Here is a 56656-nt window from a genome sequence, read left to right as displayed (position 1 = left end):
CTGAAACACAAAAGCCAACATCACAAGCGAAAACAACATCAACTAAACGAACAGCATATGATATCGGTATGACTGAAGAGAGCTTTCGTACCAACTATAACAACTTTATGGATGCTGAATTCTCTGGAACGTCTCTATATCTTCTAAAAGCTCCTGAGTATCATGGAAAAAATGCCAATGTATATGAACATTATTTTTCGGATTCTTTGTCATTATTAGTATCTTATGATCCATCTTCTAACAAAGTAAAAGGTATGATCCTTGGAGCAACCCCAAGCAACGAACTCGACGCCATCAACATGATATCTGTTATAACAGGATTGGTTTCCGTAACCAGCCCTGATCTATCAGCCGATGGAAAACGCAAGTTGCTCCAATCCATTGGTATGTTCCGTGAAGGAGGCACCAACTACCGAACGATTAAAGGCTCAACTCAGCACAATAACATAACATATGCAATTAAAGGAAACGGATCTGGCGGCATAACTTTCTTTGTTTGTGGCAAAGATGTCACATTTGGTGGAGGAGGTTCTGCTGATGCTCCACATGACTTGCTAGCTGACCTAACACATTATCTAACATGGTTGGATAATCATAAGTAAAAGCCCCCTGCTAAAAGAGACTACGCAGAGTGACAATAGTTATGCTCCAAGTGTGCGAGAACCCCCCGTGAAGAATCTCCAGTTCTTCACGGGGGCTTCGTCGTTTTGTACGCTTACACAAGCTGTTACGGCAAGTGTAGTAGCCTAGTACATTTGCAATTATACCACGATTCTCCCAGCGTTTCAACCGATCTCTCCGCCGACGCAGACCGTCCGTATGCCGATCTGCCCGATGTGGACAGGCAGTCCGTAGAGTGCGGTCATGCCCTCCTTATCGATAACCTCCTCCGCCACGCAGTGCTTCCAGAGAGTCTTTTCCTTCAGCACGAGTGTCTCCGCCGCGAGATAGAGCGCGTGATCAGGGAAGTGCGTTGTCATCAGGATGCCGATGCCCTGCGCGTGGAGACGCAGAACGACCATGCGCTCCACAGGGGCTTTCACCGTGACCTCATTGCCCGCCTGATCGGTGAATGTGTAGTTCTCCGCCGCTGCGGGCTTCTGCTCTGCCGCCTGCTTTGCCTCCTGCCCGCAGCCCACAAGCAGCGCCGCCATAAAGACGGCGGCGAAAAGAGCAGTCAAGACACGTCGCAAAATGTATGTGTCTCTCATAAAATTTCCTTTCGTTAACAAAGCCGCCCGACGACAAGTGTCATCGGGTGGCTCAGTATGAAAATAATTCGTTTAGAAGTTGTAGTCAAGGCGGACGAAGAGCTTGCTTGCATCCTTATCCGTCGAGATGTCCTTGCCCTTGAAGTACTCGACCTTGCCGAGGATGTTCTTGAGCGGGGTGTACTGGAGACCGACCTCCCAGCCCTTCTGATCGAGGTCGATCGCGTTGTTCGTCGGATCGAACGCAACGAACTTACCGAGGTGGTGATAGCCCAAGAACATGCCCCACGAGCCCACATCCGTCTTCTTTGCGCCCTTGTACCAAAGGGAGACACTGCCCGCACGATCATGCGCATCCGCAGCCGTGTTCTGCGCGAAGCCTCCCTTGAGGGTGAAGTTCTTGTCGAACGCATAGCTTGCGCCAACATCCCAGATGTTCGCATTGTCCTCCTTGCCGGACTTTGCATAGTTCACCGTCTTGAACTTCGCCGTGTTCAGGTGATGATAGCCCGCACCCACGCGGAGTTTTCCTGCCGTGTAGTTCAGCTCGAGTGACTGGTAGTTCGCGGGATCGCTGCCCACCAGCCCACTTGCCTTGAAGCGGTCCGACCCAATGCGCCCGGCAGCGACCTTTGCCTTGACGACATTGCCGAAGCGCACGGTTGCACCCGAGAACGTCGTATCGAAAATCATGCCATTGTCGGCATCCGAATACTCATTCATCTGTCCAAGGCGCACTTCGAGCTTGCCGTATGTACCGATGGCATGTGCACGGTCAATCGAAAGCGTCTCCTTGCCCTCGCCCGAATCCTTGTTCATGAGGTTCTGCCCCGTCAGACGCGCCGTAACCTTCCAGTTCTTGTTGACCTCGGCGGTCGGAATCACACGGAACATGAGGTTGTCCTTATTCGCGCGCGCCTTGCCATCGTGGCGAATGCTCGTGTACTCATAGCGGAGGAAGCCGCCCCACTTTGACCTGACCCCCAAAAGTTAGACTTAGAGAATCTAACTTTTGGGGGTATTGTAATGGCAAAATACAGTACAGAGTGTAAGCTGAAGGTTGTGCAGGAATATCTTGCAGGACACGGAGGCTATGAAACACTATCGAAGCTCTATCATGTTTCGCGCAAATCCATTGAGGAATGGGTAAAGGCTTATCAGGCATTCGGTGACGATGGACTCCGACGCTCCCGTGCACAGCAAACATACACTTTCGAATTTAAGTGTTCTGCGGTAGAATGTTATCTGTCAACAGAGGCATCCTATCAAGAGGTAGCTATCGCGTTTGGTCTGAACAATCCGTCCCTCCTTGCGCGTTGGACAAAGGAATATCGCAACGGCGGCGTAGATGCCCTAAGACCAAAACCGAAAGGAAGAGCCCCCGCTATGCCAAGAAAGAAAAAAGAGCAAACAAAAGACCTCCCACAAGACGAGACCGCGCAGCAACTCAAAGCCCTGCAGGATGAGAATCTGAAACTGCGCATCGAGGTCGCCTATTTAAAAGAACTCAGGAGGCTGCGTCTGCAGGAAAAGATGCAGAGCAAAAGGCAAGGATCGTCCGCAGCCTCCGAGGAGAGTTTCAGTTGAAAGACATCCTTGCCGTCACAGGTTTTCCGAAAGCGACCTATATGTACTGGCAGAAGAAATTTACGCAACCGGAAGTGCCGGACGAGCGGGAGCAGATCATCCTTGCCATTCGTGAGGAGCACAAAGATTATGGCTATCGCCGCCTATGGGCACAGATGCGCAATCTTGGGCACAAGATCAATCGTAAGGCAGTGCAGCGGATTGTACAAAAGCTCAGACTTCAAGTGCATTCCTTTACGCACAGAACACGCAAGTACAGCTCCTACAGGGGGTCTGTCGGAACGGTAGCAGACAATCTCCTGAACCGCAGATTCAAAACTTCCATACCGCATCAAAAGATTACAACGGACACGAGTGAGTTCAAGTACTGGCTGCAGGGCGAGGATGGAAAGTCCGTCGTACATAAGCTGTATTTTGATCCGTATATGGATCTGTTTAACAACGAAATTGTCAGCTTCCACATTGGAAAGACACCGTCTGCGATGGGGATTCAGTCCGCACTTGAGGAAGCAATTCGTGTGACAGCAGATTGTCCTTATCGGCGCACCTTCCACTCCGATCAGGGGTGGGCATATCAGATGAAGTCGTACACGAAGCGGCTCAAGGAGGAGAGAATCTTTCAGAGCATGTCACGCAAGGGGAACTGTCTGGACAACAGTGTGATGGAGAACTTCTTTGGACTCTTAAAGCAAGAGATTTACTATGGGCGCGTCTACCATAGCTACGAGGAACTCAAGACGGCGATCGAAGAGTATATCATCTACTACAATGAGTGTCGCATCAAGGAGTCTCTCGGCTGGCTCAGTCCTGTTCAGTTCCGTCGCAAACATCTCGCCGCATAGAAAAAAGCGCAGGAAATCGCTTTCCCACGCTTTCAGGTCTAACTTTTCGGGGTCACTACACTTCACCATATCGGCGTTCTTTTCGAGATTTGCAACGCGCACGCCGAGGTTGTTCAGCTCATCGGCGAACTCAGCGGCAAGACGATCAACAAGAGCCTTGTCCGATGTAGACATATCCCCCTTTGCCATCGCCTTTGCCGTCATCTGCGCCATCTCATAGCGCGTGATGTTACGGTCACCACGGTACGTACCGTCGCCGTAGCCCTCGATGACACCGTCTGCCGCGAGCTGGGTCACAGCATCGTACGCCCAGTGGTCACGCGGAACGTCGCTGAACGGATTCGCCGCCGCAAACGTCGTCGATGCTGCGCCAATCGTGAGTGCTGTGGCAAGAGCCGCGACAAGATTCTTCTTCATAAGATAAAACAGTCCTTTCTCTGCGGGATTCCCCGCTGTCCTAAAATATATCCCAACGCTGCTAAGGCAACGCTGTCAAACAAGCTTACTTTGCAGGTGCTTCGCCCTTGATGATGCGCTGTGCATCCGCCTCGCTCAGATCATAGTGGAGGAAACGCTTGTAGAAGTCCACCGTCTCCTTCACGAGATCGACATCGGCAAAGAGCTGCGGCTGGATGGTCTGTGCCGCCCAGAGGAGCTGCAGTGCGGACTCGGCACTGTACCGATCCCAGTTGAACGTGCCGACGGGGTTCGCATAGATACGCCCGTTCTTGACCGCCTTGAGACTCGACCACTGCGGGTCGTTCTTGATTGCCTCGATCCCCTTCGCGGACTGCGTGCCGCCGATAATGATGATATCCGGATCCGCCTTGAGGACTTCCTCGATGGTGGTCTTGATCTGCGGGCCTTTCGCCGTGATGGCATTCCTGCCGCCGCCGTAGCGAATCCACTCGTCGATGATCGTCTCCACGCCGTCCACCTTGAAGAGGTCGTCGCCGCCGACAATGTGGAGCACGACGGGGCGTTCGGCATCGCTGAGCTTCTTCGTGCGCTCATCCGTAAACTTCGTCTTCTCGTCGAGGTAGGAGAGATACGTCTCCGCGTTCTTCACAGCATCGCCGCCGAGCACGTCGCCCGTGATCTTCACGGTCTTGCGCAGCCCGTCATAGGTCGCGAAGTTGACGTGCACCGCCGCATAGCCGTTCTTGCGTGCCGTCTCGATCTGCTCCTTGCTGCTCGCAAGCACAACCTGCGGCTTCTCCTTTTCGACCTCTTCCCAGTTCACATCCGTGCCCTTGACCGGCGCGGAGATCTCTTTGATGCGCGGATAAACCTGCGCGAACCACGGGAGCCCCTGCACATTCTTCGTCGTCGTGACGAGCCTGTCCGCGCCGCCGAGGAGCAGCACGACCTGATTGTTCGCGTGCCAGAGGTCGGCGATACGCTCCACATTCGTGGGAATCGTGACCTCCGTGCCGTCGATGTCCGTGACTGTGCGCGTCGCGTCCTGCTTGCCCTGCGCGGCGTTCTCCGTCCCGCAGCCCACGAGTGCTGCGACCATCATGACGAGAGCCAGCAGCGCGATGAGATTTTTCTTCATTGCATACATCCTTTCCTAAAAAACAATAATATATTGAAACAGTACTCGGCTATAACCGCGTTCTGTCAAATGTTATGGATTGGGAAACCAGTGCCTTACGTCGCTCCTAAGCAAACCCTAGTGGAGCAAGTGAGTAAATACTGACCTGTCCAAGAAGCAAGTCCATAAGACGCAGCTGATTGGGAAACAGGTCGTATGGGAAAACGTCCCAAGAGCACGAGCGTTAGCGAAGTGTGATTGGATGACGTTGACCGCTCGTGCGACTCGCCCCCGGCGTACTTCTTTCGTTCAAGCGTAGCGCGTTTAAGAAGTGCGCCGGTATTTAGGCGAACGAGCACGCGATCACTTGCGCAACTAAGCGTTTGCGCGGAGGATGTAAGGCACGATCTTTATAGCCGAGGGATCACACAGACCGTACGCTGCACATTGTCGCTGTGGAAAAGGCTCAGCTTCGTCCCGTACAGCTCCTCCAGATGCGATGCCCGCACCTCATCCACGGATTCGTAAAAATCTATATGCGTGCCGAAGCAGAGCGCGACGCGGCTGTTCAGCAACAGTGCCTGCTCGGGCAGATGCGTGGTAAAGACGACACCGTAGCCCTTTGCACGCAAGCTGTCGATGGTCTGGAGGACGAGCACCTGATTGCGCACATCGAGTGCCGCCGTCGGCTCGTCCATAAGGATCAGCCTCGTATTTTGAAGCAGTGCGCGCCCGATGGCGACCAGCTGCCGCTGTCCGCCGCTGAGCTCCCTGCACTGGCGGTCGCGAATGTGTGCAATGCCGAGCTCCTCAAGAATCGCATCCGTCTGCGCATAGTCCGCCTTGCTCGGCGCGGAGAACATCCCTGTGCGCACCGTCGCGCCGAAGGACACATAGTCACGCACCGTAAACGAACTCTCCGCGCTGATGATCTGCGGCACGAACGCAATCTCCCGCGCGCGCTCACGCGGCGACATCGCATAGATGTTCTGCCCGTTCGTATAGATGCGTCCCTGCGTCAGCTCCTGAAATCCCATCAGGCACGCGAGGAGCGTTGACTTGCCGACACCGTTGCGCCCGAGGAGCGCGAGCACCTCACCGCCCTTGATCGAAAACGAGATATGCTCGAAGATGTACGGCGCGTCCGTGCGATAGCGAAACGAACCGTCGTCGAGCCAAAGCATTGCGCGCTCCATCAGAAATACCTCCGCTGGCGATAGAGAATCCACGCAAAGAACGGTGTGCCGACAAAACCGCAGAGAATCCCGAGCGGCACCTCCGCAGAGGTCAGCGTACGCGCGAGGAGATCGGCGAGCATCAGGAAGGACGTAGCGAGTACCGCCGTTGCGGGCAGGAGATGCGCGTGATTGCCGCCGACCAGTATTCGCGCCAGATGCGGCAGGATGAGACCGATCCAGCCAATCGTTCCGCTCAGGCACACCGCCGATGCTGTCAGCAGGGTCGCGAGTGCAATCACGGCAAGACGCTCGCGCTGCACATTGACGCCGAGGCTCGCCGCCTCCTGATCCGAGAGCGAAAGCACATTCATGCGCCAGCGCATCGCAAGCAACCCCGCGGGCGTGAAGACGATGATCGGCGTGACGTAGAGCAGATTGTCCCACGAGACCTTTGCAAGGCTGCCGAGCTGCCAGTAGACAATATCCGCTAGCTCCGTATCGGGGTCGGCGAGGTATTTCAGCAGACCGATCACCGCCGCCATAAAGCCCGACACAATGATGCCACAGAGGACGAGCACGATGCGCGAGCGGCTCTGCACGAGCTTTGGCAGCATGAGTGTCATCGTCACCGCCGCGATGCCGCCGAGGAATGCCGCGACCGCCGTGCCGCCGAGCGTCAGATGCGCGAGAATCCCAAGACACGCGCCCACGCTCGAGCCCTGCGAGACACCGAGCAGATCCGGCGAGACGAGATCGTTGCGGAAGACCCCCTGATACGCCGCACCCGACACCGCGAGCGCAACGCCGACGAGAATGTCCCCGAGCACGCGCGGCAGACGGATCACCATGACGACGTTATACATCGACGCATCCCATGTGACAGGGATTTCAATAAACTTCGATGCAAGAATTGCTGCCACCTGATCGAACGGGACATAGAACCGCCCGACCGAAAGTGAGAGAATGAAAAACAGCACGGCAAGTACACTTCCCGCCGTCATCATACGTGCATACTGCCCCATAAAACTCCTTTCCCGCAAATCCACAATTTTCCAACAAAAAATGCCCGCCGGAAAATCCGGTGAGCACTCGCCGCGCACAAAAAGAGCGCAGTCCCCCCTGCCGGTTTTCCTTTGCAATGCAGACAAATGTCTGCGGGCAGGGAAGGACGTTTCCATACCTTCCCCCGTGACCGCAATCCCAGAGCCGCAGTCAGGCTGACGCACCATAGCATATGCCACAGGTACGGCAGCTCGAAAAACATAAAAATAATATATATTTTTTATGAGTATAGCATGAGACACAAAATAATACAATGAAAAAAATCACGACATTGCCCCTGCCAATCGTCCGTCTTGCAAAAGCCGGCGTGCTCATGTAAAATATAATGGAATCGGTATCATTTGAATTTATAGGAGGTATCTTATGTTTCTGACACGATGCACACGCACGATGCGCACCGTCCTCGCGGCAACGATGTTCAGCGTACTCGCACTCACGAGCGGCTGTTTCAGCGGCGATGTGAACGTCGTCATCAACGAGGACGGCAGCGCTGACCTCAAGACGACACTCGTCAGCGTGCCCATGCTCGCCGAGATTGTCGAGCAGAGCAAGGCGGCGACGACAGCGAAGAATCCTGACGCGCAGGTCACACCCGTGACGAAGGAGAACATGTCAGGCTACGAGATTACGGAGCACTACGCCACGATCGACAAGCTCTCGGAAAATGACTTCTTCAAGGCGAACGAGGGCAAGAACACGGGCATTACGATGAACAAGAGCCTGTTCTACACCGACTACAACTTCGACCTGCTCTTTGAGGGCAGCCAGAACGGCGGCGGCGCGGGTGCATTTGCAAGCAACATCACGTTCACCTATCAGATGAACCTGCCCGTCGCACCCACGAGCTCAAACGCTGACCGCTCGGAGAACGATGGCAAGCAGCTCACATGGAACCTCGGCAAGACCCTCGTCACGGGCGAGTCGTCGAAGATCGAGGTCGCGTTCCGCCTCTGGAACAAGACGGCAATCATCGGCACGATCGTTGTTGTCATCGTTCTGATTGGCGCAGGCGCGTTCTTCTTCCTCCGCCGCAAGAAGGAGGAGGAGGAGCCGCAGCAGCTCGTCGAGGATGCCCCGATCGAGGTCAAAGCGGAAGAGAAACAGTAAGGTAAACGTCTGCACATAAAAACGAGGAATCCCTGCACAGGGATTCCTCGTTTTTTACTGCACAGCGCAATACTCACTCGTAATGTCCGCGACAGGCAAAGATCAGTATCGTATTTTCTTGAACGAGATAGACAAGCCTGTGTTCACCGTCGATACGGCGACTCCAAAATCCCGCCAGATTTTCTTTCAAAGGCTCGGGTTTGCCGATTCCGTCAAACGGGCTGCGTACAATGTCCTTGATGATCTGGTTGATACGTTTGACAATCTTCTTATCATTTTGCTGCCAATAGAGATAGTCCTCCCACGCATCAAAATCCCATTGAATGCCTCGCCTGCGCATCGTCAGTCCTCAATCAGATCATGTTCGACGAAGCGGAGCTTGCCCGCCTTATAATCCGCCATCTTCTGTTCCAGATAGCGCAGATTGCGTTCATCGTAAAACGGATCAATGGATACGTCGAACGGAATTCGCCGCTCTCTGCCGACCTTCTTTGCAAAAATTGTAAATGCTGCACTCATGGAGAGTCCGAGTTCGGCGCAAACCTGCTCCATATTCTTCTTAACCGCTGCATCTAAGCGAAAATTCACATTAACTGCCTGTTCCATCAGAATCCCTCCTCTATCAAATAGAATACGATGGTGTAATGAATTTTGCAAGTATTTTTCTTTATTTTCTCGTAGAACAGAAAAACGGAGAAGGCATCAGCCCTCTCCGCCTGTTACAGTCGCACTCAGAGCAGCGAAACGCTCTCTCATAAAGTTCTTGCTCAGAGCCAAGAGAAGCTCGCTTTATAAGTCTCACTCAGGGCTGAGATACGCCCTCTGTTCTAGGTATATTTTGCTCAATTCCGAGCTAAAAATCAAGGGTTGCTTCTCACATTCCATCTCATGTCAGCCGCACTGCAGGATCAGACGAACGTTGTTGAAGTTCCGCGCGGCAAGGTCCTCCTTCCGAATCCAGAAGTAAATCAGACCGCAGTCGCCGTACATGAGCTCCGTTTCATCGTCCTCGACGGTGCCCATCTGAAACAGCAACACCCAGCGATCTGCAGCATTTCTCACAAGTTCCGCTTCCTCCTCTTCGGAGAGCTCTTCCTGCACATCCCCGTCAATGCCTCTGCTGTAGAGTTCGCACTCCGGCTCCATTTCATTCTGAATCTCGTCGGCATAGCCGAGCATCTTCATGGGATTGTCCTCGTGTGCGGCAGCATCGTATCCGAACTCCGCCCGCAGTTCGTTGTAGGTGTCCCAATCCACCTCTTTCCCGCTCCTGCGGCTGTATGCAAAAGACGACAGGAGACTGACGGCATCCGCAAAGGTCAGCGCCTGCTCGCCCACACTCCACTCCTTCGTTTCCTCCGGAATCTGTGTCGGGACAAGCCCCTCCGTCTCGGGGGAATAATAGACGCGCGCATATCCCTCAGACTTTAGTTCAAAGCCCCACTCCATTGACACGGTCTCATAGAAGAAGCTGAGCACACCTGTCTTCGGCAGGAGCCCTGTACGGTCATACTGCGCGGCTTCACCAAGATTGATCTGCGCGAGAAAGGCAAGCGGGCGATTCTTCGTCACCCCCTCGAAGTCCGTTCCCTTATAGTACGGCCAGTCAAAATCTGCGGGCAGGTCGGGCGTTCCGTAGAACTTGCTCGCGCCAGCGGGGAGTTTTTCCTGTGCAGGATGATGCGAGATCGCAATCTCGCGCCGCTGTGTACGTTCAAAGAACGCCGTCACCTCACGGCGCACACGCTCGCGCTCTGCCTCAGCCTCACGTACGAGCTGCTCCACACTTATAGAAGCGGGCTCCTCCGCATACCAGCCGTGCTTGTTTTCAACCGCCTCTTGGCACCGCGCGGTCATGCCGCCGGGTTTGCCAAAGAAGACGCGCTCGATCTCCGCCTTGCTTGCCGTATCCTCGTCTGCACGCTCCAAATAGCCGAGAGCCAAACGCAGAATGCACAGCTTCGGATACCGATTGATCGCATAAAAGTAGAGGGCATAGCCCATACGATAGTTCCAGAGCGCATCACGCGCGGATTCCGAAAACTCGTTCAGCGTCTTGATGGCATCGAAAAAGCTGCGCGCCTCTATATATTCCTGCGCGGTCTTCATGCCGCCGCCTTCTTCACACGCTGATACTGCATCACAAGGATGACAGCGAAGATGACGCAGCCGATGAGGTCGGTTGTGCCGCCGGGCTTGATCATGAGCAGCCCCGCGATGATGAGGAGCAGCCGCTCATAGGGGCGGCAGTGATCGGCGAGAAAGCCGCAGAGCGCGGAGCTGACGGCAATCATGCCCGCGAGTGCGGAGAGTGTTGCGAGGATGAGTGTGAGTGGGGTCGCGTCCACCATCAGTATGACGGGGGACAGCACGAAGATGTACGGGATGATGAATGCCGCGACCGCGAGTTTGGACGCGTGCACGCCCGTCTTGAGTGCATTTCCTCCGCTGATGCCCGCCCCCGCATAGGCGGCGAGCGCGACGGGTGGGGTCACGTCCGCAATGATGCCGAAGTAGAACACAAACATATGCGCCGCGAGGATGGGCACGCCCATCTGCACGAGCGCGGGTGCGGCAATGGTGGAGGTGATGACGTAGTTCGCCGTGGTCGGCACGCCCATGCCGAGGACGATCGCCGTGACCATGGTGAAGAACATCGCAGGGAGCAGCATGCCGCCCGCAAGATCGATGAGCCCCGAGGCGAGGCGCAGTCCAACGCCCGTCTTCGTGACGACACCGATGATGATACCCGCCGCCGCACAGGCGATGAGCACGCCGAGCACCGCCTTCGCGCCGCGCTCAAGCCCGTAGACGATCTCAATCGGCTTCATGCGCGTGGATTTGCGCAGCATGGCGCAGACAATGGAGAGCACGATTGCGACGAGTGCCGCACGCATGGGCGTATAGCCCGAGACGAGGAGATAGACGATGACGACGAGCGGGATTGCGAGGTGTCCGCGCTCCTTCAAGAGGGTGAGCGGATTGGGCAGCTCATGACGCGGAATGCCCTTGAGTTTCTTCCGCTTTGCCTCAAAGTGCACGCCGAGCCAGACACCCGTGAAGTAGAGGAGTGCGGGGATCGCTGCCGCCTTGACCACCTCGATGTAGGACACGCCGACGAACTCCGCCATGAGGAACGCCGCCGCCCCCATGACCGGCGGCATGAGCTGTCCGCCCGTGGATGCCGCCGCCTCGACCGCGCCCGCGAAGTTCGCGTTGTAGCCGAGTTTCTTCATCATCGGGATCGTAAGCGAGCCGGTGCCGACGACATTCGCGACGGAGCTGCCTGAGACCGTGCCCATCAGTCCGCTTGAGAGCACGGCAACCTTCGCGGGGCCGCCGCTCGCCCAGCCTGCAACGGCATTGGCCAGATCGATGAAGAACTTGCCGAGCCCCGTACTCTCAAGGTACGCACCGAAGAGGATGAAGAGGAAAATGAACGTCGAGGACACGCCGAGCGGAATACCGAAGATGCCCTCGGTCGTGAAATAGAGGTGACTGATGAGCTGCTCAATCGATAGCCCGCGATGCGCCAGGACGCCCGGCATATAGGGGCCGAGGAAGGCGTATGCGAGGAATAAGAGCACGACTGTCACCATCGGCAGTCCCACGACGCGCCGTGTCGCCTCGATGACGAGGAGGATGCCGATGCCGCCGACGATGACATCGGGCGTCGTCACCGTACCCGCGCGCGTCACGAGCTCGCGGTACTGAATAACGATGTAGGCAGGCGCCGCCGCACCGAGGACGGCGAAGATCACATCGATGGGGTGAAAGAAGTTGTCCCGCGTCCACGCGCGCCGAAACGGATAGAGCAGATACGCGAGCGCAAGGCCGAATCCAAGATGGACAGCGCGCTGTAGCTGGGCGTCGAGAACGCCAAAGGTTGCCGTGTAGAGCTGAAAGATGGAAAATGTAATTGCAATGGCGGCGATAATCTTCTTCGGCAGCCCCGCATAGTGGACGGTATTCGACTCGCGGTCGTACTTCTTGAGCACGGCCTCCGCAGTCTTCTGATCGGTCATAGGGGAGTTCACATCCTTTGGGGAAATTTTTATATAGTTCAAAAAAAGAAATGAAAAAGAAATACGAGGCCGCACATTAGCAGCCTCGGAATTTCAAAATAGGTAGGTGTAGAGCGGCGCAACGACGAGGTCGATGCGCGTGCCGACGGGGTACATCTCGTAGACGGGGATGCGTTCCCCGCCCGCCTCGATCATGAGCTCCGTGCCGACGCCCGTACGGAGGCTCAGCTCGCTATAGTCGCGATCCATATCGAGGACGAAGTAGTCCCCCTCCTGTCGGAACGTGCCCTCCTCGGGGAGAAAGGGCAGCCCCACGCCGTGCGATTGATAGCGCGTGCCCGTCAGATGGAAATGTCCGTCCGCATGCACGGTCAGGAACTCCTCGACGGGGGTTTTCTGCACAGAATGGATGAAGTGGATCGTCAGCGGTGTCTCGCCGCGAATCTGCCGCACGAGGACGGTCTTTGTTCCATCCGCCTGCATAAAGAGTGCAGGTGCGCTCAGAATGTCAAACGCGACGAGGAAACCCGCCGCGAGAAGCGCAATCAGATACGCTCTCATTTCTCGTTAAAGTACTTCTCCGCACCCGCGTTCATCGGCAGGGACATCCCCGCCTTCGCCGTGTCCTTCGTAATCTGCTTGCCGACAGCATGCGCAGCCTGCAGACGGTCGAGGTTCGAGAAGATCGCCTTCGTGATGCTGTAGCCGAGGTCTGCGTTCACCGAGGGTCCCGCGACGAGCATCGCCATGACGGAGACACTCGGAACGGCCTCATCAAAGCCCGCATACGTTCCTGCAGGGATGACGGTCTTGGTATAGAACGGATACTTTGCGATCAGGTCGTCTGCGATCTTTTCCTCCACGGGGAGCAGACGCACGGGGTTCTGCGAAGCGATGTCCTGCACCGATGCGGTTGGGTAGCCCGCCGTCAGGACGGCGACATCCACGTTGCCGTCCTTCAGCGCACTTGCCCCCTCGGCAAACGAGAGGAACTGCGCGTCGATATCGTCATAGCTTACGCCGTATGCTGCGAGAATCTGGCGGACATTCGCCTCTACGCCCGAGCCTGCAGCTCCTACGGCAACACGCTTGCCCTTGAGCTCTGAGAGACTCTTGATGCCGGAGGACTGGAGCGTCACGAACTGGCAGGTCTCGGGGTAGAGCGATGCAATGCCCTGCAGGCCGTCGACCTTCTTATCCTTGAACATCTCCGTGCCGTTTACGGCGTAGTAGGTGATGTCGTTCTGCACCGTCGCGAGGTCAACAGCGCCGTCGCGCAACATGTTGATGTTCGCAACGGATGCACCCGTGCTCTGTGCGCTCGCGTTCATACCGGGGATATCCTTGTTCAGCACCTCGGCGATTGCGCCGCCAATGGGGTAGTACGTACCCGCCGTGCCGCCTGTGCCGATGTTGAGGAACTTCTTGTCTCCCGACGATGCGGAGTCGCCGCCGCAGCCGGTGAGAAGCGCAGCAGAGAATACAAGGACCGCGCCTGCCGCAAGAATTTTCTTTACGGTAGAGATATTCATGTTCTTTCCCTCCATTATACAATAGAAAAGTTCTCGAACTATCGTCGCATGCCGCGATAATAAACGTATCTTATCATAAAAAGCCCTCCATACGCAAGCGGAGGGCTTCTTGTATGATGGTATACACGCGTATAGAGGAGCACTGCGGCATCGTCATCGGAACACGCGCGTCAAATCCGCACTCACTTTCCGCTGAAATACTTCTCCGCACCCTCGTTCATCGGCAGCGACATGCCGCTCTTTGCCATCTCTTTCGAGATCTGCTTGCCGACGGCATGCGCCGTCTGCAGACGGTCGAGATTCGTGAAGATCGCCTTCGTCACGCTGTAGCCGAGGTCAGCGTTCACCGTGGGTCCCGCGACGAGCATCGCCATAACGGAGACGCCCGGCACCGCCTCATCAAAGCCCGCATAGGTCCCTGCGGGAATGACGGTCTTCGTGTAGAACGGATACTTCGCCATCAGGCGGTCTGCAATATTTTCGTCCACAGGGAGGAGCCGAATCGGATTCTGTGCGGCGATGTCCTGCACAGACGCCGTCGGATAGCCCGCTGTGAGAACGGCGACATCCACATTGCCGTCCTTCAGCGCGCTTGCCCCCTCAGCGAACGAGAGGAACTGTTCGTCGATATCATCATAGGTAACACCATACGCCTCGAGAATCTGGCGCGCATTCGCCTCCACACCGGAGCCTACTGCGCCGACGGCAACACGCTTCCCCTTGAGTTCTGAGAGGCTCTTGATCCCAGAGGACTTCAGCGTCACAAACTGGCAGGTCTCGGGATAGAGCGACGCGATGCCCTGCAGCCCGTCGATCTTCTTGTCCTTGAACATCTCCGTTCCGTTCGCGGCATAATACGCGATGTCGTTCTGCACCGTCGCAAGATCGATCGTCCCGTCACCAAGCATATTGACATTGGCAACGGACGCGCCCGTGCTCTGCGCGCTCGCCTCCGTACCGGGAATCTCCTTGGTCAGGATCTCGGCAATCGCGCCGCCGATGGGGTAGTACGTGCCCGCTGTGCCGCCCGTACCAATGTTGATGAACTTCTTGCCCTCCACGCCGGAGTTGCCGTTGCATCCTGTGAAGAGTACCGCCGCTGCAGCGAGGACTGCGCCCGCCGCAAAAACTTTCTTTACGGTCGAAATCTTCATGATCCTTTCCTCCTAACGACACGATTCAGTTCTCAAAATCATCCCGCAATTCTGGGATTTGTCTATATTTTATCACAAAAAAGCCCATACGCGCAAGGTATGGGCTTTATGATTTTTATGTATAAAATTGCGCGCCAAATCGGTCTAGTTCTTGACAATCTCCGCCGTCTCACCGTTCGCCTTCGCGCGTGCAATGCACTCCTTGAGGCGGGCGATGTTCTTCACGTGCAGGTCGATGGCGAAGCGAATGCGCTTCTTCTCCTCCTCCGTGAACTCCGGCTTCTCGTAGGCGATGCGGATGCGCGCAAGGCGTTCCTCCACATCGCGCAGCTCGTCCTCCATCGGGCGCACGTGCATGAGTGCACAGCCATACACCGCGCGCATAGCGTCTTCGACATACTGTGCGTAGCCCGGCTCACCCGAGGTTTTCTCAAGCCACTGCGCAACGTGAAAAATCACATCGTAGGGCGACTCGCCGCCATGAATCATGGAGACGATCTCCATCTTGACCTGCTGCTCACGCCCGTGCGGCTGGCGGACGAGATCCTCCTCCGCCATCAAATGACCTTCTCGCCGTGGAAGCGCTCGCCGCCGATCTCGGGATAGACACCGTACTCCACTGCCCACTCACATTTGTACTTGAGCGCCTGCGCATGGATGGTCGCGACGCGGTCGATATTCTCACGCACGATCTTCGCGGGAACCCCTGCAACGAGGGAGTTCGGCGGGATGACGGCATTCTCCTTCACGACAGCACCTGCGGCGATGATGGATCCACGCCCGATCTTTGCCCCCGTCAGGATAACCGCGCCCATACCGATGAGCACGTGATCCTCGATCTCACAGCCGTGGACGCACGCACTGTGCCCGACGGTCACATAGTCGCCGATGATGCACGGATTGTCGTCCGCAACGTGCAGGCACGTGAGATCCTGAATGTTCGAGCAGTCGCCGACCGAGATGTAGTTGACATCACCGCGCGCGACGACGCCCGGCCAGAGACTCGCATACTGTCCGATGCGTACATCGCCCGAGAGGAATACCTGCGGAGCGACGAACGCCTCCTCGTGAATCTGCGGCACAATACCATGAAAACTGGGGAAGCCGTCCCCTTTGAATGTAAACATAATGTATCCTTTCTAAAAGGAATCTCCCTTTTGCCTCAAACGACTCGCTGCCGTGCACCACATGATAATAGGTATGCGCGGCAAGCGCGTCACGTCCGATTTCCCCCTGCATCGCGCCTGTCGTCGGCGCGGCTTCCGCGCCCTCAGAGAGCGGCGCATCTCGATCCGCTCGACCTTATCATATGTGTAATGCACTTTTCTACCATAACAATAGAATCGACAACAAAGACCTCCTACATAAGCCACTCGTTTCATTGTACCGCATTTTGGACAAAAAGAAAAGCTGGTGAATGCACCAGCTTCGATTTCCTGCCGTCATTTGGTCGTCTATGCACAATATATATCAAAGATTCCGTCGTGCAGACACTAATCATCCCACCAAGTCCCGAGGTACTCCCTCACCAAGGCCGGCTAATCGTTCCAAAAGTGCGTGCACCGCCCCCGTCATCCACAGCGAGCGCCCAGTGCATCGTGCAGGCAGGAAATTTATGGATGTAAATTTATCATATTCCCTGCCTCATTGCAATAGCCTGTGTCTGTTTTAGAAAAAAATTTTTCTCATTCTAAAAAAGGGATTGACAAGTCGTCCCATCAAGCGCAAAATATTTATGCATATATATGGCGTCACAGTGCCTGAGAACACGCAGGAATGTGACCGTGGGAAGGAAACGAGGAGGATTTTTATGGGACAGCGAATGCCCATCGGGCTGCAGCTCACGGGGTTGGTCGGCAGCGTCATCGCACTGATGATCGTGTTGCTCGCCGTCGTGCTCTATGAGTTCAAGTCGACGAGTGCAGAGTATCAGCATCTGCTTTCCGTGACGGTCAAGAACAGCATCACTCTGCTCGAGGCCGAGGATGACTTCCATCAGGGTCTGAGCGAGCTGCGCGGCTACATCATCACGCGCGACGCGAACCGTGCGACGGATACGGAGAACGAGCTCAAGAAGGCATCCGAGCAGCTCGACATTTTTGCCGCCCACGCGGTCAACGCCGACGCAAAGGAGCGCGGTGAGACGCTGCGCAAGGCTGTGAGCGACTACACCGAGAAGACGAAGGATATCATTTCCCTCTACCAGCGCAACGATATTGAGGCAGCAACAACGGCATCCAACGAACTGCGCAAGAAGGCGGACGAGATCGACGCACTCTTTGACAAGGCAGCCGAGACCCAGACGGCTGTACAGGAGCAGCAGCTCGAGAAGCTGAACAGCAACGTCGATCACGTCTTTATCATCGTGCTCATCATCAGCATTGTCGGCATCATCGGCATCGGTGTCGCCGCCACATGGTATGCACGAAAGCTTGCGAGCCGCCTCATCAAGCTGCGCGGCGATGTTGGTAAGCTCGGCAAGCTCGACCTCTCCTTCCAGGGCACACGCGCGACATGGAACGATGAGATCGGCGACATGGCAAACGAACTGCTTGAGATGAAGGACGCCCTCCATCACATCGTCCGCTCGATCCAGACCGAGGCGGACAACCTCTCGAAGGAGAGTGACTCGCTCTCGACCTCCGTGCAGTCGCAGATGCAGGTCTCCGAGAGCATCGCGCACACGATCACGGATGTCGCATCCGACGCCGTGCACAACAACAGCAGCATCGGAGAGATCTCAACCGCCATTGAGCAGGTCAGTGCACGCACCGAGGAGATGAGCGCGAGCGGTGTCCACGCGAACCAGACCGCAAGCGACGCTGTCGAGGATGCAAATCAGGGCATGAAGTACATCCAGCAGCTCGTGCAGCAAAACGCAACCGTCAGCGACTCCATGACCGAGATCTCACGCGTCTCGGAGAAACTCGTCACCGGCTCCGACGCCATCAAGAACGTCGTCACCACCATCCGCGAGATTGCGGGTCAGACAAACCTCCTCGCCCTCAATGCAGCCATCGAGGCGGCGCGTGCGGGCGAGGCGGGACGTGGCTTTGCCGTTGTTGCCGAGGAGGTGCGCAAGCTCGCCGAGCAGAGCTCCGCCGCCACGAATGAGATCGAGCAGACGATCAGCCAGATGATCGAGAGCATCCAGTTCGCCGCCGGTGCGATTGCAAATGCCGAGGAGAAGGTCGCCGCGAGCAAGGAGGTCACGGTCGAGACGGAGAAGAGCTTCGACTCCATCCAGAAACGTCTCGACGACGTACGCAACAGCATCGCACACATCAGTCAGGCGGTCGACCACACAGCGCAGGATATGCAGGATGTCGTCGGCAACGCGCAGAACATCAGCGCCGTCGCCGAGAAGACGGGCGCGAACGCAGAGACCGTCGCCGCCGCCTCCGAGGAGCAGAGCGCAAGCCTGCACGACGTGAGCGACAGCGCCGAATCCCTCGCGCAGACTGCGAGCAAGCTCAACGAGATCACATCGAAGTTCCGGCTGTAATCCATAACGATGTATTCCCCTGCAGATGACGAATCTGCAGGGGATTTTTCTTCCCACACTATTTTTGCCTTACCGCTTGACATCCTCCCCATCTTTCTTTATACTTAACGTATGAATAGTTGTTCATACGTTATTTGAATAAAGGAGACGATACTCATGAAGAAGGCATTCAAGATCCGTGAACTCGACTGTGCACATTGCGCGCAGGAGATCGAGGATGCGGCTGCAAAGGTTTCGGGCGTGAACAAGGTGCGCGTCAACTTCCTCAGCGAGCGCATGACGCTCGACGCAGAGGACGAGCGCTTTGACGCAGTGCTCGCGGAGATCAAGAAGATTGTCAAGACCATCGAGCCGGACGCCGTACTCGAAGCGTAACAAAGAAAAAAGGGGGCAGCAGGCATGACGAAGAAACAGAAGCGGATGCTCATGCGCATCGGCGGAGCAGCAGCACTCTTCATCCCGGGAATGATCCTCGAAGACACGACCGTCGGTGTCGTGCTCCTCCTCGCAGCATACGCGCTCATCGGCTGGGACATCCTCTGGCGTGCGGCAGTCAATATCCGCCACGGGCGCGTCTTTGACGAGAACTTCCTCATGGCGGTCGCCACCATCGGCGCGATTGCACTCAACGACTACTCCGAGGGCGTCGCCGTCATGCTGCTCTACCAGATCGGCGAGTGGTTCCAAGGCTACGCCGTGCAGCGTTCCCGCCGCTCCATCTCCTCCCTCATGGATATCCGCCCCGACACGGCATGCGTTCTCAGAGACGGCGCAGAGGAGGAGGTATTCCCCGACGAGGTCGAGGTCGGCGAGACGATCATCGTCCGTCCGGGCGAGCGCGTCCCGCTCGACGGCATCATCACGAAGGGCGAGGGTCACCTCGACACCTCCGCTCTGACAGGCGAATCCATGCCGCGTGCGGTGCGTGTAAACGATGAGATCATCAGCGGCTGCATCAACCAGTCGGGCGTGCTTGAAGTGCGCGTCACAACCCCATACGAGGAATCGACCGTCGAGCGCATCCTCTCGCTCGTGGAGGAGGCGACGGATAAGAAGGCGACCACCGAAACACTCATCACACGCTTTGCCCGCTGGTACACGCCCGCCGTCGTCATCGGCGCCGTGCTGCTCGCCATCATCCCGCCACTTGTCACGGGTGATCCCTTCTCCATGTGGATCTACCGCGCACTCACCTTCCTCGTCATCTCCTGTCCCTGCGCCCTCGTCATCTCCGTTCCGCTCTCCTTCTTCGCGGGGATCGGCGGCGCGAGCCGCGCGGGCATCCTCATCAAGGGCGGCAACTACCTTGAGGCTCTGGCAAAGGCGGACACCGTCGTATTCGACAAGACGGGCACGCTCACAAAGGGCAGCTTCCACGTCGCGAGCGTCATCCCCGCCGAGGGATTCGCAGAGGAAGACGTGCTCTTTTACGCGGCGAACGCCGAGCGCTACTCCACCCATCCGATCGGACGCTCGATCCTCCGCGCCTTCACGGGCGGCGGGAACACGACCGAGGAGACGGATGTACACGCGCTCGAGGAAAACGCGGGCCGCGGCATCTCCGCGCACATCAACGGACATTTCATCCTGCTCGGCACGCATGACCTCCTCACAGCAAAGAACACGGTAAACATCCCGCCCATCCCACACACGGGCGCGGTCTACCTCTCTGTTGACGGGCGCTTCGCAGGCGTCGTCCACGTCGCAGACGAGATCAAGGAGGACGCGGCAGAGGCGATCCGCGCACTGAAGGAGCGCGGCATCCGTGAGACCGTTATGCTCACGGGCGACACACGTCCAATCGGCGCGAGTGTCGGCAAGCGCCTCGGCATCGACACCGTCCACGCCGAGCTCCTCCCGCAGGACAAGGTCGCGCAGGTCGAGACACTCCTTGCCGCACAGGGCGAGGGCAAGACCCTCGCCTACGTTGGCGACGGCATCAACGATGCGCCCGTGCTTGCGCGTGCCGATGTCGGCATTGCGATGGGTGCACTCGGCTCGGATGCGGCAATCGAGGCAGCAGATGTCGTGCTCATGACCGACGAGCCGCGAAAGATCGCAACCGCAATCGATATCGCGCGCAAGACCATGAGCATCGCGTGGCAGAACATCGTCTTCGCCATCGGCATCAAGGCAGTCGTCCTCGTCCTTGGCGCCATCGGCTGGGCAGGACTCTGGGCGGCAATCTTCGCCGATGTCGGCGTCACCGTCCTCGCCATCTTCAACGCCATGCGTGCGCTGAGCGTCAAAGAAGATTAAATTTGCAAAGCAGACAAATGTCTGCTATAATGAACATACAAAAAAGAGAACCGCGACAAAGCGGCTACCTCTTCACGGGAAACGATTTAACCGCTCCGGTTTCGAAGGCAGGGCGGTTATTTCTTTGATACTGCGAGGATGTAACCCGTAGCGAATACCAGAATCAGTATGCACTCGTAGCTGTCCATATGCACCACCTCCCACTTACATGATTGGGAAGGTGAAGAAGGTCGCCGCCATTGCTTGTCTTTGGTTCTCTTTCTCTATTATACACATATTTATCTCAATAGCAACACAAAGGCCCCCTGACCAGTCGTCAGGGGGCTTTCGTCTATTCCATTACGCTTCTCCGCGCCGCCCGTGGTAGAGGCACCACGGTTCCTCCGCCATGAAGTCACCGCCATGGTAGTACGCCGCACGCGCACGACAGCCGCCGCACGCCTTCTTGTAGTTGCATGAGCCGCAGCCGCCGCCGTAGTCGAGCGTACGTAGCTCCTTGAACACCTCGTTTTTCGCCCAGATCTCATCAAACGGCGTCTCGCGCACATCCCCCAGCTCGCGGTTGAGGTACGCACACGGCTGTACCTTGCCACGCGGACTGATGATGCAGTACGTCAGCCCCGCCAGACATCCGCGTGAGAAGCGCGTGTCCACACCGAGCTGATCGGCGATGCGCAGGAACTGCGGCGCACATGTCGGCTTCAGCTCGATGTCCACCGTCTCCTGCTTCCGCATGATGCGCGAGAGGACATCCTCATACGCCTCTGCACGCAGCGATTCCTCCTCGATCGTCTCCGCGCGTCCAGTCGGCACGAGGAAGAAGAAATGATGTGCCTTCGCTCCGATCTCCACGGCGAAGTCCGTCATCGCCTCAAGCTCGTGCGCGTTCCAATCCATTACCGTCGTATGGATCTGGAACGGCAGCCCTGCCTCGCGGCAGTTCATCATCCCGCGTACCGCGCCGTCCCAACCGCCGGGGAACGAGCGGAACGTATCGTGCTTATTCTTGTCGAGCGAGTCGAGCGAGATGCCCATCCCGCACGCGCCCGCTTCCTTGAGAGCCTTTGCCATCGGCAGGTCGATGAGCGTCCCGTTCGTGCCAAACACGGGGATGAGCCCAAGCCCACGCGCATAGGAAACAAGTTCGAGGATATCGGGGCGCGTCAGCGGCTCCCCTCCCGAGAAAATCATGATGCGGAAGCCCGCCTTTGCAATCTCGCGCAGGAGCTTCTTGCCCTCCTCTGTCGAGAGTTCCTCGTCTGCGCGGCAGCCCGCGTCGCGGTAGCAGTGGGCACAGTACATATTGCAAGCGTTCGTCGTGTTCCACGAGATGATCTTTACCCCGCCGCCCGCAACGCCCTTCGGATGCCCCTTCGGCATCCCCGCAGGGTGCCCTCCGGGATGACCCATACCGTGTGGATGTCCGCCGGGATGACCGCCCATATGCGCGTGGGGATGTCCTGCACCCGCAGGGTGTCCCGCTGCGTGCGGATGCGCCCCCATCGTGCCCTGTGCGGCGTGCGCCGCCTCCATCGGGGCACTCATACAGCAGCCTCCCGAACGCCGATCTCCTCATCCGTTAGATAGCAGGACGGATCGGACTCCCAGAAGTCCCCCGTCCGCGCCTCGGCACGCGTGCGGAAATTCCCGTTGCACCAGCTGAGGTACTGACATTTCGCGCAGCGTCCCTTGAGCAGCGGCTTCCTGTCCTTCAGCCCCGCGAGAATCGGATGCGTCATATCCTGCCAGATATCGCCAAACTTGCGCTCACGCACATTGCCGAACGTATGGTGCTGCGTGAACTGATCGGGATGCACATAGCCGAGGTGATCGACCTCACCGAACGCAATGCCCGAGCGGTTGCCGCCGTTCGCGCCGATCAGCTTCTTGATCTGCTCCGCCCCTGCATCGTTCCCCTCCGCGAGTGCCTTCAGATACATATAGACCCCGTCGCAGTGGTTGTCCACCGTCAGAATTTCCTTTTTCAGACCGCGCGCCTCAAAGTCCTTCGTCCGCGCGATGATCGTATCCATCGCACGCCGCGACTCCTCCGCCGTCACATCCTCATCCATCATCTGGCCGCCGCGCCCCGAGTAGACGAGGTGGTAGAAGCAGACGCGGTTGATGCCCTTCTCCTCGATAAAGTCAAAGATCTTATCGAGCTCCATGATATTGTGATGGTTGATCGTAAACCGCAGCCCCACACGCTGCCCCACGGCGACGCAGTTCTCGATGCCCTCCATCGCACGCTGATACGCGCCCTCGACCCCACGGAACATATCGTTCACGTCCGCGAGCCCGTCGAGCGAGATGCCGACATAGCCGACGCCGAGATCCTTGATCCGCTGCGCCATCTCGCGAGTGATGAGCGTCCCGTTCGTCGAGAGCGTCGGGCGCACGCCGAGATTACGCGCATACTCCGCCAGCTCAAAGAAATCGGGGCGGATCAGCGGCTCGCCGCCCGAGAAGAGCAGTACGGGCACGCGGAACTCGGCAAGGCCGTCGATGAACCGCTTTGCCTCCTCCGTCGTCAGCTCGCCGTCATATTTCTGCCCGTCCGACTCCATATAGCAATGACGGCAGCGCAGATTGCACGTGCGCGTCGAGTTCCAGACCACAACGGGTCCCATCCCCTCCGCTGCACCGCTCTTCATGCGATGCGCGTTATGCCCGTAGCGCAGCGTATCGCCATAGTATTCATCCATAAAAAGAAGCTTCGTTACACTGATCATCGAGATCTCCTAAGTCAAATACACAAAAGTCCAAAATCACCCACACACGGGCTGCTCATCCCGCTTGCGGATACCATCGAGCAGGAGGCGCGTCTTGAGCGCGATATTCTCCTGATAGGTCAAATCAAGGTGGCTAAACGCCGCCGCCTGATAGAGCGAGTGGAACATCTCCGCAATCAGATCGACAGGCACATCGTCGCGGATCTCGCCCGCCTCCTGCCCCTCGCGGATAATCTCCGCGAAGACTTGTTTGATCTGCGGCGTCATGCGGCTGCTCGGCGGTTTGCCTGCGTGCGGATGCGGCGCGCCCTCGCCGCCCAGATGTCCGCCGTGGTGTGAACCTGAGAGAAAGAGCGGCATCACAAAGCGGTTCTCATCGAGGAACTTCGCCGTCACGCGTGCGCCGAGCTCCAGAAGCTCCAGCGACGTACGCTCTGCCGCACGCGCCTCCGCGAGCGCCATGCGGATCATCTCGCTCAGGCGTCCGAGCAGGGAGAACAGCAGATCCTCCTTCGAGTTGAAATAATTGTAGAACGTCCCAATCCCGAGATCGGCGGTGCTCATGATATCCGCAACGGACGTGTCCTTGTAGCCCTTCTTCGAGAACTCGCTGATCGCCGCCTCCAAAATCATACGGCGCGACTGCAGCTTCTTGCGTTCTCGGCGGCCCATCTTCTCCTCCAAAAGAACTTCACCCTTTCTTTCGTCGTACACGACTATTATAGCGAAAAATAATGGATTTGAAAAGAGAAAAATGAACGCCGTTCATATTTTCATTCTCAGTACCTTTATTGAGAATAAAAAAGCACAAAAAAACGCCGACCTCAGTCGACGTTATGTCCATAGTGGTGACCCAGGAGGGATTCGAACCCCCGACCCTTTGATTCGTAGTCAAATACTCTAATCCAGCTGAGCTACTGAGTCACATGTCTTGACGACTTGATTATAATAGCAGATACGGACAGCGCTGTCAAGGATTTATTTTGCAGTCGGCTCCCCCCACACGCCGTCACGATAGAGATGCGTGAGCCGCAGGGGCGCAATCTCCCCGCGCGTGACGGGCGCATCCGTATAGACGCGGATATACGTCTCCGTCAGCCCGTCCGTCACGCCGTCCGCCGAAGTCTCAAAGAGCACATCTGCGACCGAGCCGAGCGCTGCGCGATGATATTCCTCTGCCAACTCATCCGCGAGCGCCTGCATCCGCGCCGCGCGCTCCTTGCGCAACATCGGTAGCACCTGATCGCTCCGCCGCGCCGCAGGCGTCCCCTTGCGCGGCGAGTACGGGAAGACGTGCATCCGCGCAAAGCCCATTGCGCGCACGAAGTCCAGCCCCGCCGCAAAATCCTCCTCTGTCTCGCCCGGAAAGCCCACGATGATGTCCGTCGAGATCGCCACCCCCGGCACCGCCCGCCGCACATCTTCGAGCAGCGTGGCAAACGCCGCCGTATCGTAGTGACGGTTCATCGCGCGCAGCACGTTATCACTCCCCGCCTGCAGCGGCAGATGCAGATGCGCCGCGAAACGCGGCTCTGTCCGCATCAGTTCGAGGAGCTCCGCCGACAGTTCCACCGACTCGAGCGAGCCGAGACGCAGACGCCGCAGATCCTCCTCGGCGAGCGCCGTGCGGCACGCATCCGCGAGCGTCGGACGATCTCTGAGATCAATCCCGTATGCGCCGAGGTGAATCCCTGTCAGCACCACCTCATGAAAGCCCGCCTCCGTCAACAGCTTCATCTCGCGCGCGACCGCCGAGAGCTCGCGCGACTTCACGGGGCCGCGCGCATAGGGAATGATGCAGAACGTGCAGAAATTCTGACAGCCGTCCTCGATCTTCAGAAATGCACGTGTGCGATGAGGCAGCGCGTGCAGCGGGATATCCTCGAAGACGCGCGCCTGCATGATGTCCGTGATCGTTCCGATCGCGCCCGTATCCGCGCGCAGTGCCTCCTCCACATAGTCCACGATGCGCGCGCGCTCCTTCGTCCCGATCACAACGCGCACGCCCTCGAGCGCGCGGATCTCCTCGGGTGCAACCTGCGCATAGCAGCCCGTCACCGCAATGCACGCAGATGGATTTGTGCGCGCCGCACGGCGGATCAGCTGGCGCGACTTGCGGTCGCTCAGATGCGTCACCGAACACGTATTGATGACATAGACCTCCGCTCGCTCCTCGAACGGCACGACCTCATAGCCACGCGCGCGGAACAGCCCCTCCATCGTCTCCGTCTCGAACTGATTTACCTTGCAGCCGAGCGTCATAAATGCAGCCCTCAAGCCGCACCTCCTTCCAAATATTTTCCTATTCTACCACAAATCAAACGCTCCGCAATAAATTTTTCTCCCAAAACTAATGACATTTCCACAAAAAACGATATAATATACATAGGAAATTATGCCCATGCCATTACCATGGAAGGGGGACCATATATGGCAACCATATCGCAGATGACCGGCGCAGCACGCAGCATCTACAGCTCGCTCTACGCCAACAACTCGCGCACGGACGCAACCGCAGCACTCTTTGGCGATCAGAAGACACGTCGGCAGAGAGGATCCAGCCTCTACTCCGCGCAGTATCGCAGCAGAGAGTCGAGCGCACAGGAACTCAGCTCCATCATGGAGATCGCCAACCAGGCGCGAAACCTCCGCAAGTCCTACGCTGAGACCAGCTCGAAGTTCTACGCCGAGTACGACAGCAACATGAAGGATCTCAGAAAGTCCGCCGGCAAGCTCAGCAATACGGACTTCCAGCTGAACAGTTCCGACATCAAGACCAACGCCGACGGCTCCAAGACCTACAGCGACAAGCTCAAGGCCGCCATCGACAACGTCAAGGATCTCGTCAGCGAGTACAACGAGACCAGCGACTTCCTGCAGGACAACAAGAGCCTCGGCAAGGGGGTCCGTCAGCTCGTCACCGAGTTCTCCGACACCACATACAAGGCGGACTCCTACGCCAAAATGGGCATCACCGTCGATGCCAAGACAGGCAAGATGAGCGTGAACGAGAGCCGTCTCGCCCGTGCCCTCACCGACTCGCCCGCACAGTCCGAGGCAATCCTCGGCAAGGGAGGCCTCGCAGGACGCGCCGACCGCCACGCACAGTACGCGCAGATGTCGCGCAGCCGCGTCATCCCCTCGATGGAGCAGGCGATTGGCGGCCAGCTGAACTACGCTGCGAACATGCTCAACGGCAGATCCCTGCCCACCATGTCACGCTACTCAAATATGCTGAACCTCTTCAGCATCTATGTATAGGGGGAGAATAAAATGGATCTTACAATGGATATCGCACAGATGTCAGTCGGTATGCACCAGGCACAGGCACAGCAGAGCCTCGGCATTGCCGTCGCAAAGATGGCAATGGACTCCGGCAAGGATGCCCTCGACCTCATCGAGGAAACCACGGCAAGCATCGATCCGAGTCTCGGAAACAGCATCGACGTATCTGCGTAAATAAGAACCGCAAAATCCCCCTTTCCGCTTGTTCGGAAAGGGGGATTTCTCATAGGAAGATCGCAATATCTAAGAGATGACATTCACGCCCTCATACTCTGTGAGGGATTCTCAGTAACACCGAGGTAAGATTTCAGCGCAGACTGTAGCAAATGCGAGTAGTTTACTTTTTCGCGACGCGCTAGGATATCAAGCCACCGTGGAATTGTAACCGTCTTGCTCGTCGCCTTGTTGCTCATCTTCTCACGGAACGGCGGCATCCACGCCTCGATCAGCCCAATGGTCTCCCCCCGCGATGTCTTAATCTGCATCAGAGACGTGGGAGAGGGAATCTCCTCTGCATCCTCCTCCATCCCATAGAGATGGAGCTGAACAGCCTCCTTCGCACGGACAAAAGCCTCCTCCATCGTATCAGCACAGGTCAAACAGCCCGGCAAATCCGGGAAGCAGACCGAAACACCTTCCTCATCCACGTGAAAAACAGCAGGAAAGATATAGTTATCCTTCACAAGAATCATCCTCCTAGGTAAACACAATGCCGGACTGCTCCGAAATGTGTTTTAAAACAAATTGCGTAACATCCTTCACGGGATGCGGTACAGTAACGCGCCCCTTCTTCGTCGGATGCTTGAATTGATGATGATCACCGACACAGTGCACCTCATACCATCCATCCGCTTTGAGTATCTTGATAACTTCCCGTGACGAATAGCTGCGCATGGACTCATCTCCCTTTTGTTTATTATAGCACATATTGTTATATGTGCTATAAGTTTTTCACACTAAAAATCCCCCTCCGAATGGAGGGGGATTTTACTATGCGGCGTGTGCCGCAGTACGTGACGTGAATTCTTAGAACAGGAACTCAACGCGGCCGAAGAGCTGCTGAACCTTGTCATCAGCCTGCTTTTCAATGGTCTTGCCCTTGAAGTACTTCGCGGAAAGAATGACATTCTTAAACAGCGTGTAGTTCGTACCGAGCTCAACGCCCTTCGAACCGAACAGAGCACCATCCTGCGTCGCAGAGGGCGATGCACCGCCAAGGTAACGATAGGCAACATATGCGCCCCACGACCCCTTGTCCTCAGACTGTGCGCCCTTATAGTCATAGCTGACCTGATAGGACTTCTTCCACGTGCTGTCGTCAATGCCGGTGTTGTGTGCATATGCACCAGAGAGGAAGCTGTTCTTATCGAAGTGATAGCCGAGGTTCAGACCCCAAATGCCAAAGCGCTCCTTGTCGTTCTTCGTGAATCCATCGCTGAAAGCTTCCGAGCCGAGACGATAGTAGTCAGCACCTGCAACAAAATTGTTCTTGTTGTACTGGAGACCAACGTGCTGATAGTTCGCCGTCTTGCTGCGATCATAGCTGCCGCCATCAGCCACCAGAGCCGCATTCAGATCCAAAGCCTTGCTCTTAAAGGTGTCCTCAAGGTTCACACGACCAGCCTGGAGTGTAACCTGCACATCCTTACCGAAGCTGACCTCTGCACCCGAGAACTCCTGATCAAAGACAATCGCGCCTGGAGCAGCATATGCTTCCGAAGAGAGAAGCTCCATCTTGCCGAGCTTCACCATAAAGTTGTCATAGTCGCCCTGTGCCCATGCGCGCTTCAGCGTAACAGTGCTGTCGTCGCCCTCATCTCTCTTCATGTTGTACGCACTGTCGAGACGTGCATTCACATGCCAGTGGTTGTTGACTTCTGCACTCGGCTCGAGACGGAACATGAGATGATCATCATTCTCACGATCCTTTCCCTCGAGACGCTGGCTCGTATACGTATACTCGAGCTTGCCATTCCACTTCACCATGTCAGCGTTGCGCTCGAGGTTCGAGACGCGGACGCCGAGGTTGTTGAGCTCGTCTGCGAACTCAGCTGCGAGGCGGTCAACGAGCGCACGATCCGAAGCGGACATATCGCCCTTTGCCATTGCCTTTGCAACCATCTGCGCCATCTCATAACGCGTGATGTTGCGGTCACCACGATAGGTGCCGTCGCCGTAGCCCTCAACAACGCCATCAGCGGCGAGCTGGGTCACAGCATCGTATGCCCAGTGGTCACGGGGCACATCGGAGAACGGGTTCGCCGCAGCGAACGTCGTGCTTGCTGCACCGACAACGAGAGCCGTTGCGAGTGCGGATACGAGAGTCTTCTTCATGAGAAACTCCTCCTTCTGTAAAACAGAAAACATCTGATTTCCAAAGGAGTGAGATGTCGCTGAAGTGTCCATGTTTCCTTTTCGCGATTCATTCTCTTCCCTTGGAACGATTTCATCATAGCACGTGCGGGAATAAATTGCAAGACCTATTGTCGAAAAAATTTATAGCAGGTTATAATTTTGAGTTTATGTTTGCTCATCTGAGCGCAAAGAGCCCAATTCACTCCATACATGGGGAGTTTCTATTTTATCAGCGTTTTCCTAGCGGTATTACTTTTCGTAATGCCCACGGCAGGAGGCAATGTGAATAATCCCGTTTTGTTCATAGTAGACAACACGGTTCGCATCGTCAATGCGTCTGCTCCACCATCCGCTGAGATTCCCTCGAAGCGGCTCTGCCTTGCCTATGCCATCCGACGGATTTCTCTGAATATCACGCACGATGGCATTGATGCGCTTCAAGGTCTTCCTGTCCTGCGTCTGCCAGTACAGATATTCTTCCCATGCACGGTCTTCCCAAAGCAGCTCCATCAAACCACCTCAATCAGTTCATGTTTGGCGAAATGCGCATTTCCTGCCTCAATATCTCGCTTTAAGGCTTCCAGATAACGTATGTTGCTCTCCGAATAAAACGGATCGCTGCGCTCTGCCGAGATCTCGAACGGGATCTTACGCTCGCGCACTGCCGTCTTTGCAAAAACGCAGAACGCTGTCGTCATCGTCATCCCGATCTCGGAGCAGAATTCGTCGAACTGCCGCTTGAGGTCTGCATCCATCCGAATGCTCACACTTGCCTGTGCCATGATGTCACCTCCTTTTGTCTGTTTGTCTACATTGTATGAATTTTTTTGTGCGTTGTCAATTTATTTTGGTGCAAAAAAGAACGGATGCAGGTTATCCTACACCCGTTCAAACAATGATCTATTCCCCCACAAGTGCCACGGGAGACGGCACACGGATGCCGCGACTGTTCGTGAAGATTTCGACCTCGACGCCGAAGACGGCGGCAATGCGCTCCTCGGTGAGCACCTCGGTGGGCGTGCCCGTTGCGACGACGCGCCCCGCCTCTACGAGAACGATGTCGTCGGCGTACTGCATGGCGTGCGCCATGTCGTGCAGCACCATGAGGATGGTCATGCCGTGCACGCGGTTGAGCGCGGAGATGATCTCCATGACGCGCAGCTGATGCGCGACGTCGAGATAGGTGGTCGGCTCGTCGAGCAGGAGGAGGCGCGGGCGCTGACTGAGCGCCATTGCGAGAAAGACGCGCTGCCGCTCGCCGCCCGAGAGGGTGTGCACCTCGCGCTCTGCAAAGGCGGAGACGTGCGCGGTCTCCATCGCCCACGCGATTGCCTCGCGATCCTCCGCGTCGGCATGCGTCTGAAAGAGCCCTGCGTGGGCAAAGCGTCCATACGTAACGAGCTGCTCTACCGTGAGCCCCTGCGCCGCTGCACGCTCCTGCGGCAGGATGGCGCGCACGCGTGCGAGCTCCTTTTCCGCGTAGCTGCCAAGCTCGCGCCCATCGAGCATGATCTCGCCCGTGTAGCGGCGGTTCAGCCCCGCAAGCGCGCGTAGGAGGGTGGTCTTGCCCGCGCCGTTCGGGCCGATGATGGCTGTGCGCCGCCCTGCGGCTATCTCTACGTTCAGCCCGTGGAGGATTTCCTTGCCCGCAATCTTCACGCACAGATTGCGGGTGCTCATCCCGGCACTCATAGCTGCCTCCTGAGGAGATAGAGGAAGAACGGCGCACCGACGACCGCCATGATGATGCCAACGGGCAGTTCGAGCGGTGCAAAGAGCAGCCGTGCCGCCGTGTCACTGAGCGTGACGACGGCGATGCCGAGAAGCGCCGCCGCCGGCAGGAGGAAGCGGTAGTCTGCCCCGATCATGAGGCGTGCTGCGTGTGGGACGATGAGCCCAACGAAGCCGAGCAGCCCCACGACGGAGACAGCGCTCGCGGCGAGGAGCGCGGCAACCGCCGTGAGCATGATGCGCGTGCGCTCGACGGCAAGTCCGATGCCACGTGCCATATCGTCGCCGAGCTGGAGAATGTTGAGCCGCTGTGCCGCCATGAGTGCGAGGAGTCCCGCAACAATCGTATAGGGCAGCAGCAGATCGACATGCGGCCAGCTGCGCGCGGAGAGTCCGCCGACCATCCACATCAGCGCGCTGTGCACGCGGTCACTGTAGAGGATCATCATTGCGGAGATGCCCGCGCCGAGGAATGCCGAGACGGCAACGCCCGCGAGGATGATGCGCGTCGGGCGGATGCCATCGCGCCACGCGAGGATGTAGATGAGCAGCGCGGCGAGCATCGCCCCGCCGAACGCTGCGGGGGTGATGAGCCACGCCGCGCCCGGCAGCATCAGCATGATGAAGATGCCCGCAAGCCCCGCGCCCGACGAGATGCCGATGATATGCGGGTCGGCGAGCGGGTTGCGCAGGATCGCCTGCAGGATCGCGCCCGATAGGGAGAGATTGATCCCAACGAGGGCGGCAACGATGGTGCGCGGCAGACGGATGTTCCAGAGGATCTGCGCGTGCGCCGTGTCCTGCGCACCGCCGAGGATGCCGATGATCTCCGCGAGCGGGATGTCAACCGAGCCCTTTGCCGCCGAGATCATCATTGAGAATGCCGCGAGTACGGCAAAGAAGACGAGCAGGACTATCCGCTTTTTCATGGATAGACGAGCCTCGCCATATATTTGACCGCCTCAGGGTACTCGATGCCGGGGCTGAAGAGGAACATCTCCTGCGGCAGGTAGTAAACCTTGCCGTCACGGATGGCGCTGACGCTCTGCCATGCGGGGCTCTCCGCGAACATCGCCTCCATCGAGGCGCGAATCTCCGACTCCTCGCCCATGCTCGTGACGAAGATGATGTCAGGGTTCTGCGCAACGAGCGTCTCCATGCTGTAGGGCGCAGCGTCGGGGTTCTTGTCGAGCGCGGTCATGCCGCTCGCCGTGTTCTCCCAGCCGAGCATGTTTGCAATCGAGCCTGCAATGCTGCCGTCGAGCTGGACGGAGAGTCCCTGCCCCGTGCTGTGGATGATCGCAATGCGCTTCTTGTCCGAGGGAATCGAGGCGCGCACGGCGGCGATGTCCGAATCCATCTTCGATGTGAGTTCCTCTCCCTTTGCCTTCTCGCCCGTGAGCGCAGCAAAGATGCCGATCTCGCGCTTCACGTCGTCGTAGGTCTTCATGTCGAGGACGAGGGTGTTGACGTTGTTCGCCGCAAGTGTCTCGACGAGCTTTTCGTTCATGCCCTTGTTGAGGATGACGAGGTCGGGCGTGAGGGAGAGCACCTTCTCCGCGTCGATCTGGTAGACGCGACCGATACTCGTGACGTTCTTCGCCGCATCGGGGATCTTCGACTTGGAGTCAGGTCTGCCGACGACCTCGCCGCCGACGGCGTAGAGTGGCTCGAGGAAGGAGGCGGAGGTGACGACGATGCGCTCGGGCTTCTTGTCAAAATTGACCGTGCGCCCGTTGTCGTCCGTAATTGTGGCATAGGTGCCTGACGTGCTCTCCTGCGTAGCGGGCGCGCCGCATGCCGTAAGAGCGAGTGTGAGTGCCGTGAGAAGGGTGGCTGTCCATGTTTTCGTCATCATGTCAGCTCCTCCGCGTGAGAATGGTCGAGAGGTAGTTCAACTTCTCGTCGGCGTGCGCCTCGAGGTCGTGAATGATGCGCTCGTCGTCGAGTCCAACGCGGCTGACCAGCACCGCCTCCTTCGTCATATTGTTGCGGCGCAGGAGGTCGATGATCTCTGCGGAGTTGTGGTAGACCTTCATGACGACAGCGCTGCTTGCGACCGCCATGACCTCCTCGAGGTGCTTCTTGTCTGCCGTGCCGGGGATGATGGCGAGGATGTCGTTGCCCTCGACAATCGGTCTGCCGACGCGGCTGCCGATCGCGGCAAAGGCGGGGATGCCGGGGATCGTTACGATGTCCACGTCCTCATGCTCGAGGAGGCGGAAAACATAGATGTAGGTGCTGTAAAACATGGGGTCGCCAAGGGTGAGAAAGGCGACGTTCTTGCCCGCGTTCAGCAGCGCGAGGATCTCCGCCTTGTTCGCCTCCCATGCGCCCGTGTCCTCTGCAAAGTCCTTGACCATCGGGAAGACTTGGTAGACGATCTCGATGTCATCCTTGAGGTAGGGTCGTGCGATCTCGAGGGCGACGCTGCCCTCCTTCTTCTCGGTCTTGGGGGCGATGAGGACGTCCGCCGCCTCGATCGCCTTGATTGCCTTGACGGTGAGCAGCTCGGGGTCGCCGGGGCCAACGCCGATGCCGTAGAATGTTCCGCGCATAGTATCTTCCTTCCGTTGTAAAAATATTGACATGTTTTCGCGCAGGTGGAAGAACAGCGCGAACGAAAAATCCTCCCTCATAGTACATATGAAGGAGGATTTTGTCAAATGCTAGGGGTATATGAGACAGGGAGCTATCCTGCCTCCGAAATCTTTATAGGAGGAAACGGGGTTACATCAGCATCGCGAGCATCGTACCTGCCGCAACCGCCGTGCCGATAACACCGGCGACGTTCGGTCCCATGGCGTGCATGAGGAGGTAGTTGCCCGGCTTTGCCTTGATGCCGACGATCTGGCTGACGCGTGCCGCCATCGGAACAGCGGAAACGCCCGCAGAGCCGATGAGCGGGTTGACCTTCCAGCCCGTCGCGCGGCACATGATCTTGCCGAGGACAACGCCTGCCGCCGTACCAAAGATGAAGGCGACAAAACCAAGGAAGATGATGAGGATGGTCTCAGCAACGAGGAAGTTCTCTGCACTCATCGTGAGACCCGTGCCAAGCGCGAGGAAGATCGTGACCGTATTGATGAGCGCGTTCTGCGCCGTATCGGAGAGACGATCCGTCACGCCGCTCTCACGGAAGAGGTTGCCGAGCATCAGCATACCGAGAAGAGCTGTGATGGACGGGAGGAGAAGGCTGATGAAGATAGTCGAGACAATCGGGAATGCGATACGCTCGAACTTCGTGACCTCACGCGCCTGCTCCATGATGACCTCACGCTCCTTCTTGGAGGTGAGCAGCTGCATAACCGGCGGCTGAATGAGCGGAACGAGAGCCATGTAGGTGTATGCCGCAACGGCGATCGCGCCGAGGAGATGCGGTGCCATCTTGGTCGCGAGGTAGATCGACGTCGGACCGTCCGCACCGCCGATGATGCCGATGGAGCCTGCCTCCTGTGCCGTGAAGCCAAACCACATCGCACCGAGGAGAGCAACAAAGACGCCGAACTGTGCCGCAGCGCCCATGAGAAGGCTCGAGGGACGTGCAATCAGCGGTCCGAAGTCCGTCATCGCACCGACGCCGAGGAAGATGAGCGGCGGGAAGATCTCGTATTTGATACCCATGCCGATCGCGGACATGACGCCCGGCTCCTCAAAGCCGTTGAACGGGATATTCGCAAGGATACAACCGAATGCAATCGGGCTGAGGAGCAGCGGCTCAAAGTCGCGTGCAAAGGCGAGATAGAGCAGGATGAGTCCGACCGCGATCATGATGACGTTGCCGCCGGTCATTCCCACGAATCCGCTGCCATCGACGACGGCCTGCAGGGAGACGGTAAATGCATTGATAAAATCCATAGTATCTCACTCCCTCCTCAGCGCGCGGTGCGCATTCCCTGCGTACGGCCGAAGTTGCGCCACACGGGCTGCTCTGCCGGACGAATCGCATGAATCTGCTCCACGCTGTAGCCACAGGCGGTGACGGCTGCTGCGATGACGGCAACGGTCTCCATGGACAGCCCCGCCGGAACAGCAGGCGCAGCGGGGGCTGCGGGGGGGGGCACAGGAGCGGCAGACACCGCCGCAGGCGGCTCTTCCTTCTTCTTCGTCGGGTCAAGTCTGTGGGTCAGCTCGATGAGCCCCCAGATCACTGTCAGAACAGCGAAGACGATGACCATGTTGATGAACATGATGACAAATGGATTGTCAGTAACGGGTTGATGCATAAACTCACCTCATCTTGTTTTTCCCCTCGTGAACGCCGCCGCGCTACCCGTACACGATCGCATCCGCGAGGATCTTTATGTATATTGTGAAAATAGCACATTCGTTATTATGCTGGATTTCAGATAATTTTACAAGTTTTATTTTCGTTTTTCTCATGCAACTTTGTCATATTTTTCATGAATTGTGCGTTTTCTCACGCACTGCATCGAACGCATGCTTTACCTCGGCATAGATCTTGTCGTAGCTATGCCCCGGCTGTGCCTCGTAGAGCTTCTCACCATCCATGAAGATGCTCGGCACGTAGTAGTACTGTCCTGCAAACAGCTGCGTCTTCTCGGGTTCGCGGTTCTCGTCGATGAAATCGACTGTCACATCCGCATACGAGCCGCCCTCGGCGCGCAGCGCGTCCATCGCGCGGTGGGCATTCGCGCAGTAAGGGCAGCCCGCCATCTCGATCATGGTCAATGTTTTCATAGATTTTCTCCTTTCGGATGATAACAACGTGAAACAATACCTATCATAGCACAAATTTATATCTAATGGAATCATTCGTCGTGTAAAAATGCGGCAAAGACTTCGTTGCCCAGCTTCATACCTGCCGCCGTAAGGGCGATATGCCCCTGCGCGCGGCACAGCAGGTTGCGCTTGATCTGCTGCGTGATCACAGTGCTATAAACGGCATCAATGCTCACGCCAAATGTGCGATAAAAATCCGCCTCATCAATTCCCTCCGCTGTGCGCAGGGCGAGGAAGGCATACTCCTCCATCGCGTTCACCGCTGTGCGCTCCGCGTCCTCGGGCGTGCGGACAGACGCGCCCGTACGGATGGCGCGGATGTAACGACGCGCGTCCGTCTCATTGCCCCAGCGTACGCCGTCCACATAGCCGTGCGCCGCCGCACCGACGCCGAGATAGGGGATGTTCCTCCAATAGCCAAGATTGTGCCGGCTCTCATAGCTCGCGCGCGCAAAGTTCGAGATCTCGTAGCGGCGGTAACCACGCGCGGGCAGCTCCGCCATCAGATAGTCGTACATCTCCTCCGCCGCATCCTCATCGGGGAGCGTGAGCCGTCCCGCCGCCTCTGCAGCGGCAAATGGTGTGCCCTCCTCCACGATGAGACCATAGACAGAGATATGTTCAGGCGCGAGAGCGAGTGCTTCGTTGACACTCTGCTTCAGATCAGCAAGAGTCTGCGTTGGCAGCGCATACATGAGGTCGAGGCTGAGATTATCGAAACCCGCCGCACGTGCCGCGCGGACTGCCGCGCGCGCCTCCTCCGCCGTGTGGATGCGCCCGATGACGCGTAGCAGTCGATCATCGAAACTCTGTACGCCGAGGCTGAGGCGGTTCGCGCCCGCCGCTCTGAGCTGCACGAGATGTTCCTCGTCCACCGTGCCCGGGTTCACCTCCACCGTGCATTCAAGAGGCTCCCCTGCCGCCTCATGGATGGTGTCGAGGATCTGCGTGAGAAGCACGGCAGGCAGCGCGGTCGGCGTACCGCCGCCGAGGTAGACGGTCGTGACATCGCCCCAGAGCGCGCGAAGCGGCGGCGCCTCACGCAGAATCTCCGCCCGCAGCGCCGCCGCATAATCCTCCATCTCCGCCGCAGCTGCATTTGCGGCAGAGACGAAGTCGCAGTATGCACATTTTTTCACGCAATAAGGGATGTGGGCATAGAGCCCCCAAGTCTTACTCATCAATCTTGAGAACCGCCATAAACGCCTCCTGGGGCAATTCGACGCTGCCGACCGCCTTCATGCGCTTCTTGCCCTCCTTCTGCTTTTCGAGCAGCTTGCGCTTGCGCGTGATGTCGCCGCCGTAGCATTTTGCCAGAACGTCCTTGCGGCGCGCGCGCACGTTCTCGCGCGCAATGATCTTGCTGCCGATCGCCGCCTGGATTGGGATCTCAAACATCTGCTGAGGGATGATGCCCTTGAGCTTGACGGCAAGCTGACGGCCGCGCGCAACGGCGCGATCGCGGTGGACGATGGTCGAGAGCGCGTCCACGGGATCGCCGTTGAGGAGGATGTCGAGCTTCACGAGATTCGAGGTCTGGTAGTCAATCAGCTCGTAGTCAAGGGACGCGTAGCCGCGCGTCGCGGATTTCAGACGGTCGAAGTAGTCGTAGAGGATTTCGTTCAGCGGGATGTGGTAGATGACCATGACGCGCGTTGCGTCGAGGTAGTCCATCGTCTGGAAGACACCGCGCTTTTCCTGCGAGATCTCCATGACCGCGCCGACGTAGTCCTTCGGGACGATGACGGTCGCCTTGACACACGGCTCCTCGATGTGGTCGATCTCGGTCGTCGGCGGCAGGTCGGCGGGGTTGCTGACCTCACGCATTGTGCCGTCCGTGCGGTAGACGTGGTAGACGACGGAGGGCGCCGTCATAATGAGCCCGAGGTTGTACTCGCGCTCAAGACGCTCCTGGATCACGTCCATGTGGAGGAGTCCGAGGAAGCCGCAGCGGAAGCCAAAGCCGAGCGCAATGGAGGTCTCCGGCTCGAAGACGAGCGCGGCGTCGTTGAGCTGGAGCTTTTCGAGCGCCTCGCGCAGGTTGTCGTAGTCCTTGCTGTCCTCGGGGTAGAGTCCACAGAAGACCATCGGCGTGACGCCGCGATATCCGGGCAATGCCTCGGCAGCGGGTCTCTCCGCGCCCGTCACGGTGTCACCAACGCGCACATCGCGCACATCCTTCAGTGCGCCCGCGATGAAGCCGACCTCGCCCGTGCCGAGTTCACCCGTATCGACGGGCTGCGGGCGGAAGCAGCCGACATCCGTCACATCGAAGGTCTTGCCCGTCGCCATGAGTTTCAGCTTCATGCCCTTTTTGATCGTTCCCTCCTTGACGCGCACATTTGCAATGACGCCTTTGTACGGGTCGAAATAGGAGTCGAAGATCAGCGCGCGCAGCGGCGCCTCGGGGTCGCCCTCAGGCGGCGGGATATAGGCAACAACAGCGTCGAGTACTTCCTTGATGCCGAGTCCCGTCTTTGCCGAGGCGAGGACGGCGGCGCTCGTGTCGAGACCGATGGTATCCTCGATTTCATGCTTCACGCGGTCAGGCTCCGCGCTCGGCAGGTCGATCTTGTTGATGACGGGGACGATCTCGAGGTCATGTTCAAGCGCAAGGTAGACGTTCGCGAGCGTCTGTGCCTCCACCCCCTGCGCCGCATCCACGACGAGGAGCGCGCCCTCGCATGCGGCAAGGCTGCGCGAGACCTCGTAGTTGAAGTCGACGTGCCCCGGTGTATCAATGAGGTTCAGCTCGTACATCTCGCCGTCCTCGCCGCGATAGTCGAGGCGCACGGTCTGTGCCTTGATCGTGATGCCGCGCTCGCGCTCGAGATCCATGCTGTCGAGCACCTGCGCCTCCATCTCGCGCTCGCTGAGTGTGCCCGTGTACTCGATGAGGCGGTCGGCGATGGTGGATTTGCCGTGGTCGATGTGGGCGATGATGGAAAAATTGCGGATATGCTTCTGATCCATTGTGTCTCCCCTTCCCCTTTCATATTTTCTTCTATATTATTACATCGAACACGTCTCGCTGCGTGTTTGTGACAAAAATCTCAATCTCTCCGCGTTCGGACGAAAGCTCCGTGCGTAATTGTTCGGCGAGGACAGGCAGGACGGGTACCTCCGTGCCGAAGTGCCCCGCGTCGATGATGTGCATGCCCTGCTCCACGGCGCGCTGCGCGTCGTGGTACTTCACATCGCCCGTGACGTAGACATCCGCGCCGCGCCGCACGGCATCGTCGATGAAATCCGCACCCGCGCCGCCGCAAACCGCAACGCGACGCACGGGGCGCGCCGCTACGGCGGCGAGACGGACGTGGCTGACGCCGAGGCGCTCCTTCACCGTGCGTGCGAAGTCCTCAATCGCCAAGGGTGCGGGGAGCACGCCCATGCGACCAAGGCTCTCAGTCACGCCCTCCTCCTGACTCGTAATGACGAAGGAGGAGAGTTTCTCGAGTCCGAGATGCGCGGCAAGCACGTCGTTGACGCCGCCGCGCGTCACGTCGAGGTTCGTATGCGCCGCCGCGACGGCGATGCCGTGTGTGAGGAGGGCGGCGAGGCGCTTCCCGAGAGGGAGGTCGGTGCGCAGCTGCTTCATGCCGCGAAAGATCGCGGGATGGTGCGCGACGATCATGTCCGCCCCGCGCGCAATGGCTTCCTCGGTGACGCGGTCATCGACATCGAGCGCGACAAGGACGCGTCCGACCTTCTGCGCGTAGCTGCCGACGAGGAGTCCGGGGTTGTCCCAGTCCTCGGCGAGGCGGCGCGGTGCGATGCGCTCGAGCGCGTTCATGATGAGCTGACAGCTGAGCATGGGGGCTCCTCTCAAAGTAACATCAGCAGTGTTCGCAGTGCTGCTAATCTCGATACCGTTTCACGATACTCCGTGCTCTGCCGCGCTGCTGCGCTGGCATTCATGCCCTCGACGGCACGAGTGAGCTTTGCAATCTTTCCTTCAATATGCTCATGCAGGAGAGGGTCGCGCTTTTCGTAAAGTTTTGCGCCGATATGAAGGAGTACATCGTCGGGCATCTCGCATGCACCGCGCTCGGCGCGGATGATCTCGTAGAGGCGACCGTTTGCACGCACAAGTGTTTCGTCCACGATGTTCCAGCCGTTTTCGCAGAGCCAGCGGCGCAGCTTTGCCGCGCCGTTCATGGGCTGGAGGACCAGGGTCTGCACGCGTGCGAGCACATCGGGCGCGCCCGAGAGAATCTCTGTGATGAGCGCACCGCCCATGCCCGCGATGACGATGGACTCCGCCTCGCCAGGCGCGAGGACGGACAGCCCATCGCCCTGCCGCACGTCGATCTCGCGTGTGAGTCGCTGCGTTCCCACGGTACGCCGTGCCGCCGCACACGCCCCCGCACTGAGGTCGCCGACAACGGCGCGTTGCGCAATGCCCTTCATGACGAGGGTCGCGGCGAGATAGGCGTGGTCGCCGCCGATGTCCGCGAGCACTGTTCCGTGCGGGACGAATGCGGCAATCGCCGCGAGACGCGCATCGAGCTGCATGAGATCCTCCTTTCCACAGACATAAGAAAGGAGTGTAACTGCTGCGTTACACTCCTATTGTTTCAAATGGCTCCTCGAACTGGACTCGAACCAGTGACATTCTGATTAACAGTCAGACGCTCTACCGACTGAGCTATCGAGGAATGTGTCAGACATGCGTATTATAAAGGCTACGCGCCGTCCTGTCAAGAAAAATGTTGGTTGCGCGGACAAAACATATGTGTTAGAATCAAAATAAGCACTGTCAACGGTAGGCGGTCGATTCTTAGCCCCTGAGAGGGGGCGATCCTATGACGTTTTACGATTTGCTTGCGTTACTTCTCGTAACCCTGTTGATCCTCGTCACAATTAAGGAATAAGAAGCCCCGCCGCACAGTCCGGAAAACTTCGGCGGGGTTCTTTCGTCAAGTAGGGGCTGGTCGTTTTACCGACAGTGCCCTTTTTGTATGCTTATTATACGATATTCAGCCCACTTCGTCAACTACTCCAAGAAGTCACGCAGCACCTTGCTGCGGCTCGGGTGGCGCAGTTTGCGCAGTGCCTTTGCCTCAATCTGGCGAATACGCTCGCGCGTCACACCGAAGCTCTGCCCGACCTCCTCGAGGGTGCGCGAACGCCCATCCTCAAGCCCGAAGCGCAGACGCAGGACGTTCTTCTCGCGATCGGTCAGCGTCTCCAAGACCTCCTCGAGCTGCTCGCGCAGGAGCATGAACGACGCAGCCTCTGCGGGTGCGGGCGCAGCCTCGTCCTCGATGAAGTCGCCGAGGTGGGAGTCCTCCTCCTCGCCGATCGGCGTCTCAAGCGACACAGGCTCCTGCGCGATCTTCATGATCTCATGGACGCGTGCGACACTGATGCCCATCTCCTTTGCAATCTCCTCGGGGCGCGGGTCACGTCCAAGTTCCTGCAGGAGCTGGCGTGAGATGCGGATGAGCTTGTTGATCGTCTCGACCATGTGCACGGGGATGCGGATCGTGCGTGCCTGATCGGCAATCGCACGCGTAATCGCCTGCCGAATCCACCACGTTGCGTACGTGCTGAACTTGTAGCCCTTGCTGTAGTCGAATTTCTCGACCGCCTTGAGAAGCCCAAGGTTGCCCTCCTGTATGAGGTCGAGAAAGAGCATACCGCGTCCGACGTAGCGTTTGGCGATGCTCACAACGAGGCGCAGATTTGCCTCCTCGAGTCGATGGCGTGCGCTCTCGTCACCCGCCTCCATGCGCTGAGCGAGCTCAACCTCCTCCTCTGCCGTGAGGAGCGGCACATGACCGATCTCCTTGAGGTACATGCGGACAGGATCGTCGAGCGAGATGCCCTCGGGCACGGTGAGGTCGATCTCGACCTCCTCTTCCTTCTCGGGCGGATCATCGTCCACGGGTTCTTCCACCGTCGCACCCGGCACATCATCGACGATCTCAACACCCTCGTCGCTGAAGCGCTGGTACATATCGTCCATTTCGTCGGGGGACATATCCTGTTTTTGCAGTGCGTCAATGAGCTCGCCATATGTCAGCGTCCCGCCGTTCTTCTTGCCCTTGGCAAGCAGGCGTTCAATGATGTCGGCGCCCGGCGCTTTTGGCTGCTCCGTCCCCTCTGTCATAACGCTGTCCTCCTATCGTTTATTTGTGAGGCAAACCACACCTCAAAGATCAATGTTTCCCTGCAACTTGCGCAGCCGCACGGGGTGCCGCAGCTTCCTGAGCGCCTTCGCCTCGATCTGTCGGATGCGCTCACGCGTCACACCGAAGCTCTGCCCGACCTCCTCGAGCGTGCGCGAACGACCGTCCTCAAGCCCGAAGCGCAGACGCAGAACCTCCGCCTCACGCGGCGCAAGTGTCTTCAGCACGTCGGCAATCTGCTCCTTGAGCAACATCATCGAGGCTGCATCTGCGGGGTCAAGCGCCGCCTCATCCTCGATAAAGTCGCCGAGATGGGAGTCCTCCTCCTCGCCGATCGGGGTCTCGAGCGAAACGGGCTCCTGCGCGATCTTCATGATCTCACGCACGCGCGCCGTATTCAGCCCCATATGCTTTGCTACCTCGTCGGGTGTGGGATCGCGCCCGAGTTCCTGCAGGAGCTGCCGCGAAATGCGTATGTACTTGTTGATCGTCTCGACCATGTGGACAGGGATGCGGATCGTGCGTGCCTGATCGGCAATCGCACGCGTAATCGCCTGCCTAATCCACCACGTTGCATACGTGCTGAACTTGTAGCCCTTGCTGTAGTCGAATTTTTCAACCGCCTTGAGGAGTCCGAGGTTGCCCTCCTGTATCAGGTCGAGAAAGAGCATGCCGCGGCCGACATAGCGCTTGGCGATGCTCACGACAAGGCGCAGATTTGCCTCCTCGAGCCGATGGCGCGCAGTCTCGTCGCCCGCCTCCATGCGCTGCGCAAGCTCAACCTCCTCCTCTGCCGTCAGAAGTGGCACGCGACCGATCTCCTTGAGGTACATGCGGACAGGATCGTCCAGCGCGACCCCCTCAGGGACGCTGAGGTCGATCTCGATTTCCTCCTCGTCCTTGTCAATGTCATCCACCGGCTCGAGCACGTCATCATCGCTGCTCTCGCCGACCGCCGTATCGTCCACGATCTCGATGCTCTCGTCGCTGAGGCGCTGATAGAGCCCATCCATATCGTCGGGGGTCATATTCCATATGCTGAATGTTTCGATAAATTCACCGCAGGTCAGTGTTCCGCCGTTCGACTTTCCCTTTGCCACAAGCTCGCTGATATTTCCCATTCCAGTCATTTCATCTCGTTCGATCCGCGCTGTTGCTGTCTGCATTTTGCCCCCTCCTTTCAGTTTGTAGTATTATCTAATAAAATCTATCATTTAGTATATCGCTATAAAGGTTCGAGCACTAAAGTGCGCGTATTTATTCGTGCAAATTTTCACGGGCAATCTCATCCTGTATTTTCTTCACTTCGTTTAATTCGTCAATGTATCCCTCTTTTCCTTCTTGCATCATCTCCTCAGCGCGGCGCGTATGCCGTGCAAGTGCATGCGTCAAATAACTACGTCGGAGCGTCCCCAGAGCCTCCTGATAGGAGGCCTCCGTACGCCCCTCCTCGACGATGGCGCGTGTGAGCTCATCCCCCGCCGCTGTAGGCTGTGCAGCGATAAAGTCCGCATCCAGGACACCGCCCGCATCGAGATGCGCCGCCATCGCACGGAGCAGTCCGGCGATGAATTCATCGGGAAAATCCTCCATCGGAATGGAAGATAAAATTTCGGTGAGAAGCGCAGGATCTCGCCAAATTGCCGCAATAATCTCGCGCCCCGCGCGCCGCAGAGCATCGTCTCCCTGTCGCACGGCCATGCGCTGCGGCGCAGTGTTCTGTAGTGGCTCCGCAGCCCCCTGCCGCAGAAAGCGGCGCAGGGCATCCGTCACAATCCCCTCGTCCAAGAAGAGTTCCGTCGCCGTCTGCCGCACGTAGGCAGCACGCGTGATCTCGTCCAGCTCCGCAAGCACGGGCAGCATCTCCCGAAGAGCGGCACGCCGTCCCTCCACGCTGTCCGTCATATGGCTGCGCACGTGGCGCAGACGAAACGCGGGGGCAGGAACAGCCGTCTCCACGAGCGCGCGGAACGCCTCCGCGCCGTGCGTGCGGACATACTCGTCGGGATCTTTGCCGTCCGGCAGGAGGAGCACGCGCACCTCTGCCGCACGTCCGCGCACGGCTGCGAGAGCGCGCAGTGTCGCCTCCTGTCCCGCCGCATCACTGTCGTAGCAGAAGACGATGCGCGGCGCACGGCGCAGGAGCAGCGTTGCATGGTCGCTCGTGAACGAGGTGCCGAGCGTCGCGACGACGTTCTGAACCCCCGCCTCCCAAGCGGCAATTGCGTCCATATAGCCCTCGACGACAATCGCCGCGCCCTCGCTCGCAATCGCGCGGTGTGCGCGGTCGAGTCCGAAGAGAAGCTTGCGTTTGTTGAATACGGGTGTCTCCGCCGTATTGAGATACTTCGGCTGCGCGTCGCCGAGCGCGCGCCCGCCAAAGGCGACAATGCGCCCGCGCTCATCCGCGATCGGGATGATGACGCGGTTGCGGAAGCGGTCATAGACGCCCTCACCGCGCTCACGCCTCACGGCAAGTCCCGCCGTTACGAGAATATGCTCCGATATGCCACGCTTTCGGAACGCATCGGAGAGCTTCGACCACGCATCGGGCGCAAAGCCGATGCCGTAGCGTACAATCGCCTCGTCCGTAATGCCGCGCCCCGCGAGATATGCCTTGCCCGCCGCGCCGTAGCGCGTCACGGTGAGACAGTTATGAAAGAAGTCGCGCGCGAGCGCATTCACCTTGCGCAGGTCGTCCAGTTCACGCAGGCGTGCCTCCTCGCGCGGGTCACGCTTTTGCTCCGGCTTTTCGATGCCGAGCTGCTCCGCCTGCCGCAGGATCGCCTCGAACGGCGTGATGTGCTCCATGAGCGAGATGAATTTGAACGCGTCGCCGCCCGCGTGGCAGCCGAAGCAGTAGAAGAAGCCGTCGGCGGGCACAACGGAGAACGACGCAGTCTTTTCGTTGTGGAAAGGGCAGCAGCCCCAGTAGCGGTTACCCTTGCGCTTCAGCGGGACATAGCCCTGCACGACGGCAAGGATGTCGGTCTGCGCGCGCACCTGCTGCACAAAGGCCTCCATCCTCGGGTCACGCATAGTTTCTCCTTTATATTGGTTTGATTGTCATCTGATCCACGGGCGGGATGTAGATCTCGCGGAAGAGCGCGACGGCATAGCTGTCCGTCAGCCCCGCCACATAGTCCACGACGCACTGCTCGCGACCCCAGCGCTCCTCGCGCGCGATAAACTCGGGCGGAAGCGTGTGGAAATACACGGTGAAATGATCCATGAGGGCACGCAGAACAAAGCCCGCCTGTGCGCGCTCGTGCGCGAGCGTCTTGGAGTGGTAGATATGCTCGAACATAAAGGCGCGGAACGTGTCCATGACGTGCTGCACCTCATCCGAGAGTGCCGCGTCGCCGCGCGCCTCCGAGGTGACAATCATATCCGACACCATGCTCGTAATCATCGCGGACGTATCCGTACCAAATGCGTCGCGCACCTCGGTGGGCAGCTCTTCGGGCGTCAGAAGCCCCGCACGGATGCTGTCGTCGTAGTCATGGCAGAGGTAAGCAATGCGGTCGGCAATGCGCACAATCCGCCCCTCGAATGTCGTCGGCACGCCCTTGCCCGTATGGTTCAGGATGCCGTCGCGTACCGCACTCGTAAGGTTTAGCCCGCGCCCGCCGCGTTCGAGGATCTCGACCATGCGCAGGCTCTGCTCGTTGTGGGCAAAATGCCCCGTGATCTCCTCCACAACCGCCTCACCCGCGTGTCCGAACGGCGTGTGTCCGACATCGTGACCGAGCGCGATCGCTTCCGTCAGATCCTCGTTCAACATGAGCCCGCGCGCAATCGTGCGCGAGATCTGCGCCACCTCGAGCGTATGCGTCATGCGCGTGCGGTAGTGGTCGCCCGCGACAATGTAGACCTGCGTCTTGTGCTTGAGCCGACGAAATGATTTCGAGTGCAGAATGCGGTCGCGGTCGCGCTGGAACTTCGTGCGGAAGGGGCACTCCTCCATCGGATGGCTGCGCTTTGCGTCTTTGCTCCGCGCCGCCAGTGGAGAGAGGAGTGCATCCTCCTGCGCCTCAAGCCGCTCTCGAACGGTCAAGGACGACACCTCCCGCTACTTGATGACCATGACGGGGATCTTGGCCTCCTCGATCACCTTCTGGCTGACGCTGCCGATGAGCACGCCCTTGAGGAGACCAAGCCCGCGGCTGCCCATGATAATCATGTCGCTGCCCTCTTCGTCCGCAACTTCGAGAATGCTCTTAGCGATATGCCCACTCTTGACGTGCTTGCGCGCCTTGCGGTCGCCCGAGAGCTTTTCCCAGATGCGGTCAAAGACGATATGGCTCGGAATGTCCTTGTTGATGTTGCTCGCAACGTAGACGAAGTCGAGCTCTGCGTCGCATTTCTCCGCGAAGAAGATCGCCTCATCGACCGCCTTGCAGCCGTTGACCGACCCATCGACCGGAACGAGGATCTTTTTGATCGCACTCATCATAATCCCTCCTAATCACGTTTTAACAAGAAAGATTTCCTAAGGTATCAGTATATTTCGATGATTGAGGGGTGAATTCCTCTCTCTTTTCAAAAAAAGTATTGATTACAGCACACCTTCCTCCGCAAAGCTGAAAAAGCCGTCTCCCCCGATGATGACGTGATCCGTCACGGGGATGCCGAGGAGTGCGCCCGCATCCTTGAGCACGCGCGTGAGGCGGTGATCCTCTGCGCTCGGTGCAGGGTCGCCGCTCGGATGGTTGTGCGCGAGGATGATATGCGCCGCGCCGCAGCGAATCGGTGGCTCGAACACCTCACGTGGGTGCACAAGCGCATTCGTGAGCGTGCCCACGGACACATCCGCGACCATCAGCACCTCGTTCTTTGCGCTGAGCGGCAGCACGAGGAAATGCTCGCGCTTCTCCGCGCGAAAGCGTGGGCGCAGCAACTCCGCCACGTCTGCCCCCTCGCGGATGCGCGGGCGGCGCTTCGCCGTCTGCTGTGCGCGCCGTCCGAGTTCGAGCGCGGCGAGCACGGTCGCCGCCTTTGCCGTGCCGATGCCCGGTATGCGCGCAAACTCGGCACAGGGCATCGCGAGGATCTCGTGCAGCCCCGTCTCGCGAAAACGCGCAGCAATGCCGCGCGCAAGTTCCAGTACATTCTCGCCCGCGCGCCCCGTGCGCAGGAGGATTGCGAGCAGCTCTGTATCGCTGAGCGCCTCTGCGCCGCGCGCAATCAGGCGCTCACGTGGCAGCTCGCCCGCTGGCAGATCACGCAGATTCATCGCCATCCTCCATCGTGACCCCCGCCGTACGTGCAAGCGCCGCAACGGCGTGGAGCGGCAAGCCGACCACGTTCGAGAACGAGCCGTGCAGCTCCTCGATGTAGATTGCCGCACGCCCCTGAATCGCGTACGCGCCCGCCTTGCCCATCGGCTCGCCCGTCGCGACATAGGCGTCGATCTCCGCCTTCGTCATCGGGGCAAAGCGCACCGTGGTCTCCGCTGCATCCGTGTACTCCCGCCCATTCACGACCCACGCAATCCCCGTGAGCACCGTATGCTGCCGCCCCTCGAGCGAGGAGAGCATGTGGCGTGCCTCCGCTGCATCCTTTGGCTTGCCGAATGCGATGCCATTCAGCACAACAGCCGTATCCGCTCCGAGCACGGCGTGGTCGGGGTACTCCTCGGCGACCTTGCGCGCCTTCATGAGCGCGTTGCAGATCACGGCATCGCGCGGGCGCTCCCCATCATTCACCTCATCGACGGCGGGCGTAATCGAGACGAACGACGCCCCGATCTGCCGCAGGAGCGCACGGCGGCGCGGCGACGCAGACGCAAGTATGAACATAACTTCTCTCCGAATAAAAAAGACACCGAAACTGTGTCGGTGCCTTCACACATTTCTTATAGAGTTTGATTCGCCCTCGCGCAGGCTTTTTCCTGCAAAGAATTTATATCAAATACCGCAGGTACACGTAGACCGTCGAGAGAACGATCGTGAGCAGCATGAGTGGGAAGCCGATCTTGAAGTAGCGAATGAAGCTGATGTGCACGCCGCGCTCCGCCGCCATGCCCGCGACAATGAGGTTCGCCGACGCGCCGACAAGCGTGCCGTTGCCGCCGAGACACGCGCCGAGCGCGAGCGACCACCAGAGCGGCTCGAGGTTCTCGATGCCCATTGCGCCCATGTTCTGAATGAGCGGAATCATCGTCGCAACAAACGGGATATTGTCGAGCACGGACGAGATGATCGCGCTCATCCAGAGGATGAGGAGCGCCGTCGCCGTCAGATCGCCGCCCGTCGTCTCCACTGCCGTCTCCGCGAGCTGCGCAATAATGCCGACCTCGATGAGGCCGCCGACGGCGATAAAGAGTCCGATGAAGAAGAAGATCGTCGGCCACTCGACCGAGTGCATCGCCTTTTCAACGAGATGCTCACTGCCGCCCGCGAGGAGGAGCAGCAGGAAGCCGCCCGTCAGCGCGATCAACGAAGATTCAATATGGGTGAAAGAGTGTGTGAAAAATCCTAGTATCGTCAGCCCGAGCACGAAGAGCGAGCGCTTCAGCAGGCTGTGATCCGTGATTGCAGCTTTTTCGTCCATCTGCATCAGTTCCGCCTGCAGCTCGGGGGTTGTGACGAGGCTCTTGCGGTAGATCGCAGACATGATGAACATGACAACGAGCATGCAGATGATCGCGATGGGCGCGAGATGCTCGATGAACATGACGAAGGTGAGTTCCTTGACCGCACTGCCGATCATGATGTTCGGCGGGTCGCCGATCAGCGTTGCCGTACCGCCGATGTTCGACGCAATGATCTGCGTCAGGAGGTAGGGCATGGGGTCGAGTTTCAGGATCTTCGTGATGCTGAACGTCACGGGCACCATGAGCAGCACGGTCGTCACGTTGTCGAGGAACGCCGAGAACAGCGCCGTAATCAGACAGAGATAGACGAGAATGCGGCGCGGCTCCGCCTTTGCAGATTTCGCCGCCTTGATCGCCACGTAGTCGAACAGCCCCGTCTCCTTCGTCACACCGACAAGTACCATCATGCCGACCAAGAGGCCGAGCGTCTCAAAGTCCACATGATGCAGTGCAACCTCCTGCGAGAGGATGCCGAGCAGCATCATGAGCACTGCACCGATCATCGCGGCAACCGTACGGTGAATCTTTTCCGAGACGATCACCATGTACATTACAACAAAAATTATCGCGGCCAACGTTTCCATATAAGCGCCTCCTTTACCGAATCAAAATTTGCGGGCGGAACCACAGCCACCGCCGCGCACGACTTTGTTCATTTTATCACAAGGTTCGAAAGGGTGACAAGTTTTTTTCTACATACAATTTTTCTATCCCGTTTGCAATTACTCTTACTTCTTATTTCCGATTCGGCCACACGATGTGCATAGCGCGCGCTCAGCCACGGATTGCGGAAGCACTGATAAATTCAGCCCGCCATCTTAGCGCATCTTTTTTGCCCGTACTTCGTCGGCAAATCCTCCACATAGCCCTTGCTATGCATCCGGTTTGCCTCCTAGTCCGGACGAAAAAATCTACGCCAATCTGACGGGCTTCATTTTATCAGCGATTCCTTACAATCCCTTTTTTGCCTCTGCTGGCGGAACTTCAGGAAGGAAGTGCACCTCTACACGGTTCTTTGCTTTGTCCGAAATCCATTCGGTCAAGCGAGCACGCGATGCTTCGTCCATATCCGATTGCAGATATATGAACGCAATTTGCGTTTCACTCAGAGCAGCCGATTTATCCCCAGTCCCGGCAGGGGCTTGCACGCTCCCGACGGCGATGCGGGAGATTTGCGGAAATACGATACGAGCCTCACGATTCCAATCCAAGATGTAAGCTCCCTGCTTCTCGCTTTCCTCGCGGGCTGACTTGAGTGCCGTCACAGTCTGCTGTTCCTGCACAGAGGGGATCGCTCTTTTTTCAACCTCGCTGAGTCTTTGATTGATCATCGCCTCCATCTTTTCTCTCTCTTCCGTCGTTTCCGCAGAAAACACCTCCAACCGGAACGGCCTGAGGTATTTCTTTTCATGCAGCTTCTCCGTCAATGCCGCCAAGTCGTCCTCCGCTATTCCTGCAACCGTAAATACCGTCAGCATTTTCTTCTCGTTGTCCAACGTATAGGAGATTGCCAGACGGGGCGGTGCTTTGAAATTCTCTTCGATATAGCTCTTCGCCTGCGCGTTCTCCAGATTTTCCTGCACGCTCTGATACGCAAAGAAACAGCTGGGCAGCGTGACCAGTATGGCAAAGGTCAGCAAATAACGTTTCTGTCTTGAAAATTCGACAGAATCCCGCGCAATCTTCGAGGGGATATCGATGATTTTCAGGACGATGAATGCCGTCAGACAGATAAAGAAACTGTTGATAAAGAACAGGTAGAGAGCGCCCACGGTGTACGCCGTCACGCCCGTCGCAATCCCATACCCCGCAGTACAGAGAGGAGGCATCAGCGCCGTCGCAATCGCAACACCGGGGATGACATTCCCGCCCTCTTTGCGGGTTACACCGATGATGCCTGCGAGGCCGCCAAAGACAGCAATCAAAACGTCCCAGATGGTCGGCGATGTCCGTGCAAGCAGCGCCGAAGAGGGGGCATCGATCGGCGTGAGGCAAAAATAAAGCGTCGATGCAGCAACTGAAATAAGCACTTGGGCGAATAGATTACCTGCACCGGAACGTATATACGCGCTGTCATAACGGGCAAGCCCATAGCCAATCCCAAGGATCGACCCCATCAACGGCGAGATCAGCATCGCTCCGATAATGACTGCCGTACTATTCATATTGAGACCGATGGAGGCAATAAAAATCGCCAGTATCAGGACACTGAGATTCGTTCCCCTGAATCGCACGCCGGCGTTGATTCGCTCTGTAATTTCCTGGATCGATGCAGTGTCGCCGCGCAAATCAAAAAAAGCTTTCAGCTGATTCAAAATCAAACAAACCATCTCCTAAGAAAAAGGCACTGCTGCACGAAAGAACCGTACAGCAGCACCCCAATGTCAGCTCCGCGCATGAATCGATACGATTGTTCGGCCTGCAATTCGAACTTCGAGTGTGATGCGGTTCTACACCAATCGGAAGGTCTATTTTATCAGCGATTCCTTAACGCACCGCTTCAAACATCCCCCGTTTGTCGCGATCACGTCCCGATACCAGTGAAACGATTTCTTGCGGTATCGCGCGAGCGTCCCCGACCCGTCGTCATTGCGGTCGACGTAGATGAAGCCGTAGCGTTTTGACATCTGCGCCGTCGACGCGCTCACGAGGTCGATGCAGCCCCACGTCGTATAGCCCATGACGGGCACGCCGTCGGCGATCGCCTCCTCCACCTGCACGAGATGATCGTTCAGATAGTCGATGCGGTAGTCGTCCGCAACCGTCATACCGCCCGCGCCATCCGAGACGAGCTCGTCCTTTGCGCCCAGCCCGTTCTCGACAATAAAGAGCGGCTTCTGCCAGCGGTCATAGTAGCGATTGAGCACATAGCGCAGCCCCTGCGGGTCGATCTGCCAGCCCCACTCGCTCGCCGTAAGGTGCGGATTCTTTTTCCCACCGAGGAGATTGCCGCCGCCCGCCGTACCGCCCGCACCCTCGCAGATGCTGACGTAGTAACTGAACGAGACGAAGTCCACCGTATGCTCCCGCAGCAGCCGCAGCTCCTCCTCCGTCGCACGGATCTCGATGCCGTTCTCGCGGAAATAGCGGTTCATATAGCCGGGATACACGCCACGCACATGCATATCGCCGAAGAAATCGTTAAAATGCTCCGCCCGCATGACGGCGATCATGTCATCGGGCGCGGGGGTCAGAGGATACGTCGGCATCGCAAGAATCATGCAGCCGATCTGAGCCTCGGGGATGATCTCGTGCCCGATCTTCGTCGCAAGTGCCGAGGCAACGAACTCATGGTGACACGCCTGATAGAGATCTTGGAGCGACAGCTCCGACTTCGGTGTCAGAATCCCGCCCGAGAGCAGCGGCTCATGGAGTACGGAGTTGATCTCGTTGAACGTCAGCCAATATTTTACTTTATCCCGATAGCGCGTGAAGATCGTCCGCACATAGCGCTCGTAGAAGCCGATCAGCTCGTGACTCATCCAGCCGTTGTATGTTTTCGCGAGGTGGAGCGGCGTCTCGTAGTGCGAGATCGTCACAAGCGGTTCGATGCCGTATTTCCGACACTCGTCGAAGAGGTCGTCGTAGAACTGCAGCCCCGCTTCGTTCGGCTCGGCATCGTCCCCGTTCGGGTAGATGCGGCTCCACGCAATCGACGTGCGAAAGACCTTGAACCCCATCTCGGCAAAGAGGGCGATGTCCTCCTTGTACCGATGGTAGAAGTCAATCGCCGTCAGTTTCAGATTGTCCGCCGTCGGCTCTGCGGTTGGCACCCCCATGATGCCACGGGGCATAATGTCCTGGATGTCGATACCCTTGCCGTCCGCGTTGTACGCGCCCTCACACTGGTTTGCGGCGACTGCGCCGCCCCAGAGAAAATCTGTTGGAAATGCCATAGCCGCTCCTTTGCTGCGCCCGACGCACAGATCTACGCAAGTGTGATGCCGTTGTCCTGTGCAATCTTGCGGATGATCGGCTCGGGTAACTCCGCCGCCTTGGCGACAGTCGCCGTATCCGCCCCCGTGCGCAGGAGGTTCAGTGCCACGCTGATCACGCCCTGCTTGCGCCCGCGGAACTCACCCTCGCTGATGCCCTCCGCCTTGCCCGCTGCTCTGCCCTTTTCCCATGCCGTCTGCAAGTCCGCTGCGAGATCCGCGCGCAGCGCCTCCACGCGCTGTGCGCTCATCGTACGAATCAGCTCCTCGACATTGATATCACTCATTGATGATTTCATCCTTTCTGTCCTGATATATGGCCTCATTATAAAAGATTTTTGCACAGTGGTCAAACAGTGCGGTATGACTGCTTTCACGAAGCTGTTTTTAACAGAGTTATCATATATACTATGCTATAATTCAGAAAATATATAAAGGAATCGCTGATAAAATGAAGTCCGTCAGATTGGCGTAGATTTTTTCGTCCGAACTAGGAGGCAAACCGGACGCATAGCAAGAGCTATGTGGAGGATTTGCCGACGAAGTGTGGGCACAAAAGATGCGCTAAGATGACGGTGCTGAATTTATCAGTGCTTCCTAAAGTGAGGAGCGGAGTACAGTATGCAGGTACGGGTCAATGTAAAGCGCATCGGCAGGCGAAAAAACGCCATCGAGACGCGCCCCTATGAGATTGGGGAGGTGCGTGATGTCGGCGAGCTGATTGCGGCATTCGTTACAGCGGAGGTTGCGCGGTTCAACGAACGGGCGACGGCGGGCGAGACGGCACTCCGCTATCTGACGAATGCGGAGATTGCGGATGCCGCCATGGTCGGAAAGATCGGATTCGGCGCGGACTACAACGGGCAGGTGCAGGATCTCACGGCGGCGATCGAGAACGCACGTCAGTCGTTCGAGGACGGCATCTACCGCATCTTCATCAACGGCGATGAAGTGGGGGGCGCGCTCGACACGCCTATCACACTCCGAGAAAACGATGAGATCACGTTTGTCCGCCTGACGATGCTTGCAGGACGTATGTGGTAGGGGCTATGGCAACTGTTACGGATTCGCGATGCGTACTCCACGCAGAACCCTCGTTACGCAAGCGGACGTGTGCTCGTCCGCGAGGGAATCACGGACGCATTCAGTTGTCCATCTTGGCACATCTTTTTCGCCCTCTCTGCGTCGATAAATCCTCAGCATAGCCACCGCTATGCTTCCGGTTTATCTCCTTGATAGGACGAAAAATCCGCACCAATCTGAACAGCATCATTGCGTTCGTGATTCCCCAATACCTGCGGATTCCAAACGCGCTGCGCTTGAACGATTAAAATCCGCAGGGGGCGGGTCGCACACTCTACGCCGCTTGCTCCACTAGGGTTTGCTTAGGAGTACTGCATTTTCTTTTGTCCGTAACTTTTATCATAGTGCCATGTGGTAAACCCGATGGAGGAATACGATGATCAGTTACTATCTGCGCGATGAGGAAATGACACGCTATATCGAGCGGCTGAAGGCAGGGTTTGATGCGCTGAACCCGCAGAGCCAAAAGCTGCTCAACTTTCTCTTTTTCCGTACGGACGAGAAGGGAGAACCGGACTACGACTGGGACATCGGCGTGGCAAACTTCCGCCGCAACAAGAAGGGCGTAGTCTGCACGGTCGATGATGACGTACTGCCGCCCGCGCTCTACCCCGCCTTTGACCTGATGATGGGCGAGGATCTGCGGAGGGATCTCGTCGATATGGCGCACAGCCTCGCCGCCTATCCCTATACGAACCGCTACTACCGCCGTCTCGTCCGCTCGAGCGACTACCATCAGCACGTCGGCCGCATTTGGAATCTGATCGAGCAGCTTGTGCGCGAGTACGCCTTAGGGAAGAACTTCCTGCAGCTCCTGCGCAGAGAGTACGATGTGGAGAGGTACGGCAGCAGCTTCCTCCCGCCCGAGCAGATCGCCGTATGGATCGACCGTGGGGACGCAGAGACGATCGCCATCATCCGCGATATACTCCTCAGTGAGAACAACACGAACGTACTCACCTACGATATTTTCCGCGCCATCTTCAAGTCACGCAGTACAGAGCTCGTGGAACTCGTCGGCAAACTCCTCCTCGCGGGAAAACTGCAGGAGGGACTGCGGCAGGCGATCTGCGAGACAATGGACTGCGGGCGGCAGGAGCACTTCGTCTATATCATGGGCATCATCGAGGAGCACAACCTCATCCGCTTCTCGTCCGTGCGCCGCGCGATCGCAACGACCATCGGCATCGGCACGGACAGCGAGCGTGTGGACAAGAAGCTCCTCGCGCTCATGATGCGCGTGCTGCGCGATCCTGCGGAGGCAGACACACTCCTTCACAGTGAGGACAATGTCGAGGCGATGGTCGGGTTGTGGAGCAAGGGCGTGCATGACCTCACGCAGCTCATCGCCGGCATGGAGGCGATCATCGAGGAGGGACGGCCGCACTCCGTCCTGCTCGTCTCGTACTTCCTGCATGCCCTGCAGGACGGTGCACAGGAGCGGCGCATTGCAAAGCGCGTTCTCCTTGGCATCACGGACGCGGAGCTCAGTGCGGCGGACATGAAGAAAATCGCCTGCTACCTGTCCTACATGACGGGCGATTTCTACATCCTGCGGGATCTCGACGACTTCGTCAAGCAATTCGATGCGACGACGTATTTCGCAGATGCGGAGGAAGCCACGCGTTTCTTTGACCTCTGTGCACGTGCCCTCGACCGAATGAAGCGCAAGGAGGAGAAGTACCCTGCGTGCATCTTCCCGTGGTACGATGTGACGCTGACGAAGGAAGCACTGTCCAATGCGATGGTGCTCACTGCCCTCTGCGCCGGCACTGCGCTGACGGATCGCGTCGCGCCCATCCTCCCCGTCTGCTACACGGGGCAGCGCGCTGCGCGGCTCTTCCTCAAGACACCGCTGAGTGCGGCACAGGAGGCATCGCTTCTCGACCTCCTGCGCCTCGCCCCCGAGACGGCGGAAGCAATCCTCCTCAAAAAAGATACGGCGACCGTGGCGGCTGCGGACTTCGTGCCGCGCCACCGCACAGAGATCGCCGCCCTGCTGCGCCTAAAGACCGCAAAGACGCGCCGCACGGTGCTCGACCTCCTCTACACGCAGGAGGACGAATTGCTCCGCACCAGCATCGCAGATCTCCTCGCACAGAAGGACGTGAACAAACGCCTCGGTGCACTCGACCTCCTCCTGCGCTGCAAGGCGGACGGGCGCATGGCACAGGAGGAGCTGCTCTCCCTCGCACGCGGCATCCAAAAGCCCACCTCGGACGAGCAGGTACTGATCGACGAGCTGTCGAGCAGCGCGGGTGCAGACGCACAGGAGCAGGCGCTGTTCGACGCAGCATACACGCCGGACTTTGCCATCGAGATCCAGTATGCGGAGAAAGCGGGCGGCATCCGCGGCCTGCTGAATCGTCTCACGGGCGCGAAAGAAACGCCGTCAGCGGGCGGCTACGATGCAGCGACAAATACCGTCCACGTTGTCAACACACTCACGCTCAAAGACATATTCCCGCGCACGGACGAGGAGCTGCTTGCCATCGTCACGAGGCTGAACGCACTCTATACGAAACATGAGGACTACGAGTACAAGGCACGCTGGATCGGCAGAGAGGAGACGACGCTTTCGGCGGGCTATTACGAACGGGCAGACGCAGAGCACGCAAAAGACGCGCCCGATCATATCAAATACTATCCGCTTGCTGAGGTCTGGGAGGAGTTCTACCGGAGCGAAATCAAGGACTTCCCCACGCTCTATCAGCTCGCCATCGCGCTCCGTATGCCGAAGGCGGAGGACGAATTCTTCGCCGAGGGTCTGACGCGCATTGCAGAGCGGGACTGGACGGCGTTCCCCGCCGCCCTTGCCGCGCAGAAGCTGAGTTACTTCGGCGAGGGTTACGTCGGACGGCAGACGGGGAAAAATGTCATTCGCGTGCTCTATGAGACATATGCGGAGGAGAACCGCCCATTCATCTTTGCCGCAGGGCTGCTGCTGATGAGCCGTGCCTACGACTGCTTTGACGAAAACCTCTTTCTCGTGGAGTACAAAAACCAGTGGCGCACAGGGAACACGCGCCAGATCATGCACCATACCGCGCTCATGCAGACC

General features: G+C 58.0%; 55 protein-coding genes, 2 tRNA genes, 3 pseudogenes and 1 riboswitch (2 of these 61 cut by a window edge). Of the genes and pseudogenes, 11 read left to right on the top strand and 49 right to left on the bottom strand.

The genetic code is table 11. The features are described from left to right. A protein-coding gene (locus H1B31_RS03820) for a hypothetical protein (RefSeq protein ID WP_185980958.1) crosses the window boundary here: on the top strand, window positions 1-602 show its 3' portion. Its footprint begins 160 nt before the window's first position; only the last 602 of its 762 coding nucleotides appear in the window; its start codon lies off the left edge, out of view; its stop codon occupies window positions 600-602. A 183-nt stretch (window positions 603-785) separates the two neighbouring features. On the opposite strand, the gene H1B31_RS11405 is transcribed toward H1B31_RS03820, so the two are convergent. After that, complete coding sequence (locus H1B31_RS11405) at window positions 786-1211, bottom strand: hypothetical protein (RefSeq protein ID WP_226372147.1); 426 nt, start codon at window positions 1209-1211, stop codon at window positions 786-788. Between the two features lie 72 nt (window positions 1212-1283). After that, the gene (locus H1B31_RS03805; RefSeq protein WP_226372146.1) at window positions 1284-2198 is read right to left on the bottom strand and encodes a porin; all 915 of its coding nucleotides are present in this window, start codon (window positions 2196-2198) and stop codon (window positions 1284-1286) included. 39 nt (window positions 2199-2237) lie between these two features. Here H1B31_RS03805 and H1B31_RS03800 point away from each other — a divergent pair. Next, a protein-coding gene (locus tag H1B31_RS03800) for an IS3 family transposase (RefSeq protein WP_404828656.1) occupies window positions 2238-3640 on the top strand; the annotation gives its coding sequence in 2 pieces (ribosomal slippage) (window positions 2238-2709 and window positions 2709-3640; 1404 coding nt in all). A 60-nt stretch (window positions 3641-3700) separates the two neighbouring features. Here H1B31_RS03800 and H1B31_RS03795 read toward each other — a convergent pair. The 4 genes and pseudogenes from H1B31_RS03795 to H1B31_RS03780 all read right to left on the bottom strand — a co-directional run. Continuing rightward, window positions 3701-4057: pseudogene (locus tag H1B31_RS03795) on the bottom strand (S-layer homology domain-containing protein); the annotation flags it as partial. Window positions 4058-4142: 85 nt separating this feature from the next. Further along, window positions 4143-5198 carry an ABC transporter substrate-binding protein gene (locus tag H1B31_RS03790; RefSeq protein WP_226372145.1) on the bottom strand — a complete coding sequence of 352 codons (1056 nt, stop codon included), beginning with the start codon at window positions 5196-5198 and terminating at the stop codon, window positions 4143-4145. 389 nt (window positions 5199-5587) lie between these two features. After that, window positions 5588-6373 (bottom strand): ABC transporter ATP-binding protein, encoded by a 786-nt coding sequence (locus H1B31_RS03785; protein ID WP_185980956.1) that lies wholly within the window; start codon window positions 6371-6373, stop codon window positions 5588-5590. Then, window positions 6373-7377: a FecCD family ABC transporter permease gene (locus H1B31_RS03780; protein WP_185980955.1), complete on the bottom strand. Its 1005-nt coding sequence runs from the start codon at window positions 7375-7377 to the stop codon at window positions 6373-6375. The genes H1B31_RS03785 and H1B31_RS03780 overlap by 1 nt, the downstream gene beginning before the upstream one ends. Window positions 7378-7467: 90 nt before the next feature. After that, a riboswitch (molybdenum cofactor riboswitch) is annotated at window positions 7468-7626 on the bottom strand. 154 nt (window positions 7627-7780) lie between these two features. Here H1B31_RS03780 and H1B31_RS03775 point away from each other — a divergent pair. Continuing rightward, window positions 7781-8524 carry a hypothetical protein gene (locus tag H1B31_RS03775; protein ID WP_185980954.1) on the top strand — a complete coding sequence of 248 codons (744 nt, stop codon included), beginning with the start codon at window positions 7781-7783 and terminating at the stop codon, window positions 8522-8524. A gap of 73 nt (window positions 8525-8597) precedes the next feature. On the opposite strand, the gene H1B31_RS03770 is transcribed toward H1B31_RS03775, so the two are convergent. The 9 genes from H1B31_RS03770 to H1B31_RS03730 form a co-directional block, all read right to left on the bottom strand. Continuing rightward, a complete protein-coding gene (locus H1B31_RS03770; RefSeq protein WP_185980953.1) occupies window positions 8598-8864 on the bottom strand; it encodes a Txe/YoeB family addiction module toxin in 267 nt (88 codons plus the stop codon). Window positions 8865-8866: 2 nt separating this feature from the next. After that, window positions 8867-9130: a type II toxin-antitoxin system RelB/DinJ family antitoxin gene (locus tag H1B31_RS03765; protein WP_009440858.1), complete on the bottom strand. Its 264-nt coding sequence runs from the start codon at window positions 9128-9130 to the stop codon at window positions 8867-8869. Between the two features lie 285 nt (window positions 9131-9415). Further along, window positions 9416-10633, bottom strand: coding sequence for a YwqG family protein (locus H1B31_RS03760; protein WP_185980952.1), 1218 nt, complete (start codon window positions 10631-10633; stop codon window positions 9416-9418). Next, window positions 10630-12549, bottom strand: coding sequence for a TRAP transporter permease (locus H1B31_RS03755; protein WP_185980951.1), 1920 nt, complete (start codon window positions 12547-12549; stop codon window positions 10630-10632). Before H1B31_RS03755 ends, H1B31_RS03760 begins: the two co-directional genes overlap by 4 nt. A 93-nt stretch (window positions 12550-12642) precedes the next feature. Continuing rightward, the gene (locus H1B31_RS03750) at window positions 12643-13110 is read right to left on the bottom strand and encodes a DUF1850 domain-containing protein (protein WP_185980950.1); all 468 of its coding nucleotides are present in this window, start codon (window positions 13108-13110) and stop codon (window positions 12643-12645) included. Beyond that, a complete protein-coding gene (locus H1B31_RS03745) occupies window positions 13107-14081 on the bottom strand; it encodes a TAXI family TRAP transporter solute-binding subunit (RefSeq protein WP_185980949.1) in 975 nt (324 codons plus the stop codon). The genes H1B31_RS03750 and H1B31_RS03745 overlap by 4 nt, the downstream gene beginning before the upstream one ends. Before the next feature lie 182 nt (window positions 14082-14263). Then, a complete protein-coding gene (locus H1B31_RS03740; RefSeq protein WP_185980948.1) occupies window positions 14264-15235 on the bottom strand; it encodes a TAXI family TRAP transporter solute-binding subunit in 972 nt (323 codons plus the stop codon). Window positions 15236-15379: 144 nt separating this feature from the next. Then, on the bottom strand, window positions 15380-15793 hold the full coding sequence (locus tag H1B31_RS03735; protein ID WP_009440852.1) for a hypothetical protein: 414 nt from the start codon (window positions 15791-15793) through the stop codon (window positions 15380-15382). Continuing rightward, on the bottom strand, window positions 15793-16362 hold the full coding sequence (locus H1B31_RS03730) for a gamma carbonic anhydrase family protein (RefSeq protein ID WP_185980947.1): 570 nt from the start codon (window positions 16360-16362) through the stop codon (window positions 15793-15795). Before H1B31_RS03730 ends, H1B31_RS03735 begins: the two co-directional genes overlap by 1 nt. Before the next feature lie 683 nt (window positions 16363-17045). On the opposite strand from H1B31_RS03730, the gene H1B31_RS03725 reads away from it, so the two are divergent. The 3 genes from H1B31_RS03725 (at window position 17046) to H1B31_RS03715 (ending at window position 20999) form a co-directional block, all read left to right on the top strand. Beyond that, window positions 17046-18740 (top strand): methyl-accepting chemotaxis protein, encoded by a 1695-nt coding sequence (locus H1B31_RS03725; RefSeq protein ID WP_185980946.1) that lies wholly within the window; start codon window positions 17046-17048, stop codon window positions 18738-18740. A 156-nt stretch (window positions 18741-18896) separates the two neighbouring features. Beyond that, a complete protein-coding gene (locus tag H1B31_RS11400) occupies window positions 18897-19115 on the top strand; it encodes a cation transporter (protein WP_185980945.1) in 219 nt (72 codons plus the stop codon). Window positions 19116-19139: 24 nt separating this feature from the next. Beyond that, window positions 19140-20999: a heavy metal translocating P-type ATPase gene (locus tag H1B31_RS03715; RefSeq protein WP_185980944.1), complete on the top strand. Its 1860-nt coding sequence runs from the start codon at window positions 19140-19142 to the stop codon at window positions 20997-20999. A 339-nt stretch (window positions 21000-21338) separates the two neighbouring features. On the opposite strand, the gene nirJ2 is transcribed toward H1B31_RS03715, so the two are convergent. The 5 genes from nirJ2 to mtaB all read right to left on the bottom strand — a co-directional run bounded on the left by nirJ2 (window position 21339) and on the right by mtaB (window position 26008). After that, window positions 21339-22532, bottom strand: coding sequence for a putative heme d1 biosynthesis radical SAM protein NirJ2 (nirJ2, locus tag H1B31_RS03710; protein ID WP_185981220.1), 1194 nt, complete (start codon window positions 22530-22532; stop codon window positions 21339-21341). Between the two features lie 8 nt (window positions 22533-22540). Then, window positions 22541-23731, bottom strand: coding sequence for a putative heme d1 biosynthesis radical SAM protein NirJ1 (gene nirJ1, locus H1B31_RS03705; protein ID WP_185980943.1), 1191 nt, complete (start codon window positions 23729-23731; stop codon window positions 22541-22543). Between the two features lie 36 nt (window positions 23732-23767). Next, a complete protein-coding gene (locus H1B31_RS03700; RefSeq protein ID WP_185980942.1) occupies window positions 23768-24403 on the bottom strand; it encodes a TetR/AcrR family transcriptional regulator in 636 nt (211 codons plus the stop codon). Window positions 24404-24577: 174 nt separating this feature from the next. Next, window positions 24578-24655, bottom strand: a tRNA-Arg gene (locus H1B31_RS03695). Window positions 24656-24709: 54 nt separating this feature from the next. Beyond that, a complete protein-coding gene (gene mtaB / locus H1B31_RS03690; protein WP_185980941.1) occupies window positions 24710-26008 on the bottom strand; it encodes a tRNA (N(6)-L-threonylcarbamoyladenosine(37)-C(2))-methylthiotransferase MtaB in 1299 nt (432 codons plus the stop codon). A 153-nt stretch (window positions 26009-26161) separates the two neighbouring features. Here mtaB and fliD point away from each other — a divergent pair, with 153 nt between their 5' ends. After that, window positions 26162-26992: a flagellar filament capping protein FliD gene (gene fliD, locus H1B31_RS03685; protein ID WP_185980940.1), complete on the top strand. Its 831-nt coding sequence runs from the start codon at window positions 26162-26164 to the stop codon at window positions 26990-26992. Between the two features lie 12 nt (window positions 26993-27004). Further along, window positions 27005-27190 carry a YjfB family protein gene (locus H1B31_RS03680; RefSeq protein WP_185980939.1) on the top strand — a complete coding sequence of 62 codons (186 nt, stop codon included), beginning with the start codon at window positions 27005-27007 and terminating at the stop codon, window positions 27188-27190. Window positions 27191-27273: 83 nt separating this feature from the next. Here H1B31_RS03680 and H1B31_RS03675 read toward each other — a convergent pair whose 3' ends face one another. The 29 genes and pseudogenes from H1B31_RS03675 to H1B31_RS03540 form a co-directional block, all read right to left on the bottom strand. After that, entirely contained in the window at window positions 27274-27699 is a 426-nt protein-coding gene (locus tag H1B31_RS03675) for a type II toxin-antitoxin system HicB family antitoxin (RefSeq protein WP_185980938.1), read from the bottom strand. A gap of 13 nt (window positions 27700-27712) precedes the next feature. Further along, window positions 27713-27910 (bottom strand): type II toxin-antitoxin system HicA family toxin, encoded by a 198-nt coding sequence (locus H1B31_RS03670; RefSeq protein ID WP_185980937.1) that lies wholly within the window; start codon window positions 27908-27910, stop codon window positions 27713-27715. Between the two features lie 132 nt (window positions 27911-28042). Then, window positions 28043-29350, bottom strand: a complete 1308-nt coding sequence (locus H1B31_RS03665) for an S-layer homology domain-containing protein (RefSeq protein WP_185980936.1) — start codon at window positions 29348-29350, stop codon at window positions 28043-28045. Window positions 29351-29620: 270 nt separating this feature from the next. After that, window positions 29621-29881 (bottom strand): Txe/YoeB family addiction module toxin, encoded by a 261-nt coding sequence (locus H1B31_RS03660; protein ID WP_009440836.1) that lies wholly within the window; start codon window positions 29879-29881, stop codon window positions 29621-29623. After that, complete coding sequence (locus H1B31_RS03655) at window positions 29881-30153, bottom strand: type II toxin-antitoxin system RelB/DinJ family antitoxin (protein WP_009440835.1); 273 nt, start codon at window positions 30151-30153, stop codon at window positions 29881-29883. Before H1B31_RS03655 ends, H1B31_RS03660 begins: the two co-directional genes overlap by 1 nt. 118 nt (window positions 30154-30271) lie before the next feature. Beyond that, window positions 30272-31063 carry an ABC transporter ATP-binding protein gene (locus H1B31_RS03650; protein WP_185980935.1) on the bottom strand — a complete coding sequence of 264 codons (792 nt, stop codon included), beginning with the start codon at window positions 31061-31063 and terminating at the stop codon, window positions 30272-30274. Further along, a complete protein-coding gene (locus H1B31_RS03645; protein WP_009440833.1) occupies window positions 31060-32031 on the bottom strand; it encodes a FecCD family ABC transporter permease in 972 nt (323 codons plus the stop codon). The genes H1B31_RS03650 and H1B31_RS03645 overlap by 4 nt, the downstream gene beginning before the upstream one ends. Continuing rightward, window positions 32028-32957 carry an ABC transporter substrate-binding protein gene (locus H1B31_RS03640; protein ID WP_037346413.1) on the bottom strand — a complete coding sequence of 310 codons (930 nt, stop codon included), beginning with the start codon at window positions 32955-32957 and terminating at the stop codon, window positions 32028-32030. The genes H1B31_RS03645 and H1B31_RS03640 overlap by 4 nt, the downstream gene beginning before the upstream one ends. A gap of 4 nt (window positions 32958-32961) precedes the next feature. Continuing rightward, window positions 32962-33660 (bottom strand): precorrin-2 C(20)-methyltransferase, encoded by a 699-nt coding sequence (cobI, locus tag H1B31_RS03635; protein ID WP_009656527.1) that lies wholly within the window; start codon window positions 33658-33660, stop codon window positions 32962-32964. Window positions 33661-33832: 172 nt separating this feature from the next. Then, window positions 33833-34960 (bottom strand): sodium ion-translocating decarboxylase subunit beta, encoded by a 1128-nt coding sequence (locus tag H1B31_RS03630; RefSeq protein WP_009656510.1) that lies wholly within the window; start codon window positions 34958-34960, stop codon window positions 33833-33835. A 17-nt stretch (window positions 34961-34977) separates the two neighbouring features. After that, a complete protein-coding gene (locus tag H1B31_RS03625; RefSeq protein ID WP_185980934.1) occupies window positions 34978-35328 on the bottom strand; it encodes an OadG family protein in 351 nt (116 codons plus the stop codon). Window positions 35329-35503: 175 nt separating this feature from the next. Beyond that, window positions 35504-35803 (bottom strand): glutaredoxin domain-containing protein, encoded by a 300-nt coding sequence (locus H1B31_RS03620; RefSeq protein WP_185980933.1) that lies wholly within the window; start codon window positions 35801-35803, stop codon window positions 35504-35506. Window positions 35804-35874: 71 nt separating this feature from the next. Next, window positions 35875-37026, bottom strand: a complete 1152-nt coding sequence (gene hemW, locus H1B31_RS03615; RefSeq protein ID WP_185980932.1) for a radical SAM family heme chaperone HemW — start codon at window positions 37024-37026, stop codon at window positions 35875-35877. Then, the gene (gene lepA, locus H1B31_RS03610; protein ID WP_185980931.1) at window positions 37019-38818 is read right to left on the bottom strand and encodes a translation elongation factor 4; all 1800 of its coding nucleotides are present in this window, start codon (window positions 38816-38818) and stop codon (window positions 37019-37021) included. The genes hemW and lepA overlap by 8 nt, the downstream gene beginning before the upstream one ends. 31 nt (window positions 38819-38849) lie before the next feature. After that, on the bottom strand, window positions 38850-39659 hold the full coding sequence (locus tag H1B31_RS03605) for a Nif3-like dinuclear metal center hexameric protein (RefSeq protein WP_185980930.1): 810 nt from the start codon (window positions 39657-39659) through the stop codon (window positions 38850-38852). Between the two features lie 11 nt (window positions 39660-39670). Then, window positions 39671-40360, bottom strand: a complete 690-nt coding sequence (locus tag H1B31_RS03600) for a tRNA (adenine(22)-N(1))-methyltransferase (protein WP_009440824.1) — start codon at window positions 40358-40360, stop codon at window positions 39671-39673. Window positions 40361-40427: 67 nt separating this feature from the next. Continuing rightward, a tRNA-Asn gene (locus tag H1B31_RS03595) sits at window positions 40428-40503 on the bottom strand. Between the two features lie 338 nt (window positions 40504-40841). Continuing rightward, window positions 40842-41960, bottom strand: coding sequence for an RNA polymerase sigma factor RpoD (gene rpoD / locus H1B31_RS03590; protein WP_185980929.1), 1119 nt, complete (start codon window positions 41958-41960; stop codon window positions 40842-40844). Between the two features lie 42 nt (window positions 41961-42002). Beyond that, window positions 42003-43145 carry an RNA polymerase sigma factor RpoD gene (rpoD, locus tag H1B31_RS03585; protein ID WP_185980928.1) on the bottom strand — a complete coding sequence of 381 codons (1143 nt, stop codon included), beginning with the start codon at window positions 43143-43145 and terminating at the stop codon, window positions 42003-42005. A gap of 91 nt (window positions 43146-43236) precedes the next feature. Then, the gene (gene dnaG, locus H1B31_RS03580; RefSeq protein WP_185980927.1) at window positions 43237-45018 is read right to left on the bottom strand and encodes a DNA primase; all 1782 of its coding nucleotides are present in this window, start codon (window positions 45016-45018) and stop codon (window positions 43237-43239) included. Between the two features lie 10 nt (window positions 45019-45028). After that, on the bottom strand, window positions 45029-46036 hold the full coding sequence (locus H1B31_RS03575; protein ID WP_185980926.1) for a deoxyguanosinetriphosphate triphosphohydrolase: 1008 nt from the start codon (window positions 46034-46036) through the stop codon (window positions 45029-45031). A 15-nt stretch (window positions 46037-46051) separates the two neighbouring features. Further along, complete coding sequence (locus tag H1B31_RS03570; RefSeq protein WP_185980925.1) at window positions 46052-46435, bottom strand: universal stress protein; 384 nt, start codon at window positions 46433-46435, stop codon at window positions 46052-46054. 102 nt (window positions 46436-46537) lie between these two features. Further along, complete coding sequence (gene radC / locus H1B31_RS03565) at window positions 46538-47215, bottom strand: RadC family protein (protein ID WP_185980924.1); 678 nt, start codon at window positions 47213-47215, stop codon at window positions 46538-46540. Beyond that, window positions 47202-47780: a Maf family protein gene (locus H1B31_RS03560; RefSeq protein ID WP_009656917.1), complete on the bottom strand. Its 579-nt coding sequence runs from the start codon at window positions 47778-47780 to the stop codon at window positions 47202-47204. Before H1B31_RS03560 ends, radC begins: the two co-directional genes overlap by 14 nt. Window positions 47781-47883: 103 nt before the next feature. Next, a complete protein-coding gene (locus H1B31_RS03555) occupies window positions 47884-49161 on the bottom strand; it encodes an ArsB/NhaD family transporter (protein WP_009656919.1) in 1278 nt (425 codons plus the stop codon). Window positions 49162-49365: 204 nt separating this feature from the next. Then, window positions 49366-49469: pseudogene (locus H1B31_RS11395) on the bottom strand (secretion protein HlyD); the annotation flags it as partial. 58 nt (window positions 49470-49527) lie between these two features. Continuing rightward, window positions 49528-50907: a DUF389 domain-containing protein gene (locus H1B31_RS03550; protein ID WP_185980923.1), complete on the bottom strand. Its 1380-nt coding sequence runs from the start codon at window positions 50905-50907 to the stop codon at window positions 49528-49530. A 138-nt stretch (window positions 50908-51045) separates the two neighbouring features. Continuing rightward, the gene (locus H1B31_RS03545) at window positions 51046-52473 is read right to left on the bottom strand and encodes a glycoside hydrolase family 1 protein (protein WP_185980922.1); all 1428 of its coding nucleotides are present in this window, start codon (window positions 52471-52473) and stop codon (window positions 51046-51048) included. Between the two features lie 32 nt (window positions 52474-52505). Then, window positions 52506-52799 carry an RpnC/YadD family protein gene (locus H1B31_RS03540; protein WP_185980921.1) on the bottom strand — a complete coding sequence of 98 codons (294 nt, stop codon included), beginning with the start codon at window positions 52797-52799 and terminating at the stop codon, window positions 52506-52508. A gap of 207 nt (window positions 52800-53006) precedes the next feature. Between H1B31_RS03540 and H1B31_RS11560 the strand changes: the two are divergent. From H1B31_RS11560 to H1B31_RS03530, 3 genes and pseudogenes are all read left to right on the top strand, one after another. Continuing rightward, window positions 53007-53111 (top strand): annotated as a pseudogene (locus tag H1B31_RS11560) (secretion protein HlyD); the annotation flags it as partial. Between the two features lie 22 nt (window positions 53112-53133). Continuing rightward, window positions 53134-53556: a hypothetical protein gene (locus H1B31_RS03535; RefSeq protein ID WP_185980920.1), complete on the top strand. Its 423-nt coding sequence runs from the start codon at window positions 53134-53136 to the stop codon at window positions 53554-53556. 415 nt (window positions 53557-53971) lie between these two features. After that, on the top strand, window positions 53972-56656 hold the 5' portion of the coding sequence (locus H1B31_RS03530; protein WP_185980919.1) for a DUF4132 domain-containing protein. The gene runs 2481 nt beyond the window's last position; only the first 2685 of its 5166 coding nucleotides appear in the window; it begins with the start codon at window positions 53972-53974; its stop codon lies beyond the right edge, outside the window.

This window comes from Selenomonas timonae, assembly GCF_014250475.1.
Taxonomy (GTDB): domain Bacteria; phylum Bacillota; class Negativicutes; order Selenomonadales; family Selenomonadaceae; genus Centipeda; species Centipeda timonae.
Note: the sequence above shows the minus strand (reverse complement) of the source record. Positions and strands in the feature narration are given on the sequence as shown.

Excerpts from the sequence above, each read along its gene's own strand:
- H1B31_RS11405 (WP_226372147.1), bottom strand. The coding sequence starts at position 1,211 with ATGAGAGACACATACATTTTGCGACGTGTCTTGACTGCTCTTTTCGCC.
- H1B31_RS03790 (WP_226372145.1), bottom strand. The coding sequence starts at position 5,198 with ATGAAGAAAAATCTCATCGCGCTGCTGGCTCTCGTCATGATGGTCGCA.
- H1B31_RS03785 (WP_185980956.1), bottom strand. The coding sequence starts at position 6,373 with ATGGAGCGCGCAATGCTTTGGCTCGACGACGGTTCGTTTCGCTATCGC.
- H1B31_RS03780 (WP_185980955.1), bottom strand. The coding sequence starts at position 7,377 with ATGGGGCAGTATGCACGTATGATGACGGCGGGAAGTGTACTTGCCGTG.
- H1B31_RS03775 (WP_185980954.1), top strand. The coding sequence starts at position 7,781 with ATGTTTCTGACACGATGCACACGCACGATGCGCACCGTCCTCGCGGCA.
- H1B31_RS03770 (WP_185980953.1), bottom strand. The coding sequence starts at position 8,864 with ATGCGCAGGCGAGGCATTCAATGGGATTTTGATGCGTGGGAGGACTAT.
- H1B31_RS03765 (WP_009440858.1), bottom strand. The coding sequence starts at position 9,130 with ATGGAACAGGCAGTTAATGTGAATTTTCGCTTAGATGCAGCGGTTAAG.
- H1B31_RS03760 (WP_185980952.1), bottom strand. The coding sequence starts at position 10,633 with ATGAAGACCGCGCAGGAATATATAGAGGCGCGCAGCTTTTTCGATGCC.
- H1B31_RS03755 (WP_185980951.1), bottom strand. The coding sequence starts at position 12,549 with ATGACCGATCAGAAGACTGCGGAGGCCGTGCTCAAGAAGTACGACCGC.
- H1B31_RS03750 (WP_185980950.1), bottom strand. The coding sequence starts at position 13,110 with ATGAGAGCGTATCTGATTGCGCTTCTCGCGGCGGGTTTCCTCGTCGCG.
- H1B31_RS03745 (WP_185980949.1), bottom strand. The coding sequence starts at position 14,081 with ATGAATATCTCTACCGTAAAGAAAATTCTTGCGGCAGGCGCGGTCCTT.
- H1B31_RS03740 (WP_185980948.1), bottom strand. The coding sequence starts at position 15,235 with ATGAAGATTTCGACCGTAAAGAAAGTTTTTGCGGCGGGCGCAGTCCTC.
- H1B31_RS03735 (WP_009440852.1), bottom strand. The coding sequence starts at position 15,793 with ATGGCGGAGGAGGATCTCGTCCGCCAGCCGCACGGGCGTGAGCAGCAG.
- H1B31_RS03730 (WP_185980947.1), bottom strand. The coding sequence starts at position 16,362 with ATGTTTACATTCAAAGGGGACGGCTTCCCCAGTTTTCATGGTATTGTG.
- H1B31_RS03725 (WP_185980946.1), top strand. The coding sequence starts at position 17,046 with ATGGGACAGCGAATGCCCATCGGGCTGCAGCTCACGGGGTTGGTCGGC.
- H1B31_RS11400 (WP_185980945.1), top strand. The coding sequence starts at position 18,897 with ATGAAGAAGGCATTCAAGATCCGTGAACTCGACTGTGCACATTGCGCG.
- H1B31_RS03715 (WP_185980944.1), top strand. The coding sequence starts at position 19,140 with ATGACGAAGAAACAGAAGCGGATGCTCATGCGCATCGGCGGAGCAGCA.
- nirJ2 (WP_185981220.1), bottom strand. The coding sequence starts at position 22,532 with ATGGAGGCGGCGCACGCCGCACAGGGCACGATGGGGGCGCATCCGCAC.
- nirJ1 (WP_185980943.1), bottom strand. The coding sequence starts at position 23,731 with ATGATCAGTGTAACGAAGCTTCTTTTTATGGATGAATACTATGGCGAT.
- H1B31_RS03700 (WP_185980942.1), bottom strand. The coding sequence starts at position 24,403 with ATGGGCCGCCGAGAACGCAAGAAGCTGCAGTCGCGCCGTATGATTTTG.
- fliD (WP_185980940.1), top strand. The coding sequence starts at position 26,162 with ATGGCAACCATATCGCAGATGACCGGCGCAGCACGCAGCATCTACAGC.
- H1B31_RS03680 (WP_185980939.1), top strand. The coding sequence starts at position 27,005 with ATGGATCTTACAATGGATATCGCACAGATGTCAGTCGGTATGCACCAG.
- H1B31_RS03670 (WP_185980937.1), bottom strand. The coding sequence starts at position 27,910 with ATGCGCAGCTATTCGTCACGGGAAGTTATCAAGATACTCAAAGCGGAT.
- H1B31_RS03665 (WP_185980936.1), bottom strand. The coding sequence starts at position 29,350 with ATGAAGAAGACTCTCGTATCCGCACTCGCAACGGCTCTCGTTGTCGGT.
- H1B31_RS03660 (WP_009440836.1), bottom strand. The coding sequence starts at position 29,881 with ATGGAGCTGCTTTGGGAAGACCGTGCATGGGAAGAATATCTGTACTGG.
- H1B31_RS03655 (WP_009440835.1), bottom strand. The coding sequence starts at position 30,153 with ATGGCACAGGCAAGTGTGAGCATTCGGATGGATGCAGACCTCAAGCGG.
- H1B31_RS03650 (WP_185980935.1), bottom strand. The coding sequence starts at position 31,063 with ATGAGTGCCGGGATGAGCACCCGCAATCTGTGCGTGAAGATTGCGGGC.
- H1B31_RS03645 (WP_009440833.1), bottom strand. The coding sequence starts at position 32,031 with ATGAAAAAGCGGATAGTCCTGCTCGTCTTCTTTGCCGTACTCGCGGCA.
- H1B31_RS03640 (WP_037346413.1), bottom strand. The coding sequence starts at position 32,957 with ATGACGAAAACATGGACAGCCACCCTTCTCACGGCACTCACACTCGCT.
- cobI (WP_009656527.1), bottom strand. The coding sequence starts at position 33,660 with ATGCGCGGAACATTCTACGGCATCGGCGTTGGCCCCGGCGACCCCGAG.
- H1B31_RS03630 (WP_009656510.1), bottom strand. The coding sequence starts at position 34,960 with ATGGATTTTATCAATGCATTTACCGTCTCCCTGCAGGCCGTCGTCGAT.
- H1B31_RS03625 (WP_185980934.1), bottom strand. The coding sequence starts at position 35,328 with ATGCATCAACCCGTTACTGACAATCCATTTGTCATCATGTTCATCAAC.
- H1B31_RS03620 (WP_185980933.1), bottom strand. The coding sequence starts at position 35,803 with ATGAAAACATTGACCATGATCGAGATGGCGGGCTGCCCTTACTGCGCG.
- hemW (WP_185980932.1), bottom strand. The coding sequence starts at position 37,026 with ATGAGTAAGACTTGGGGGCTCTATGCCCACATCCCTTATTGCGTGAAA.
- lepA (WP_185980931.1), bottom strand. The coding sequence starts at position 38,818 with ATGGATCAGAAGCATATCCGCAATTTTTCCATCATCGCCCACATCGAC.
- H1B31_RS03605 (WP_185980930.1), bottom strand. The coding sequence starts at position 39,659 with ATGCTCAGCTGTCAGCTCATCATGAACGCGCTCGAGCGCATCGCACCG.
- H1B31_RS03600 (WP_009440824.1), bottom strand. The coding sequence starts at position 40,360 with ATGCAGCTCGATGCGCGTCTCGCGGCGATTGCCGCATTCGTCCCGCAC.
- rpoD (WP_185980929.1), bottom strand. The coding sequence starts at position 41,960 with ATGACAGAGGGGACGGAGCAGCCAAAAGCGCCGGGCGCCGACATCATT.
- rpoD (WP_185980928.1), bottom strand. The coding sequence starts at position 43,145 with ATGCAGACAGCAACAGCGCGGATCGAACGAGATGAAATGACTGGAATG.
- dnaG (WP_185980927.1), bottom strand. The coding sequence starts at position 45,018 with ATGCGTGACCCGAGGATGGAGGCCTTTGTGCAGCAGGTGCGCGCGCAG.
- H1B31_RS03570 (WP_185980925.1), bottom strand. The coding sequence starts at position 46,435 with ATGATGAGTGCGATCAAAAAGATCCTCGTTCCGGTCGATGGGTCGGTC.
- radC (WP_185980924.1), bottom strand. The coding sequence starts at position 47,215 with ATGAATCTGCGTGATCTGCCAGCGGGCGAGCTGCCACGTGAGCGCCTG.
- H1B31_RS03560 (WP_009656917.1), bottom strand. The coding sequence starts at position 47,780 with ATGTTCATACTTGCGTCTGCGTCGCCGCGCCGCCGTGCGCTCCTGCGG.
- H1B31_RS03555 (WP_009656919.1), bottom strand. The coding sequence starts at position 49,161 with ATGGAAACGTTGGCCGCGATAATTTTTGTTGTAATGTACATGGTGATC.
- H1B31_RS03550 (WP_185980923.1), bottom strand. The coding sequence starts at position 50,907 with ATGGTTTGTTTGATTTTGAATCAGCTGAAAGCTTTTTTTGATTTGCGC.
- H1B31_RS03545 (WP_185980922.1), bottom strand. The coding sequence starts at position 52,473 with ATGGCATTTCCAACAGATTTTCTCTGGGGCGGCGCAGTCGCCGCAAAC.
- H1B31_RS03540 (WP_185980921.1), bottom strand. The coding sequence starts at position 52,799 with ATGAGTGATATCAATGTCGAGGAGCTGATTCGTACGATGAGCGCACAG.
- H1B31_RS03535 (WP_185980920.1), top strand. The coding sequence starts at position 53,134 with ATGCAGGTACGGGTCAATGTAAAGCGCATCGGCAGGCGAAAAAACGCC.